Consider the following 43,394-nt stretch of genomic DNA (forward strand, 5'->3'; position numbering starts at 1 on the left):
TTCGCTGAACGAAATCGACCAGTTTGATGCACTCAAGGGTAGCGGTTTTCAGCAGTTTCGTATTATGTGCCTCGCCTTCGACCCAGGTAATTTATATGGGCAAACGCGAGTCGGAACACAAAGTGTCACCGAGCGTGTTACCATCCGTTTCAACTGGAATGCTTCTACCACCATCCATAAAGGCATCAGGTATTTCAAGCGTGTGCTGACCGATGGTCCGGTTTCCCGAATCAACTTCTGCACCATCCCCGAAAGAGACATCGGCGAGGACATTCCCATCTACGGAACCTACGATGAGGAATTCAGAAATTCTCTGAAACCTTACATCGATAATCTCTGTATGGCTTCAGGGCTGGTGGAGTGCAAGGAGGCTTTTCATCTTGCCGAGGTACTGAAGGATGAGAATGCGGAATTCTCCCGTCTGTCGCAGGACAGAGTCTATGAGAATCTGAGCTTCCGTGCCAACGTAATCGGCTATCTGAAGGCTTGTGTGCTCTATGTGGCGAACGGTTACCAGTGGGAGCCGGAGATTGAGGATTTCATCCGCTGGAGCGAGCGTTACGACCTCTACTGCAAGATGCGTTTCTTCGGTGATGCCATCAAGAAGGCGGAGCTGGAGTGTGATCAGGAGAGCAAGAGAGGTCCGGCAAGTATCCTGGGATTCCTGCCTGAGGAGTTCAACTATCAGCAGGTGGAAGCCTTGAGAGTTGAGCATAAGATGAGTGCGAAGGGCACGATGAAGATGCTGAACAACTGGCTCTTCCGTGGCTATATCAAGGTGAAGGAGAAAGACTCAAATACTCAGTTACTCAAATACTCAGTTTTTATCAAGACCCATTCCAAGAGTGGGGATTGAATCTTATCAGAAAAATATTCTTGATATAATGAACGAAAAAATCTATTGTATATGGAAATAGTTTTAGAGCGTATAGCGAAGAAGAATACTTATACCATCGGCCGACTGTATCTGTTGGCTGATGGTGATGTGAAGCGCAAGGTGCTTTCCGGCAAGTTTGCCGGCGACAAGCGCAGTTTCGAACATACTTTCGACTTGAAGAAGTTGTCTAAGGACAGCTACTTCTGTGATACCATGGAGCCTACGTGGCGCAACCTGAAGGGGATAGCGCTGAAGCCCGGGGAAGTGAATGCCCGGTTCAGTAGAGAGAGCGGCAAGGTGGCAAGAAAGATTCCGGGCCATACCGCCATCCCTGAAGGCTCGTATCGTGTACTCATCACCAAGTCGCCCCGCTTCAAGGAGTGGCTGCCGTATGTGCAGGGTGTGCCCGGTTTCGAGGGCATCCGCATCCATGCCGGCAACTATCCCGACGATACCCAGGGCTGCATCCTGGTGGGTGAGAATAAGCTGAAGGGTATGGTGGTGAACTCCCGTATCTGGCTCCATCGTCTGATGAAGCGCATCCAGGTGGCTGAGAATCAGGGGGAAGGTATCTGGATTACCATCATCTAAATTTTGCAGTGCGCTGCCATCTTATATAAAAAAAGTCCGTGAACATTCATTTGCCCACGGACTTTTTAAATTATCTGATTCTTATAAATGTCTTATGCCTTGAAGCTCTCCAAGTCTTCTGCCTTGAAGTTCTGGATGTATGCTGAATGACCGAGAACTTCCTCCTCTGCCATGCGAACATATACGTTGGCACTCTTGGCAAACATCTCTGGTGCCTTGGTAGCATCGTCGAGGATGAGGAGAGACATTACGATGTCGCCAGTCATGTTGTAGAGACGGCGAGCCAGGAAGTCGTGAACTGCCTGATCGTTAGCTTCCTTCACCTTGTTGATGGCAGCCTCGTAAAGTTCTACGAGCTTAGCTACACGCTCCTTCAATGACTTCAAATCATCTGATACCTCGCTCTCCAACATCTCCTTGATGATGCTGAGATAAGTACCGTTGGTGATGTAGCGGATGGCTGCAACAACCTGCAACTGAGTAGTACCCTCGTAGATAGAGAAGATGCGGGCGTCACGGAACAGGCGCTGGCACTTGTACTCCATGATGAAACCTGAACCACCGTGGATGCTGATGGCATCGTATGCATTCTGGTTGGCATACTCTGAGTTCATACCCTTAGCCAATGGAGTGAATGCATCAGCCAAGCGGGTGTATTTCTTCATCTCCTGACGCTCCTCTGGAGTGAGCTTAGTGTCGCGGGCAATGTCTTCCAAAGCCTTGTAGATATCTACGTAGCGAGCGCAGCAGTAAAGGAGTGAACGGCCTGCATCCAACTTAGCCTTCATTCTTGAAAGCATGTCGTAAACGGCTGGGAAGTTGATGATCTTCTCACCAAACTGAGCACGCTCCTTGGCATAAGCCAATCCCTCGTTGTAAGCTTCCTGCTCAACACCTACACTCTGAGCAGCAATACCCAGACGGGCACCATTCATCAGAGCCATCACGTACTTAATCAAACCGAGACGGGTGTTACCGCAAAGCTCTGCCTTGGCATTCTTGTAAACCAACTCGCAGGTAGGAGAACCGTGAATACCCAACTTGTGCTCGATGTGACGGACTGTTACGCCACCATCACGCTTGTCGTAGATGAACATAGAAAGACCACGACCATCCTTGGTGCCTTCCTCTGAACGAGCCAGAACCAGGTGGATGTCTGAGTCACCATTGGTGATGAAACGCTTCACACCATTCAGACGCCATGTGCCGTCCTCATCCTGTGTAGCTTTCAGCATCACGCGCTGCAAGTCAGAACCAGCATCAGGCTCAGTCAAGTCCATACTCATGGTCTCGCCTGCGCAGATGCGAGGGATGTACTTCTGGCGCTGCTCCTCAGAACCGAACTCATAGAGCGTATCGATACAGCTCTGGAGAGACCAGATGTTCTGGAAACCGGCATCGGCTGCAGCGATAATCTCTGAAGCCATAGAGAAGATGGCGTTAGGCAGGTTCAAGCCACCGTAACGACGAGGCATAGACAAGCCCCAGAGGCCAGCCTTGCGGGTAGCATCGAGGTTCTCGAATGTCTTGCTGGCATAAATCATGCGACCGTTCTCCAGGTGTGGACCTTCGAGGTCAACATCCTCAGAGTTTGGTTCGATGATGTTAGCAGCTACATCGCCGGTAATATCCAGCAATCGCTTGTAGTTTTCGATGGCATCCTCGTAGTTGACAGGAGCATCTTCAAACTGGTCTTTTTCTGCGTAATTTCTTTCCTTCAGGTCCACAACACGCTTCATGAGCGGATGATTCAAGTGGAACTCTATTTCAGGATGGTCTGTATAATAATTAGCCATTTTGCTTTTCTTATTTAAATAATGTGTAATGCAGATTACTTAGAATTCTGCTTGTAGTACTTGATGAGCTTAGGAACCACATCCTCTACATTACCGTTGATAACGTAGTCGGCAATCTTGTTGATTGGAGCATCAGGATCGTTGTTCACAGAGATGATGATACCTGAATCCTGCATACCGGCGATGTGCTGAATCTGACCAGAGATTCCGCAGGCGATATAAACCTTAGGATGAACGGTAACACCAGTCTGACCAATCTGACGGTCGTGATCTACCCAACCTGCATCTACTGCAGCACGGGAAGCACCAACCTCACCATGGAGGAGATGAGCCAACTCGAAGAGCTGGTCGAAACCTTCCTTGCTTCCTACGCCATAACCGCCGGCTACAACGATGGCAGAACCCTTCAGGTTGTGCTTGGCAGCCTCTACGTGGTGGTCGAGTACCTTTACAACAAAGTCTTCAGCAGGAACATACTTGCTTACCTCTGGATAAACGACTTCCTTCTTGCACTCACCCTCGTAGATGCTCTTCTGCATCACGCCAGAGCGGACAGTAGCCATCTGAGGACGGTGCTCTGGGTTGACGATAGTAGCCACGATGTTACCACCGAAGGCAGGACGAATCTGATAGAGCAGACCCTCATAGTGCTTGCCGCTCTTCTTGTCGTCGTAATCACCGATTTCAAGCTCTGTACAGTCGGCGGTAAGACCGCTGGTCAATGAAGAAGAAACACGAGGACCGAGGTCGCGACCGATAACGGTAGCACCCATCAATGCAATCTGAGGCTTCTCCTCCTTGAAGAGGTTGACGAGAATGTCGGTATGTGGAGCTGAAGTGTATGGGAACAATCCCTCAGCATCGAAAACAAATAATTTATCTACACCATAAGGGAGAATCTGATCCTCTACCTGACCCTTGATGCCAGTACCAGCCACGATGGCATGGAGCTCCACGCCCTGCTGGTTAGCGAGCTTACGACCCTTGGTGAGCAATTCCTGAGATACTTCGGCAACGGTTGTGCCTTCTACCTCGCAATATACAAATACGTTGTTCATTGTCTTTTCTTATAAAGCATTTTTAAATGAATCGGAATCTGAATCATCCTTCGATGATTATCCGATAATACTTTCGTCCAACAATTCCTTCATCAGTCCGTCGATGTCCTCATCGCTGCTGGTCAAGGTCTTGCTCTCCTTTGCCTGGAACACGATGTTCTTCACGGCCTTCACCTTGGTAGGTGAACCGCTCAAACCGCACTGTGCAGGGTCGCCATCCACATCGGCAACGCTCCACTGGTTCAAGGTGAGGTAAGGGCGCTCCTCATAGAGATTAGCCCAAGGCTCATCACCCTTGCGCTCCATAGGGCAGGTAGCGTATTTATATTTCATCACGAGCTTCACGTTGCATGGGCGGCATGGAGCTGCGCTTCCGTTTACGGTAATTACCAGTGGCAATGGAGCCTCTACGGTCTCAACACCACCATCGATGAGGCGGCGGATTGTAGCCTTGCCGTCTTCTACCTTGAGGATTTCCTCGGCATAGGTAACCTGGTTCAATCCCAGCTTCTGAGCCACCTGAGGACCTACCTGAGCAGTATCACCATCGATAGCCTGGCGACCGCCGATCACGATATCCACGTCACCGATCTTCTGGATTCCTGTAGCAAGGGCATAGGAAGTAGCCAGTGTATCAGCACCGGCAAAGAGGCGGTCGGTGAGCAACCAACCGGTGTCTGCACCACGATAAAGACCCTGGCGGATGATTTCTCCTGCACGAGGAGGACCCATGGTCAAGATTCCAACTGTAGAACCTGGATTCTGCTCCTTCAGACGGAGAGCCTGCTCCAGCGCGTTCAAATCTTCTGGATTGAAGATAGCAGGAAGGGCAGCACGGTTCACGGTGCCCTCGGCTGTCATCGCATCCTTACCCACATTTCTTGTGTCAGGTACTTGCTTGGCAAGTACAACGATTTTCAAACTCATATTTAAAATGGTTATTGTTATAATTCTCTTAAGTTGTTAGTGTTCGGAGCTCAAATCCTTGATTTGGGAGCAAACACGTCGGCAAAAGTACCATTTTTTTGTCTTTTACCCAAATATTTCGAAGAAAAAATGCACAAATTACTATATATTGTGCGCAAAACGTAATATTTGTGCAGTTTTTTCTTGCTAGTTTTGAATATTTATTGTAGTTTTGCAGACAAATACGGCAAATCTATCTTTTATCTGATAATTTGTCCTAAATAAGAAAAGTAGCTTAAAAATATGAAGAAAGTTTTTGTAAGTGGTTGCTATGACCTGTTGCATAGCGGCCACGTTGAGTTTTTCCGCCAGGCGTCTCAGTACGGCGACCTCTACGTAGGTATCGGATCCGACCAGACGATTCTCGGCTACAAGCATCATAAGACGTTTTATCCCGAGCAGGAGCGTCTCTTTATGGTGAAGTCTATTAAATATGTAAAGGATGCCTATATCAATGCTGGCGATGGCATTATGGACTTTGTTCCTACCATCGACATCGTGAAGCCCGATATCTTTGTGGTGAATGCGGACGGCAGCAGCGAAGCCAAACGCCAGTTCTGCCAGGAGCGGGGCATCGAGTATGTGGTGCTGCAGCGCACTCCGGCAGATGGTCTCACCGCCCGTTCGAGCACGGATATCAAGGATTCTACCTGTCAGCTTCCTACCCGTCTCGACCTGGCAGGTACCTGGATAGACCAGCCATACGTAAGCTGCCATGCTCCGGGCTGGGCTATCACCATGTCGCTCCTCCCAACTTTCGAGGTGCGTGAGCGCTGCGGTCTTTCCACTTCTACCCGCAACATGATCAAGAAGATATGGCCGGTGAAGTTGCCTGACATGAATCCTGAGATTCTTGCCAAACTGGTGTTCTGTTTCGAGAACGATCCTGAGCGCAGCGACGGTATCGTGAGTGGTGCGCAGGATGCCATCGGTATCTGCATGCCGGGACTGGTGAGACATTATTATGATAACCGTTTCTGGCCGGATAAGTTTGAGACCTGTCTGGATGAGAAGGTTCTCTCGTGGGTGGAGAGCCACGTCTGCATGATTCCGATGGAGCCACGCCGTCCGGGCTGTTCTGTGGTAGAGGGCAAGGATATTACCGAGCCAAAGGTGAAGAACCTTGCCAAGGCTGCCGATGATTGCTGGAATGCTATCCTCGCAATGGATTTTGCTGCCTTTGCATCTGCCTTCCAGGCATCCTTCGATGCTCAGGTTGCCTTGTTCCCAGCCATGATTCAGGGCTGCGTTCAGTCGTATATCGATCAGTATTCCGTACTTCCTGAGGTTCATGCCTGGAAGATGCCGGGAGCTGGTGGCGGTGGCTATCTCGTGCTGGTGGTTGATGATGTGAAGTCGTTTGCGCAGCAGCATCCGGAGGCTATCGAACTGACAATCAGAAGAAAGTAAACAGCCATATAAACAAGAAATGCCACAGCATATTCGCTGCGGCATTTTTTGTTTTATTAGAAAATCTTTATTCGATTTATTCGAAGCTCTTCATTCGATTATTCGAAGCTCTTCAGTCTTGCGATATACTTACCGAGAATATCGAATTCGATATTCACCACGGTTCCTACTTCGATGTTGCAGAAGTTGGTGTTCTCTCGGGTGTAAGGGATGATGGCTACGGTGAAGGTGTTGTCGGTAGGCTCGCAGACGGTGAGCGAAACGCCGTTCACGGTTACGCTGCCCTTATCTACGGTGAAGTAGCCCTTGCGCGCCATCTCCTTGTTCAGTTCATATTCGAAGGTGAAGTAGGTAGAACCGTCTGCATCCTTCATGTTGATGCACTTGGCGGTTTCATCCACGTGACCCTGCACGATATGGCCGTCCAGTCGGCCGTTCATGATCATCGAGCGCTCCACGTTCACCTTGTCGCCCACCTTCAGCAGACCGAGGTTGCTTCTATCCAGGGTTTCCTTCATGGCAGTAACGGTATAAGTACCGTCCTTGATTTCCACCACGGTGAGGCAGACGCCATTGTGCGCCACGCTCTGGTCGATGCCGAGTTCATCTACGAACGAACATTTCAGGGTAAAGTCGATGTTCTCCTTATCCTGCTTAATCGCCACTACGGTGGCCATTTCTTCTACGATTCCACTAAACATATATTCTATTTTTATTTGATTTCATGATTATTTAAAATGCAAAGATATTGCATTAGCTTGAAGCAACCAAATTATTTAAGTTCTTTTGATAAAATAATCGAGATATATTTGTTTAATTGCCATATTTTTTATATTTTTGCACATTATAATATGTGCACATGATAAATGTGATATACATGTCTTTCCAAAACTCCACCGAATATGAAGAAGAATGAAATCCCAGTGGCGCAAAACAATGACTTCGATGGTCTTGTAGCCCATATTCAGCAAACGCAAGATGTATTGCAGAACAATGCTCGCTTAGTGATAAATCGCCACGTCACAGCCAAGGCTTGGTTGACGGGCTATTATATTGTGGAGTATGAGCAGAAGGGAGCTGATAGAGCTAAGTATGGTGAGCAACTTTTGAAGAAGTTGGCAGAGAAGTTGAAAGACAAGAAGACTTTCAGCTATAGAACATTGCGACTTTATCGACAATTCTATCTTGTATATAACAGATTGGGGTTACCGATAAAAAAGTATTTATGTGGCAATCTTTCAATTGGACAATCAGTGATTGCCAAATTGAAAAGTTCTCAAAATGAGGGGCTTATAATTTGGCAATCAGTGATTGCCAAATCTTCTGATGTGGTAGGTAATGAGGTGTGGGTTGACCCGCAAGAGTTATTTGATAAACTGTCGTTCACTCATCTTGCAGCCATTCTCCCAATTAGCGACCCTTTGGAGCGTGCTTTCTACGAGACGATGGCAATTCGTGGTACTTGGAGTGTCAGAGAATTGCAACGCCAGATTGATTCCAACTATTATTTCCGCAGTGGATGGAGTCAAAAGCCTGAGGCGTTGGCGAAGTTGGTGGAAGGCAAGGCTGAGACAGATACGCTCGCCCTTGACATCAAGTCGCCATTTACCTTTGAGTTTTTGGGCTTGCAAGCCAAGGATGTCGTGGAAGAGTCTGACTTGGAGACAGCCCTCATCACCCATCTTCAAGACTTTATCTTGGAGCTTGGTATGGGCTTCTGCTTTGAGGAGCGTCAGAAGAAAATGTTGATTGACGACCGCTCTTGCGTAAGGAAAATGAGGGACTATATAATAAGGTATAGGAGCAGCAAAATTAGATAACACAGTTTAGGTAACAATAAAAACATTTGAAGACAATGGAAATCAAGGAAGGATATATGCCCTTCATGGGCTATCAAACTTATTATCGTATCGTAGGTAAAACGGAAGAGGGCAAGAACCCTATCATCCTTTTGCATGGTGGACCAGGCAGTACTCACAATTACTTCGAACTCTTGGATAGAGTAGCGGAGACGGGCAGAGCCGTCATCATGTATGACCAGTTGGGTTGTGGCAACTCATTCGTGGAGGGACATCCCGAACTATGGACACCAGAGACTTGGCTCAAAGAACTCTGTGCCCTCATCGACTATCTCCACATCGACCATTTTCATCTCTTGGGACAGTCGTGGGGTGGCATGCTCGCCATCATCTATCTGATAGAGAAGCAAGCAAAGGGCGTGAAGTCAGCCATCCTCAGCAGCACTCTTTCGAGCAGCAAGCTTTGGGCAAGTGAGCAACATCGCATGATTAAGTTTATGTCGGAGGAAGACCAGCGTGCCATCGCTGAGGCTGAGGCGAAGGATGACTTTTCGAGCGAGGCGTATGCCAAGGCGAATGAACACTTCATGCTCCTGCATTGTGCCGGTGAGGTGACGGAGGATAGTCCAGAGTGTCTTCGCCGGAAGAAGCGTGCTGGTGCTGAGGCTTATCTCCATGGTTGGGGACCAAATGAATACACTCCTACTGGTACGCTCCGTGATTATGATTACACCGACCGCTTGGGCGAGATACAAGTACCATGCCTTGTGATGAGTGGAACCAATGACCTCTGCACTCCATTGGTAGCAAAGACACTTTATGATGGTATCCAAGATTCCAAGTGGCATCTCTTCGTAGGAGCCCGACACATGCCATTTGCCGAGCAAAATGATGAATATTGCAAGGTATTGGAAGAATGGATGGAGGAGAAAGAGGGAAAGTGATTTGGCACTTTCCCCTTTTATTTCACCAAAGGCATACACCTTGTTATTGTCTGTCTTGTTCTGGGCGAATACATCTCCTTGGTAGTTGTTCATAGTGTGCTTGTAGGTATAGGCCAAGCCTACGGAGAGCGTAAATGGCTTCAGTCGGTTCTCATAGATAATCTCGGAAAGCAAAGAGGCGGTCTTGCCTTTCACGTCATATTGGTAAGGGCTTCCTTCATCATAGTAACTGCTTGACTGCGTTGATATGTAAGTTCCCACAGCATTGGCGGTGATGGATTGGTGGGATGTGAGTTGACGAAAGAAATAAAGGTCTAAGACAGTGAATAAAAGGCACTTTTCAAGAAGTGCTCATTCAGAATGAGTGGCTTTGCTCTGAATTACTCATTCTGAATGAGTAAAAAAGGTAAAAATTACTCATTCTGAATGAACAAAAATGAAGATTTGTTTGGTTGTTTACTTAAAAAATCGTATTTTTGCAAGCAAATAAATGATTGAACATGAAAGAGTTATTAAAGCAAATTATATTTGAGCAGCAGGAATACTGCAAGAATATAGCACAAGATACTGTGCCGAGAGACATAGAGGAAGAGTGGCTTACCACAACGGAGATACTAATTATTACTGGTATAAGACGTTGTGGAAAGTCTGTTTTGCTCCAGCAAATGCGCAGCAAATTGCCGGAGCAAAACTTCTTTTTCAATTTTGATGATGAGCGATTGGTCAATTTTACGGTTTCTGATTTCCAAACATTGCAAGAATGTTTCTTTGAACTCTTTGGTGAGCAGCATACCTATTATTTTGATGAGATACAGAATGTGAAGGGCTGGGAGACCTTTGTGCGCCGTCTCTACAACGAAGGCAATAAGGTGATTGTAACTGGATCAAATGCCCGAATGCTGAGTAGAGAGCTTGGCACTCATCTTACGGGGCGTTATATCGCAGTGGAGATTTTCCCTTTTTCCTTTCTGGAATACTTGCAGTTGGCAAAGGTGCAGCTGGAAGCCAAGGACTTTTATCTAACCAGCAAGCGTGCTATTCTCTTGGGGCATTTCAAGGAGTATTTGGAGAAAGGTGGATTTCCTAAGTATCTCCAGTCGTCATCCACTCGTTACCTCTCGTCACTCTACGATAGCATCATCTTCCGTGATGTGATGGCTCGTAATGGGTTGACCAATGATAAGGAGATGCAGGAACTCATCTTTTATCTCGCCAGCAATGCCACGAAGCGTATTACCTATACTTCATTAGGTAAGATAGTAGGAATCCGTCATTCCGAAACCGTCAAAAACTATTTGGAGTACATCGGGCAAACCTATATGATATTCCAGCTCATGAAGTATTCGCCATCGGTAAAGGTGCAGATGCTGAACCCGAAGAAGATTTACTTCATCGACAATGCCATCGTGAGTCGCATCGGATTCAATGCCACCGACAATATGGGAGTGAAGTTGGAAAACATCGTGTTCATCGAGTTGAAACGTCGCGGATATGATGTTTTTTATCATGCAGATAAGAAGGAGTGCGACTTTGTTGTTAGAGAGGGCATGAGAATCATGAAGGCTTATCAAGTAACGATAGTGATGAATGACGAGAAAACTCGCAAGCGAGAAATCGAGGGGCTGATGGAAGCCATGAATGCTTATGGCTTGGCTGAGGGATATATTCTTACGATGGAGGAGAAGGAAGAACTTGAGATAGATGGCAAGCAGGTTCATGTTCTTCCTACGTGGGAATGGATGTTGAGAGAGAAGTGAAATAAAAAAAAGTGATCCTAATGTCGGGACTGTTCAGACAATGTGCAGACAGAGGGTGTATTGCATCTTTGCTTGGATTGTGGCTATAAATGGGAGGACACACCCCAAACTGATTTGGGAGAAATGATCATCTACCAATCTGATGATGGCGTGAAGCTTGATGTGAGATTGGAGAATAAGACGGTTTGGCTAAATGTGGAACAGATAGCAGAGCTTTTCAATAAAGGGCGCTCTACTATCAATGAGCACATATTGAATATATTCAAGGAAGGAGAATTGGACGAAAAAGTGGTTTGTCGGAAATTCCGACAGACCACTCAGCATGGTGCCATGGCAGGAAAAACCCAAAGCAAAGAAGTGAAGTTCTATAACCTTGATGTTATCATATCTGTGGGCTATCGTGTAAAATCTATTCAAGGCACTCGTTTCCGTCAATGGGCTACACAGCGACTGAAGACTATGACCCTCGAACTGATGCCTCATCGACATAAAGTCATCTTCGAAAATAGCTTCTCAAAAACAGCAATTAAAATTTCATTCTCCTTTCACAATTATCATAGTGTGCACATAATCATTCACTTAAGTGTGAAAGGAGAATTCTGTATCCCAATATTTCTACGGCAATTAGGGGAAACGACAAAAGAACCAACTGCGCTTACCACCGCACCATTTACCTTGAGCTGAAACAACAATCATAATCAACAGAAAGGACCATTAATATAAGGAGAAGTCAACTTAGTCTAAAGGAGAAAGCAACTATCACAAAAGGAATAGAAAAGACTTCTTTGTATCGGATGACCTGGGTCATTCATATAGATGACGGGAGTGAGCCATATAGATGACCTAAGTCATCCTGCGGAGGGCACGAAAGTGCCCTCCGCAGGAACTATTATTGTTTACTGGAAGCTGCTTTCCATTCATCATAGATATGGCTAAAGATAGCTACACCATCATTCAGTTGCTTCCTAGCTAAAGACTTATCTTTGTTCCACCATTCAAGAATGTAATCCTTCAGTCCCTCATATTCCTTTTGATCCTTGAATTGTCTATCCAGGCTTCCCATTTTGCCAAGCGTTGCATTGTAAAGAATAAATGCCCTTTCCTGTCCATTAGGCTTCAGTGCATACCAAGTAGCCCAAGAGTTTCCTGTGTTTATGCCATTGCCAGGCAGAAATACGTGAACTTGGTAGACAGATGCATTCTTGCCGCGGTAAAGGAGTTCCATAAGGCGATCCTCTTTTACAGCCCTAATCGAATTACGTGCTATCGTTTGGCAATGTTCCCACACTTCGCCTTCAGGGTGTTCCTCGGTGAGTGCAAGCCATTCCATCTTGCTTACTTTCTCAGCATCGTACTTCTTGGCTTTTTTGCCATCTGGATTCTCGGCAAGTCTTACTTGATATTCTAGCGCCCACCCCATGTACTTCTTAGGAATGTAGCCCTCTATCTGTTTGCCATCCATCATAGTGAGGCGAACATGACGCATTTCTGGGTCGTCATTCTTGCGAGCGTGTGCAGCTATCGCTACCACCATTACTGCCATGAGCAGCCAAAACTTCATTGCTTTCATAATGATTCCTTTTAGTTGTTATTTATTGTTTGTCATCTAATACTTCTATCACTCGTTGTATCATAGAACTTCGGTTGTGTTCACCTAGTCCAATGAGTTTCTTTTCCCATTCCTGCGAAAGTCCTACACAATGGCAAAGTTCTCGGATAAAGGATTTGTCGCATTTCTTATAGGTATCTCCCAGACATATAAGCTTGCCATCAGTCTGTCTGACATAGAAGTCGCAAGCCGTCTTGCTTGGGATGAAAAACATTGCTGCTACTGTGTTACCTTGCCAAGCTTTCATTCCTCCCATGTCCGTCACGGAATAACCTTGGGAGGCATAAATATAGACTTGCAATCGTGGGTGGTTGATATATAGCCAGCTCCATCCCACATTTTCCAAAGGAACAAGTGTGCGTACGTTTTGCTTGGAGGTTGCATTCCACACCACTACAGAATCAATGTTGGCGAAAGGTATCACATCGCTAGTGCATTGGCGAGAAAAGAAGTTTCTATAAACTTGAACATCCTTTTTCTTGCGTGGCAAGTCTATTCGGTCATTACTTTCATAGAGTTGCTGGATACCATTCTTTAGGTACACTCGTCCCTCGCATGATTGAGCTTGCATGCTAATAGTTCCCATATAAGCAAGCAAAATGCTAATGATGAGATATATTCGCCCAAAATTTATCTTCTCATGTACGGCTTTTTTAATCTTTCGGATGGTCTTGCCATTGGAAAGACGCCAACCTTCTATTTCTTCATACTTGCACATAAGCGATTTCTCTTGATAATTTTTGCAAATATACGAGGAAACTTTCTGATTACCAAATAAATTAACCATTTTTTTTATAAAAATAGGCACGCATCCTTTCGGGGGCGTGCCTATAACCTTATTATTATATTATACCTTTATATTACCTTGACTCTCCCTTTCCCTCCTCTTCCATCAATCACGATTTTCTCGAAGACGATGGCTGGGTCGTTAGGAGTGAGGGTGAGGGTGTGGATGCCATCGGCAGTAGCCGGCAGTTCCAACTCTATCACTTGATCCACGATGCGAGTGGCTATCGTTGGATAATAGATATTGTAGATGTTCTCCGGCTTCTCGTTCAAATCTTTGTTGAAGTTAACCTCTACAGGAGAAGCGTCATCTAAGCTTACACCATAGGTTAAGCCGCCCTTGTTGAGATAATCCAAGGTTGATTTGGTAATCACATGAATGCGAACCTTCTGCTTGCCATTGGAAACATTGCCATTAAATGCCTTGTCATCCGAAGTTTTGCCAACCGAAGTCTTGCTAACTTGCATCTTAAACTTGTAAGTGATGCTGGCTCCCTTTACACTCTTGGTATAAGGCATCAGAGTCATTGCCGATACGCTTTTGCCCATGAATGGAATCTCTGTCCATTTTGCCTCGGCAGCATCCGTCTTGCTGCTGTAGTAAGGAGCTTCGATTTCTACCACGCCGTTGTTTTCGCTGATGATGACGCCATCCTTGGAGGTTACCCGGAAGAGTTCCGGACAGGTGTCCTTCTCGAAATCGTCATTCCAGCTCTTGTAGCCGATATGCTTCTGTGTCATCATTCCGTTCCACTTGCCACCCGACATCTTGTGGTTGTAATTGTGGCAGATGAGGGAATCGCGCTTGAAGAAGCGTTCGCATTCATCAGCCCAGATGTTCGCCTTCGGATTGTTCTGCTTGTAGAGAGCATGGTTCTGAGCCTGGGCAAAGTACATCTGGTGCAGATTGCTCATCAACTCGATAGGGAAGAGGATGATCTGACGGTAGGCATCGTGATAGGCTGCAGGCAGACTGTTGTACTGGCGCAAGGCATCGGCTTCTATCTTCAGATACTGGTTCACCACTTCCTGCCATTCGCCGTTCTCCAAATTATAGGTGTTCTTGTTGAGCATCTCTGGGGTGCAGCGACCATTGTACTTGCAGATGAGGTTCAGGATGCGTGCCGCTTCGTCAGCCTGCGATTCTCCGAACTGCTGTGCGCACCAGTCACGGGTATGACGGGTGATGCTGTTTACATCGTATTTGCGGGGATTCCAAGCCATGTCCATAAACTGGCTGATAGGGTATTCCATCGGCTTGAGGTCGCCCACGTTGAGAATCCAGAGTCGGTCGATGCCGTTCTCATAGGCAAGTGTCAACTGCTCCCATGGGTTCTGCACGGGGGTAACATTGAGCATCTTCGAGTTTCTTGGAGCACCCACGTAATCTACGTGGTAGTAGAGTCCCCATCCGCCCTTGTGCTTTCGTTCCTGGGCATTCGGCACACGGCGCACGTTGCCCCAGTTGTCATCGCAGAGCAGCAGGGTTACGTCATCAGGCACCTTCATGCCCTTGTCGTAGTAATCCTGCACCTCTTTATATAGTGCCCATACCTGCGGTGTCTCGCTCGCCTTCTTTCCCGTTACATCAGCGATAATCTTGCGCTGGTCGTTGATGATGTTGGTCATCAGTCGGGTATCAGCCTCTTCGCTCATCGCCTCATCGCCGTCGCCACGCATTCCGATGGTTACAATCTGTTCGGTTCCTTTCATTCGCTCAATGCCTTCACGGAAGAACTTCTGCAGGTTAGCCTTGTTCTTCTGATAGTTCCAAGGTCCCCATCCCTTTCGGTTGCGGGCGTATTCCTGGTGGTTGCGTGCCATCGGCTCATGATGCGAGGTGCTCATCACCACGCCCATTTCATCAGCCGTCTTCTCGTTCTCTGCATCGTCGGCATAGAAAGCCCAGCCCCACATGGCTGGCCACATCATGTTGCCACGTAAGCGGAGCACCAACTCGAACACTCGCTGATAGAATCGGTGGTCACCATACTCGGTGCCGTAGGTGTTCTTTACCCACGAGGTGAGGCAGGGAGCTTCATCGTTGAGGAAGATGCCGCGATAGCGTACGGCTGGCTCGCCATCTGTATAGATTCCCTTGTTTACGAAGATGGAGTCGTGATGCTCCACAGGCACGTCTGCCCAGTCATACCAAGGCGATACGCCCATCTGCTGGGAGAGTTCGTAGATGCCATAGATGGTTCCTCGACGGTCGCTGCCGGCGATGACAAGCTGCTTATCCACCACAGTGATGATGAATTTCTCGCGCTTGCCCTTGAGCAGATTTCCGTTGATGCGTTTCTGTTTGATGAGCTGGTCGATGGCAGCAGAATGTCCGATGGTTCCCACGAGGATGGTTGCCTTCCGGTTGGAGGTGATGGTGGCTTGGGAGCCGCTCACCTTGCTGATGTCCCTGACCAGTGCATTGGCAGCATAGCTCACGCCACGGCAGTCGTTGGCGTCCATATAGATTTCTACCTTGTCATTAGCGTTGATGAGCAGATCGCCCTGCTTGAAACTGACGAATCTCTCTGCTGCACTCATGCTCATGGCTGAGAGGAGAGCAGCGGAAGCTAAAAATACTTTCTTGATGTTGTTAAGTCTCATATAAAAAATATGTTTATGTATTTGATGTTTGCAAAGGTAGGAATATTCATCGTATTTTACTTTGTCAAATGTAATCTTTTCTTTATTATTTGTTTCATTTTGGCTTTCCATGCGGTTTCTGTACGTCTTTTTCCCTAAATGTTTTGTGTTTTCAGAGAAAAGTATTAATTTTGCATCATAAAATAAGATAGAAAAATATGATAGACAAACCGACGATAGCACGTATTATGGACTCCATCAAGATAGAAGAGGTGGTGTCTGAATTCGTCACGCTGAAAAAGCGCGGCATCAACTATGTCGGCTTGTGTCCTTTCCATAACGATTCACATCCGTCGTTCTCCGTTTCGCCAACCCGTGGCATCTGCCACTGCTTTACCTGCGGAAAGGGTGGAAACGCCATCAACTTCCTGATGGAGCTGGAGCAGATGACCTATCCTGAGGCATTGAGATGGCTGGCTAACAAATACCATATCGAGATTCAGGAACGCGAGATGACCAACGAGGAGAAGCAGCGCGAAAACGAACGCGAATCGATGTTCATCGTGAATGAATGGGCGGCGAAATACTTCCAGGACATCCTGCAGAATGATGTGGACGGAAGAGCCATCGGCATGCAGTATTTCAGAAGCCGAGGATTCAGAGACGACATCATCCGGAAATTCCAGCTGGGATTCGCCCTGAACCAGCGCACGGCGCTCTTCGACGAGGCGGTGAAGAAAGGATATCAGCCGAAATACCTGGTGGATACCGGTCTCTGCTTCAAGGTGGATAAGGAGGAAGCGGGCAACAAGAGCGGACAGGACAAGTATCTGGACCGGTTCTCCGGGCGTGCCATCTTCCCGTGGCTGAGTGTGAGCGGAAAGGTGGTGGCTTTCGGCGGACGTGTGCTGGATACCCGTACCAAGGGTGTGAGCCAGAAATACGTGAACTCGCCCGACAGTATCATCTACCACAAGGAGCGGGAACTCTATGGACTGTATCAGGCAAAGAAGGCCATCGCCAAGGAAGACTGCGTGTATATGGTGGAGGGATATACGGATGTAATCTCCATGCACCAGTGCGGCATCGAAAACGTGGTGGCCAACTCGGGTACGGCGCTGAGCATCCATCAAATCAGACTGCTCCACCGATTCACCAGCAACATCGTATTACTCTACGACGGCGATGCTGCGGGCGTGCATGCGGCGCTGCGAGGTACCGACATGCTGCTGGAGGAGGAGATGAACGTGAAGGTGCTCTTCCTGCCGGATGGAAACGACCCTGACAGCTTTGCCCGAAGCCATACCGCTGCCGATTTCAGAAAATACATAGAGGAAAACCAGAAGGACTTCATACAGTTTAAGACCGACCTCTCGCTGAACGGCGTGACCGATCCGGTGAAGAGAAGCCAGGCTATCAACAGCATCGTGGAGAGCATCTCGAAAATCAAGAACCAGATTACCCGAGCCTCTTACATCACCGACTGCGCCCACCGGCTGGGCGTGAACGAGGCGATTATCGTGAATGCGCTGAACAACTTTGTGAGAAACGGCATGAGCGAGCAGGTGAAGGCTGAACGGCGCGCGGCTGGACTGAAAGATCCGAAGGCTACTGCCCCACAGCAGGGAATGCAGGCTGTCATGAGGGGCGTGACGCCGCTGGACAAGCTGCTGGAGGTAGAGGACCTGCTGGTGAAGCTGATCATACATCACGGAGAAAAGCATATCGTGGTGAAGGATGTGGAGGGCAACGATATAGAACTGCCGATAGCACAATATATCTATCTGGATATGTCGGGCGATGAGTTCAGATTCCATAACGAGCTTTATAACAGAATCTTGCAGGAAACGCTGGAGCATCTGGAGGATGAGAACTTCGTGGCGGAAACCTATTTTGCCAACCATCCGAATCCGGAGGTGAGCAGGATTGCCAGTCTGCCGACGGGAGAACAGGAGGTTTCTACGGCGAGTCTGCAGCTGCAGCTGAACGCTGAAAAGCTGCGCCAGTTTGTTTTCAAGGATCTGCTGAGCTTCCGCACACATTATATCGCACAGCGACTGATAGAGGTGCAGCAGGAGTTTGCCAGAAATCCTTCGAACAGGGAGCTGGTGGAGGAGTTTATGAAACTGAAGAAGATGAACTCGCTGCTTGCCAGCCAGACCAACTCGGTATTCAACTAGATTAAAAAAGAAAGGTATGATATATATTCATTGGATTTATCTCTTGCTTTATATGGCGATCATGATTCCCGCTATCATCACCGTCTTGATGGACAACCGACAGCCCGCCAAGACGATGGCATGGATTCTTGTGCTCGCTTTCATGCCTTTCGTGGGAATCATCTTCTACATCTTCTTCGGGCAGAACACGAGAAAGGAACGGCTGATCAGCGATAGAAGCATGGACCAGTTGACCAAGCGATCGATGCTGGAGTTTGCCGAGCAGGAGAATCTGCATATCCCAGCCAACAACAAGCCGCTGATGAATCTCTTTACCAATCAGAACTGGGCATTCCCGTTTAAGGACAATCAGGTGGATATCTTTACCGATGGTTATGAATTCATCTTCTCCTTATTATATGAGATAGGTAAGGCGAAGCATCATATCCATCTGGATACCTACATCTTCGAGGATGATGCCTTGGGTTATTTGGTAGCTGATGCCCTGATAGACAAGGCGGAGCAGGGAGTGGAAATCAGACTGATATACGATGACGTGGGCTGCTGGAAGGTGAAGGACGCCTTCTTTGAGCGCATGAGAGAAGCAGGCATCGATGTGCATTCGTTCATGCCGGTAAGGTTTCCTGCGTTTACCAGCAAGGTGAACTACCGCAATCACCGTAAGATATGCGTGATAGACGGTAGGGTAGGATTCATCGGTGGCATGAACATCGCCAAGCGCTATGTGAAGGGCACCGGGAAGCAGAAGTGGCGCGATACGCATCTGAGGATAGAGGGCGGAGGCGTGTATGCCCTGCAGCGTGCTTTCCTGATAGACTGGTATTTTGTGGATCGCACCTTGGTGTCAAACCGAAAGTATTATCCTCCGGTGGATTCGAAGATCAGGAATAATTGTCTGGTGCAGGTAGTAACGAGCAGTCCGATTGCTCCATGGCCTGATATCATGCAGGGATATGTGCGCATTCTGCTCCAGGCGCAGAAATATGTGTATATGGAGACGCCTTATTTCCTGCCTACCGAACCTGTGCTCTTTGCGATGCGCACGGCGGCGCTGGCGGGAGTAGATATCCGTTTGCTGATGCCTAGGCATTCAGATGCCAGGATGGTGGAGTGGGCTTCGCGTTCTTATCTGATGGAGGCGATAGAGGCTGGCGTGAAGGTTTATCTCTATACGGGTGGATTCAATCACAGCAAGTTGCTGGTGAGCGATGACAACCTCTGTACCGTGGGCAGCACGAATGTGGATTTCCGGAGTTTCGAGAATAATTTCGAGGCGAATGCCTTCTTCTATGATGAGGAAATGGCTCAGAGAATCAAGCGGATTTATCTGAAGGATGAATCTAGGAGTATTCTGGTAGATGATGTGGCGTATTTCGTAAGGCGCCCGTTCCTGAAAAGATTGTTCGAGAGTATCGTAAGATTGCTTTCTCCGCTGCTGTAAAAAGGGAGGATGTTTTGCTCCATACGCCCTGAAAGGGCAGAAGCTCCTAGCCCAGGGCATCGCCCTGGGTAGCCTTGTATTTTCCCCTTTCGCCCTGAAAGGGCAGAAGCTTTAAAACAATCAGCAGATTTTATCTGAATATCGAGAAGTTTACGCTTCCGTAACTTCTATGCTCCAGGAATCGCGGATGGTCGGAGAAATCGTAGTTCTTGCCATGCTCGAAAACGAAGATGCCCTCTTCGTTGAGAAGGTCGCCATTGAGTACGAGGTCTGGAATCTCGGGAAGTTTCTCCAGCGCATATGGCGGATCGGCAAAGATGAAATCGAATTTCTGCTTGCAGGTTCTCAGGAAGCGGAATACATCGCCGCGAATCAGAAGATCCCTGTCTTCGCCCAGTTTCTTGAAACACTCGCGGATGAAGTTGGCATGGTCGCGGTCGGCCTCTACGCTGATCACTCGGCTGCATCCACGGGATACCAGTTCCAGCGAGATGCTGCCTGTGCCGGCAAAGAGGTCGAGGGCTGTGGCATCCTCGAAATCGATGTAATTCTGCAAAACATTAAAGATGTTCTCCTTTGCGAAATCTGTAGTTGGTCGCGCCTTGAACGAACGTGGTATGTCGAAGTGGCGACCCTTATATTGTCCTGTTATGATTCTCATAATTAACTTTTAACTATCAACTTTTAACTATCAATTTTTAAAATCAGCTTTTAACAATCCACTCCTACTTGCTTAAGTAGAGCGTCAGCAGATCGAAAGGCATTCCCTTGATTTCCGTGATGGGCGCACGATTGAACTCGGCACTCGGATTCAGGAGGAAGGTCTTCTTGACATAGAGCTTGGCATTGTAGAGGAACCAATCCTTATCCGGAATATCGCCCGAAACATGCAGCTCATCCTGCATCTGCTGCAATCCCAGCTGCTTCCATACGAAGAGGATGAAGTAGAGTGCATCCTTGGCATGATCAGCCTGGAAGGAATTGTAGAACTTGAATCTGTTTTTCTCGAAACAGAAGATGTCCACCTTCTTGTCGTGGAAATACGCATAGAGCTTGTGGTAGATACCCGTGAAGCTGCGCTTGTGCAGATAGTTCCACATCGGCTGCATGATAGGAGTGAAGCGCACATCCTGGAAGTTGTCTTCTATCACCATCTTCAGATCCTTGTTGATCGGGAAAACGGCCACCACATTCAGATTCGGCTGCACCCTGTAGAGAATGGCATCGCTGTGGCTGCCCGTGAAGGCATGCTGATAGAGCACGGTGAGGTCTTCCTCGTGGAATTCCTCGATAGGTACCAGCAGGATAGGCGTATCGATATAGACACGCACCTTCTGATAGCCGCGCTGCAGGAGTTCGCTTTCGCCGAAAGCCTGTCTGAGGTTGGCTGCAATCGATACACCGCTTTTCACAGTGTAAGGTTCGTATATCAACTGGTGCTCGGCTTCACGATCTACAACCGAGAAGCTGAGTGTATTCTTGCTCACACGGATGGTGAGTCGTGCTTGCTGTGTTCTTTTTTTACCAATTACTTGCATTGTCGTTGTCTTTGGTGATGTCTCCGATCTTTAATCCAGGAAAGTTGCCGGCATCGGAAGCTTTTTCTGTTACCTGTTGAATCGCCTCCTCGTTGAGACCATCGAGATAGTCTTCGTAGGTGGCTCCACATTCCATCAGCGGAATCTGCTTTCCGCTTTTATGGATAATGGTAGTGGCGGCGAGCGAGAATTTCCTGCCATCGGAATAAGGGATGAGGGTATCCTCAGCCTTGAGATACTTTGCCTTGATGAGGACAGCGAAATCGCCGGTATAGACTCCGTGCTTCGCCCTGTATCTTTCTTCGGCAGAACGGATGAGCATCAGTTTCTCCTTCACCTCGGCTTCGCGGTTCGCCATCTGTTTCTCGAAGATGAGAGGCTGGCTGATGCTGAGAGCGCAAAGCAGCATCATGATAATGACGCAGGCACCCAGGATGGCATTATTGTTTATTTTTCTTAATTTCATTCTCATTTCAAAAAGTATTAGTACTTTTGCATTGCAAAGATAATGCAAACGAGCGCAATGTAAGCTTGCTTACAGATTGCCGAGTGCAGCTTATCTTCTGCAAAGATAATGCAAAACGGAGACAACGCAAAATATTTGGTGTTGAAATTATTAATTATTAAAGGATAAATAACAAATTGATGATAATAGACGAGCTAAAATATAAGATATTGCAGCAATTTGGCTTTCCGCCAACCCAGGAACAGGCACATGCCCTGGAGGTGTTTGCTGAGTTTCTTACCGATAGAGATCCGCATGCCGTGATGATTTTGCGAGGTAGTGCGGGTACGGGTAAGACAACGCTCTCGGGTGCCATCGTCAGGACTCTGAAGGAGATTCGCCAGAAGGTGATGCTTCTGGCACCTACGGGTAGGGCTGCGAAGGTTTTCTCACTGAACAGCGGTTCGCCTGCCTATACCATTCATCGCCGTATCTATCGTGAAAAATCGTTTTCGGGGGTGGAGGGACAGTTTAATCTGAATGATAATCTCTATACCGATACGCTTTTCATGGTAGATGAGGCGTCGATGATAGCCAATATGGGATTGGGAGGGATGAGCTTCGGAAGCGGATGCCTGTTGGATGACCTGGTGCATTTCGTGTATCAGGGACGTAACGACCGCTTGCTGCTGATAGGTGACAAGGCGCAGTTGCCTCCTGTTGGCGAGGAGGAATCGCCAGCCTTGCATGCGGCGATGCTGGAGGGATATGGACTGAAGGTGTATGAATGTGATCTGAACGAGGTGCTCCGACAGAGCGAGGAATCGGGTATTCTCTATAATGCCACGATGATCAGACAGATGATTACGCATGATGACATTACCCAACTTCCGAAGATTCATTTCGCTGGCTATTCGGATATCAAGCCGATGCCTGGAGCCGAACTGATAGAGGCTCTAGCCGACAGTTATCACCATGTAGGTCTGGATGATACCATCGTGGTGACCCGCAGCAACAAGCGTGCAAACATCTTCAATCAGGGCATCCGCAATATGGTGCTGGATAGGGAGGAAGAGCTTTCGCAGGGCGATATCCTGATGATTGTGAAGAATAATTATTACTGGATGGAAGAAGAGAGGAAGAAGATAAAGGAAAAGGAAATTGAAGAACGAAGGGTGAAGAGCGAAGGCACAGAATCTGGAACTGCTACTCATAAAGTTCAAAGTAACGATATTCCTGCTTTTCTGGCGAATGGCGATCGGGCGAAAGTGCTGAAGGTGCGCCGCCGCATTGACCTCTATGGCTTCCGCTTTGCCACGTTGCTGCTCCAGTTTCCCGATTACGGCAACTATGAGCTGGAAGCTACGGTGCTGCTGGATACATTGACGAGCGAGGCACCTGCTCTGACCCATGAACAGCAGGAGCAGCTCTTCCATCAGATAGAAGAGGATTATCAGGATATTCCGCTCAAGGCAGATAGAATGAAGGCAATCCGACAGGATCAGTTCTTCAATGCCTTGCAGGTGAAATTCGCATACGCCGTAACCTGCCACAAGGCCCAGGGCGGACAGTGGGCGCATGTGTATGTGGATCAGGGTTACATGACGGATGATATGCTCAATCCCGACTATATCCACTGGCTCTATACCGCCTTTACGCGAGCTACGGAAATGCTGTATCTAGTGAACTGGCCGGAGACACAGACGGCTCTTGAGTAGAATCTCATCCCTCTCTGGCTTAGATTCAGATGGGTATAGCTTCGTTTCAAATAGTTTCAATCTTAGGTTCAAACCGGTTCAATGTTAGAGAAAATGGTAAATAAATGACAGAAAGTTTGATAGTCTGAGAAAAAAGTAGTACTTTTGCAACGAATTTATTAATTTATCATATATAAAGAAGTAAATGGAAAATAGAAAAGTAGCTTTAATTACAGGTATCACAGGTCAGGATGGCTCTTACTTAGCCGAATTGTTGTTGAGTAAGGGGTATGATGTTCACGGAACAATCCGTCGCTCATCTACCGATTATCGCGAGCGCATCGCACATTTGGAGGGTACCCCAAACTTTCACCTTCATTACGCTGACCTCGGTGACTCTATGAGCATCATCCAGGTGATGAACAAGGTGAAACCAACCGAAGTTTATAACCTCGCAGCTCAGAGCCACGTACAGGTGAGCTTCGACTCTCCTGAGTTTACAGCCGACGTAGATGCAACAGGTGTGCTCCGTATCCTGGAGGCTATCCGCCAGTGCGGTTTGACCGAGACCTGCCGTATGTATCAGGCTTCCACATCTGAGCTTTATGGTAAGGTAGAGGAGGTTCCTCAGAACGAGAACACTCCATTCCATCCTTATTCTCCATACGCAGTTGCCAAGCAGTATGGCTTCTGGATTGTCAAGGAGTATCGTGAGGCATACAATATGTTCTGCTGCTCTGGTATCCTCTTCAATCACGAGAGTGAGCGCCGTGGTGAGACTTTCGTAACCCGTAAGATTACATTGGCTGCAGCCCGTATCAAGCAGGGCAAGCAGAGCAAGCTTTATCTCGGTAACCTGGATTCACTCCGTGACTGGGGTTATGCCAAGGATTACGTAGAGTGCATGTGGTTGATTCTCCAGGCTGAGAAGCCAGAGGATTTCGTGATTGCAACAGGTAAGCAGCACTCTGTAAGAGAGTTCGCACAGCTGGCTTTCCACCACGTAGGTATCGAACTGAAGTGGGAAGGCAAGAATGAGAACGAGAAGGGTATCTGCGTTGAGGGTCCTGAGGAGCTTATCGGCAAGACTCTCGTTGAGGTTTCTCCAGATTTCTATCGTCCTACCGACGTGGTGAACCTCTGGGGTGACCCAACAAAGGCAAAGGCTAAGCTCGGCTGGAATCCAAACACCACCTCTTTCGAAGATCTCGTCAAGATCATGGTAGAGAGCGATATGGCCAAGGTGGCTGCCGAGGCTGCCGGTGAGAAGGTTCGCTGCAACCTCGTGGAATACTTGGAGAAGGGTATTGTTAAGTAATAGTTAACGGTTGATAGTTTACAATAATAATCAATGTTATCAAAAGATTCTAAGATTTATATAGCAGGACACCATGGACTCGTGGGTTCTGCTATCTGGAATAACCTCGAGAAGAGAGGCTATCACAATCTGGTGGGTCGTTCTCACAAAGAACTCGACTTGACCGACCAGTATGCAGTAGAGAAGTTCTTTGATGAGGAGAAGCCGGATGCTGTGGTCTTGGCTGCAGCCTTCGTGGGCGGTATCATGGCGAATTCGCTCTATCGTGCCGACTTCATCATGCAGAATATGAAGATGCAATGCAACGTTATCAGCAATGCCTATTCTCATGGCGTGAAGAAGCTCCTCTTCCTGGGCTCTACCTGCATCTATCCGAAGGATGCACCGCAGCCAATGAAGGAGGATGTGCTCCTCACTTCTCCGCTGGAATACACCAACGAGGAATATGCCATCGCCAAGATTGCCGGACTGAAGATGTGCGAGAGCTACAATCTTCAGTATGGTACCAACTATATCGCTGTGATGCCAACCAACCTCTATGGTCCGAACGACAACTTCCACTTGGAGAATAGTCACGTGATGCCTGCGATGATGCGCAAGATCTATCTTGCCAAGCTCATCCACGACGGCGACTGGCACAGCATCGAGGTAGATATGAACAAGCGTCCTATCAATCCTACAGACAAGCTCCGTGCCATCATCGGCGAGGGCAATGTGGATGGAAGCAACTCTCATGAGCGCATCCTGAAAGCATTGGAGTTCTATGGTATCTATGATAATAAGGTAGTGCTCTGGGGAACCGGAACACCGCTTCGTGAGTTCCTCTGGAGCGAGGATATGGCAGATGCCAGTGTGCATGTGCTCCTGAATGTGGATTTCAAGGATATCATCGGCATAGAGAAGTATAGTTCTGTATTCTATGGTGCCAAGGTAGATGGTGCCGTGGATAGAAACAATTCAGAGGGTCGTGGTGGCGCTATCCCATCTCTCGGTGAGATTCGCAATTGCCATATCAATGTTGGAACCGGTAAGGAACTTACCATCCGTGAACTCTCAGAGCTTGTAGTGAAGGCTGTAGGTTTCGAGGGTGAGGTTGAGTTTGATGCCAGCAAGCCTGATGGAACCCCAAGAAAGCTCATCTCTGTAGATAAGCTTCATAGCCTCGGCTGGACTCATAAGGTTGAGATCGAGGATGGTGTGAAGAAGCTCTTCGAGTGGTATAAGAATAGTTTGAAAGACTAAATACAAAATATGGATAGGGAAGAGTAGCGACGGTTGGATCGCTGCTCTTCTTTTTGTAACTTGCCCACCCAGTTACTTAAAAAGTTTAATTTATAATAGTGTTGCGGAATTAAGGCTAACATAAATATGAAAAAGATTATTTTATTCTTGCAGTTGATCTTCTCGATAGGGATGTCAGCGCAGACGACTGTAGAATCAGTCCAAGTTGCGGATATGGATGAAGGTGCCCCCATCTGTGGCAAGTCAATAGATTTGCACAAACGCATTCTCCAGGCCTACAATTGCGATAGTACGCTCATCGTCTTCGCTTGTGATACCACTAAAAAAGGAAAAAATACCGATACTGGCTATCTCTATTCACTAGATGCCAATACCCTTGAAGTGCAATGGCAAAAGTCGCTGAAACTTTCTTTGTCAAAACTCTATGGCGTCTGTTCCAAGGGAGTGCTGCTCTCCTCCACTCTGAAAAGTACTGGCAAGTCGCTCTTGACCTTGTCTGATACCAAGACGGGCCGGTCGTTATGGACGCAGTATCTTTATCCTGTCTATTTCAATGATAGCTTGGATATCGTGATAGGACTAGAGAAAGTGGGAGGTAGCAAGACATACGCTTATCGCCTGAGCACAGGAATGCTGTTGTGGGATGCCGAGATTCCGATGACAAAGAACGTGGGATGGAAAGATGCTTGCATGGTGGATTCCACTCACCTGGTGGTTGTGGGGGATGCCATCAACGAGATCAACATCCATTCGGGTGAAATCAAGAAGGTGAAGGCTGTGACTGGCATCAGTGATACAAAGGGAATGATGGCTTTGGCATTGACCAATGTCTTGTCTGCGGCAGTCACCATCGGATTTAATTCTCCTTTTTATTATTATTGTTATAATCTTAATCCATATGTCATTACGGGCTTGACTTCCAATATCCTTCAGGTGGGCTCTGACTTGTATATTAGTGATAGAAAAAGCCTCTATTGTTTGGGAGCGGACAGTTTGCAAACACGCTGGAAGTATGATTTCCAGGACAAGGAGGCTTCTACGGCTCATCTTCTGCTTAGGGATGGCAAGATATTGATGCTCAATTACGGTTATGGCAAGAGTCTTATGAGAGGTACGGTGAAGTGTGGCAAGCCTTTCTTGGCTTCTTTTGATGCACAGACGGGAGATAGGAAGAAGATGTTTCCTTTATACGACAAGAAGCATATCATGAACGACGGAATGCTCACGGAGAGTGGTGTCTTCCTTGCTGGTTCCGACAAGACTGTATATCTGTCATTTGCTGATTCTGCTGTCATCAGCAAAGATTGGGATCGCAGTGCCAATGGGGCTTTGACTATGGTGTTGAGAAAACCATTCTATGCGTTTCATGGACTTGCACCAAAGCTGACTTTAGTGGAGGCATTCGACAAGGTGTGCCCGATGCTGACCAGTACCAACAAGCTTTTTGTCTTCAATGACAAGTTGGACATTCTTGAATCTTATGATCTCTACGAGACCTTCTCCGTTTGTTTCCGTTTGGATGATGTGCTTTGCATACAAAACAGGGATGACAAATCTAACTTTAGGCTGATTCATCCCGATGGTTCCTCTATCGGAAAACTGAAAGGCAAGCCTGTAGCCGCCCTGCTCAGAGGCAGAAATGTGCTAGCTGTATATGATAATCACCTTACAGTCTTTAGGCTGTAAGGTGCTTAGTGCCCTCTTATTACTGAAATTATGTGGATATATAAAAACAAAAAATCCGATTCTCATGATGAAAACCGGATCTTTATATCTTTGAGTTATTTTTGGGAAAAGTGGGTAGTGATGGATTCGAACCACCGAAGGCATAGCCAGCAGATTTACAGTCTGCCCCATTTGGCCACTCTGGTAACTACCCAAAAGCTTTTGATTTGCGAACTTTCTTTATTTGATAAAAGCTTTGTTCTTAAAAGCGAGTGCAAAGGTAGTGCTTTTTTTTCATTCCACCAAATTTTTCTGCATCTTTTTTCACTTTTTTCTCAAAAAAACTTCATTTTCCCCCTAAAAATAAGGCTTTTGCCCTTTCAGGGCGTGAGGGGTATGAGCTTTTATCCTTTTACTTTTTACCCTTTTATCTTTATAATGTGGTGTCTGCGATGCTTTCTCGACAATCTTCTGTGCTTGTAGTGCTCGATTTTCTTGATAGAAACGAAGACGGTTAAGCCCAAGACTACTGCCAGGAGGAAAATCACGATGCCGCCACCCAGGTTGTCACCCTTTACTTTTGACCACATATCCAGAACTTCCGGAGTATGGTCGCCGGCATCATGAATCATCGCACATCTTGCCACCACAGTGCTGTCAGGATACATAATCGGGTTGAGATGCGCCTTTCTGCCTTCCTCTCCGAAGAAATAAGCCAGATTCACAGTCTCAGGATAAGCCTCCCTGTCGCTCATCGCTTCGAAGACCTTCTTGCCCGCTATACTGCTCACATATCCCGTGGTTTCCATATTGGCGAGAGCCACATCCTCTCGGCAGAGATAGTTGATGAAGTAGGAAGCAGCCTTCGGATTGCGGGAATACTTCGGAATCACCCATCCGTCGAACCATACATTGCTTCCCTCCTTAGGAACTTCGTATCCCAGATCTACGCCCACTTTCCCGGCTTCTTCTATCGCCCAGACCGCATCACCGCTCCAGGTCATGTTCAGATAAGCCTTGCCTTTGGTCATCGTCTCCTTGCCGAAATCTGCTTCCCATCCCTCGATGTTCGGTTTCAGTGCTTTCAGCTGTTTCTCTACGATGGCAACTGCTTTTGGCGAATAATCGTTCATCAGTTCCGGAACGGTCACCTTGCCGGCAGCCAGTTCCTTGCGGTGCTCCCAGATCAGGGCGGTGCCGTAAGAATCGCGGTAGGAATCCTTCATCAGGAGCTTGCCACGATATCTGGGACTCCACAGCGTGCCCCAGGTCTGCGCATCTTTTATAGGTACGTGTACCTTATTATATAAGATGCCGCAGGTTCCCCACATATACGGAACGGCATAATTGTGGGCGATTCTGCCATGATTCGAGGTTGCATCAATCTGCTTCACGATGTAAGGCGACACCTTCTTGAGATAATTCGGCGTCTTGCCGAAAGCGGTGTCGATAGGCAGCAGAAGGTCTTTGCGAAGCATTCGCTCGATGATGTATTCTGATGGGCACACCACATCATAATCTTCGTGACCACGCTCAATCTTGGTGAGCATCACTTCATTGATGTCGAAGGTCTGGTAGATGACGCGGATCTTCTTGCCCGTCTGCTCCTCATACCATTTCGGAAATTCAGCAAGAATATCCTCATCGATGTAATCTCCCCAGTTGTAAACCTTCAGAATCTCCTCTCTGTTCTCCTTGTTGTAACAGGAAGAGAGCGGCAGAATCATCAGCAGGGTCAGGAAGAGAAAAGCAATTGTCTTAACTCCTTTAACTCCTAAAAATATCTTGTTCTTCATTCTTATTTCTTCTTGTTTTTATCCGAACGACGATTGATGATAATCAGCATCACGAGCACCAATACGAAGATGATCGTACTCAGCGGACGAAGTTCCGGCGTCAGACCTCCCTTTCTGGCATCGGCATAGATGAAGGTGGAGAGTGTCTCCAATCCCTCGTTTCCGATGGTGAAGATGGTGACGGCGAAATCGTCGATACTCATCGTGATGGCGAGCATGAAGCCCGAAATCATACCGGGCAGAATCTCCGGAATAATCACCTTGCGCAATGCCTGCATCGGAGAAGCACCCAGGTCGAGTGCCGCCTCATAGAGGTTCGGGTTCATCTGCTTCAGTCTAGGCATCACACTCAGGATGACGTAGGGCAGACAGAAGGTGATGTGAGAGAGAACCACCGTGGTGTAGCCCTGCGGAATGCCCAGCGTGATGAAGAGCAGGAAGAGCGAAATACCGATGATGATGTCGCCGTTCAGAATCGGGATATTGTTGACGAACTGGATGGCATTTCTCGCATACCGGTTTCTCAGATTGTAGATTCCGATGGCGGTGAGGGTTCCGAAAATCGTAGATACGGTGGCGGTGATCAGTGCTATGGTAATCGTATTGATGAGTGCCGCCGTGAGTGAGTGGTGGGTTCCCTCTACAAAGAGGTTCTTGTAGAGTTGCAGTGAGAAGCCCGTCCAGTTGCCCATCACTCTAGCCTCGGTAAACGAGAAGATGACGATGATGAGGATAGGGGAGTAGAGCATCAGCAGGAGCAGCCACAGATAGCCCTGGCAGAATACTTTCTTCATCATTTCCCTGGTAAATAGTGATTTTATCATCTGATACCTCCTTCCTGCTTACTGCCGTCGCCGGCGATGAGTGTTGATGCACCGATGAGGAAGAGCATGATGAGCGAAAGGGCTGCACCATAGTTCCACATCGAATTGTTGATGTTTTCCTGTATGGTGGTACCGAAGAGTTTGATGTTGTTCATCGTGAGCAGCTCTGAGATGGCGAAGGTTGAGATGGTTGGCATGAACACCATCAGAATTCCGCTTGCCACGCCCGGCATCGATAGGGGCAGTATCACCTTGTAGAACTGTTGCCAAGGCGATGCACCCAGGTCTTCTGCTGCCTCGATGTAGCTGCGGTCCATCTTCTGCAGCGTATTGTAGATAGGGTAAATCATGAATGGGATGAAGTTGTAAACCATACCAAACAGGAGTGCGCCCTCGCCCAGCGGAAGGTCGGCAAAGTCGAACAGTGCCACGGTGGCGAGTGTTCTTACCAGGATGTTCACCCACATAGGCAGGATGAAGAGCATCACGATGGTATTGGCATACTTCATCTTGGTCTGCGTGAGGATATACGCTGCCGGATAGCCCAGCAGGATACAGAGCAGGGTGTTGAGAAAGGCGATTCCGATGGAATACACAAAGGTATTGATGGCTTCGGGATGCGCCAGGAATTTCTGGAAATTATAGAGCGTGATGTGACCGTACTCATCGGTGAACGCGAAGAACACGATGAGCAGCAAGGGGAGCACCACGAAAATTGCCGCGAAGATGGCGTATGGAATCGACCAACTCTGTCGCGAAGAGATAAACTTAATGAGTTTCAATTTCTGATCTACAATTTTTTAATTTAAAAAGTAATATTCTCTCGAGAAATGGTGATTGCTACGTGGTCGCCCAGATCCCATACATCCTGTGTATCCACATAGAGTTTCTCGCCCCAGTCGGTGTCGATGGTCAGGTGATAGTGGTCGCCCTTGTAAAGGATGAAGCTGATGTCGCCCGTAAAGGTTCCTTCGCTCTCGTTGTCGAAGAGTTCGATCTTTCCGAAATCTACGTTGACATTGATCACTTCCTTGCCGTCTTCATCGGTATGAATCAGATTCTTCTTATCCTCCGGAATCTCTATCTGGTATTCGCAGCCCAGGAACTCGATGGTGCCGTCGCCATTCACCTTTGCTTTGAAGGTGTTGGTGGTACGCTCCTTTTTCATGATGTGGATGTTGTCGGGAATCACGCTCATGCCGATGGTCTGTCCCACCTCGAAATGCTTGTAGTTCTGAATCAGAAATTCGCAACCCTTGTCGCTTTCGGCAAGCATCTCGTAATGTACGCCCTTGAAGATGGATGAGGTAATCTTGCCGACAAACTGGGCGTGCTCTGTGTCGGTGCTCACCTCGATGTCTTCTGGTCTGATCACTACATCTACCTCCTGGTTGCATCCGAATCCCTTATCCACACAAGGAATCTCCGATCCGGCAACCTTTACCAGACAGTCGTGGATCATCGTTCCGCAGAGGATGTTGCTCTCGCCGATGAAATCTGCCACAAACGAATTGGCTGGTTCGTTGTAGATATCGGTCGGTGTTCCAATCTGCTGGATTTCTCCCTCGCTCATTACCACAATGGTGTCGCTTAGGGTCAGAGCCTCTTCCTGGTCGTGGGTAACATATACGAAGGTGATTCCCAGACGGTCGTGCATTTCCTTCAACTCCAGCTGCATGTCTTTTCTCATCTTGAGGTCGAGTGCAGCCAGCGGTTCATCGAGCAGGAGTACTTCCGGCTCGTTGACGATGGCACGGGCGATGGCGATACGCTGCTGCTGTCCACCCGAAAGCGAGTTCACATCGCGGTATTCGTAATCACTCATGTTCACCATTTTCAGGGCACGCTTCACCTTAGGCATAATCTGATCCTTCGGCGTGTTCTTGAGTTTTAAGCCGAAAGCGATGTTGTCAAATACATTGAGGTGAGGAAACAGGGCGTATTTCTGAAACACCGTGTTCACGTTTCGTTTGTAGGGTGGCAGGTTGGTAATGTCGTTGCCGCTGATGGTTATCACGCCTTCTGTGGCTGTTTCGAATCCTGCCAAGAGTCTCAGAAGAGTAGTTTTTCCGCATCCCGAAGGACCGAGAATGGTCATGAATTCACCCTTTCTCACAAAGAGATTAATGTTGTTGAGGGCTGTTTTCTCGCCGAATCTTTTCGACACATTTTGTATGTCAATGATGTGCTGTGCAGTCTTGTTCATTTTATCGTTTAAATTTGGCTGCAAAGTTACTCATTTTCGACAAGAAAATGCTATAAAAATACAAAAAAATAGCCTCTGCAAGTTACAATCCTGTTGCAGAGGCTAAAAAAGTTTGATATGGAGATACAGAAGTCTAAGCTTCTGCATATTTATTCGTAATATATACAAGATGGGCTGTGTTGTTATGCAGGGAATGTGCCTCGCCCATCTTCTTAAGGAGTATGGTAAGCTGTTCTATGCTTCTGTCGAAGTCATAGGTCTTCCATCTTGTCTTGAAGAAGAAACTCTTTGGAATGGCTAGATAGCTTTCAGCGCTCTTCCAGAAGAGTACAGAGTTTGTATTTGTGTTAATCTGCTGGCAGTCTGCATAGTTAATCACGTAGATATTCTTGTTGCTGCCAATGCATTTTGGGATATAGACGATGCGTCTGTTGGTGATAACCAGTCCCTCTGTTCGGTTGTTCCAAATAGAAGTATCGCGAGCCAGCAGGATAATCTCGTCCTGTCTCAACTTGAAGTTCTCTCTAAACATCTCCTCAACTTTGCCAGGAATGTCTAGGATGAAGCAATCTGCATCATTACTCTGATGAATGATCGAAACATCGCCATAGCGATGAGCGCGTACGCCTTCTTCGAAAAGCTTCGTACAATGAAAATCGTAATCGTATCGTTCCATAAGTTCTTCGTTAAAGATTATAAGTCATTTTATCATATTTCTGATAATTGTATTTGCAATAACATCTGTCTTCTGCTAAGTACCAATCATTTACTCTTTCTTGCCTCTCGTATAATATCTTTTTTTAAATAGCCGAGTGCAACGTCTCTTTGGCTGCAAATTTAAGGAAAAAAACGATAGGTTGCAAATTTTTAAGGGATTATTTTCAAAAAAGAAGGGAAATGAAACAAATTGAACCAGTTTGAACCAGTTTTTAGTGATTTGTTTTTGTTTTATGAGCAAAATGCTGTACCTTTGCCGCCATGATTGTAACAGTAGAATGGATGGAAGAGTGGTTTCGGTGTTTCGACCACGACTACTTCGGGGGCAAACTGCCCGTTCCGGAGTTGGGGCTGACCCGTGCCAAGACCCGTTTGGGACAGCTTGCCTACAAGCGTGCCACCCGATGGGGGCGCACCAAACTCTATGATTTCAAGCTTTCCATGAGTACGTATTACGATATGACCGACCGGCAGGCAAAGAGCGTCCTGCTCCACGAGATGATTCACTACATCATCGGCTTTACCGGTTTGAAGGATACGGCTCCTCACGGCATCGTGTTCAGGGGGATGATGGATAATCTGAATAGGAAATACGGTTGGGATATCCGGGTGATGACTTCCACCAAGGGCTGGAAGGTGAATGAGCGGGTAGAGGAGAGGCAGAAGGCGAAGGGACCGCAAACCTATCTGATGCTTGCCATCGAAATGCAGGATGGCAAGCATTATCTTTCGCGTGTGAATCCCAGCTTTGCCCGCCGCATCGAATCGAAACTGTCTCTGGTTCGCGAGCTCCGTTCTCATCGCTGGTACACCACCCAGGAGCCTTATTTTGAGGATTATCCGCAGGTGAGAAGTCTTCGGGGCAGACGAATCTCGAAATCCGATTTCGAAAAGCTTCGGAATGTGTTGACTCCATTCGAAATGTAAGTCCTGCGATGTATGATTGATAAAATGTATTGTATATAATGAATTTGGAAAAATAGAGATATCGTATGAAAAGAATGATTACCATTGCCTTCATGATGACGGTTGTCGTGATGATGGCGCATGCTCAGGGAGCATTGAAGAGAGTGTATAATGAGACTATCGACCCGATGACTCAGATAGACGAGGGATTGCAGAAGGCGAAGGCTGAGGGCAAGTTCGTGATTTGTCAGGTGGGTGGCAACTGGTGCCCATGGTGCCTGCGCTTTGCCGATTTCGTAGAGAAGGATACGGCGGTGAACAAGGCAGTGAACGATAACTTCGTGTATCTTCACGTGAATTACAATCCTCGCAAGAAGGAAGGCGATGCTTCTGTTGAGAAGGCTGCGCAGCTGATGAAGCGATTGAATTATCCTCAGCGTTTCGGTTTCCCAGTCTTCGTGGTTCTGGACGAGAATGGAAATGTACTCCATATCCAGGATTCCAGCTTCCTGGAGCAGGGCAAGGGCTACGATGAGCAGAAGACCCTCCGCTTCCTGAAGAACTGGACTCCTAAAGCGGTGAAGTAGTTGATAAAGCTTTATATAAGAAAAAAGCGTCCTCCTGATTTTTTTGGGGGGACGCTTTTTTCTTATATGATTTTCTTTCTTACAATCCTCTTGCCTTCAGGAAACCAGAGGCATCTGGTTCCTTCATACCCGTGAAATCGGTGAACATTTCCATCTGATCCTTGGTGTTACCACGGCTCAGAACCTTGTCGCGGAAAGCCTGACCGATGGCTGGATCCAAGGTACCGTGCTTAGCAAAGTAATCTGCCACGTTTACGGCGAGCACCTCTGTCCAGAGATAGCTGTAGTAACCGGCAGCATAACCGCCACCCCATACGTGATTGAAATAGGTGGTAGAGTAGCGAGGAGGAATCTGGGAATTGAGCAGACCTACATTGTTGAGGGCTTCCTTCTCGAACGCACCTGCCATATATGGAGATGGAATCTCATCTGGTGTCAACTCGTGCCAAGCCAGGTCGAGGCAGGTAGCTGCCAGGTTCTCGCCCAGCGAATAGGCTGGCTGGAAGCTGATGCTCTTCAGCATGCGCTCCTTCAGATCTGCTGGCATCGCTGCACCGGTCTCAGTGTGACGGGCGTAGTGATCGAAGATTTCAGGTATGCTGGCAAATGATTCGTTAAACTGTGATGGCATTTCCACGAAGTCGCGGGCTACAGCTGTACCAGAAAGGGTATTGTAACCGCACTTTGACAACATGCCGTGGAGAGCGTGACCGAACTCATGGAACATAGTACAAACCTCATCCCATGTAATCAATGTAGGCTGACCCTCTGGAGCCTTGGCATTGTTGCATACATTATAGATGATAGGCAACTGTCCCCACTTGTCGCTCTGCTTGGCGAAGGCACTCATCCAGGCACCTCCACGCTTGGTAGGGCGACGGAAGTAGTCGCTGTAGAAGAGGGCGATAGGCTTGCCGCTCTTGTCGCTTACCTCGAATACCTTCATGTCTGGATGATAGGTAGGAATATCCTTGCGCTGCTTGAAGTTCAGACCATATACACGATGAGCAGCATAGAATACACCATTTATCTGAACGCTATCCACATTGAAGTAAGGCTTGATTTCATCGTCAGAGATATTGAGTATCTCCTTCTTCATCTTGGCAGAATAGTAGAAGCGGTCGTATGGCTGGAGCTTGAAGTCCTTGCCCTCGCTCTTCTGTGCGTAAGCTTCGATTTCGCGGGTCTCGGCATCTGCCTTAGGAGCGTATTCCTTGATGAGGCTCTGCAGGAAGTTGTTTACGTTCTTGGCTGTCTTTGCCATTGTCTTCTCCAGTGAATAATCAGCATAGGTGCTATAGCCCATCAACTGTCCCTTCTCGGCACGGAGCTTGGCTATCTCGGTTACGATAGGGAAGGTGTTGAACTTAGGATCGGTGCCGTCGGCACGGTGGATGCTTGCCATGTAAACCTTGCGGCGGAGCTCACGGTTCTGGAGATTGGTGAGGATAGCCTGCTGGGTAGTGTTCACGATGACAATGCAGTATGGAGCCTTGTTGCCCAGGCTTTCTGCGTCTTTCTTGCACTGTGCGATGTCGGCGTCGCTGAGTCCGGCAAGTTCTTCCTTGCTGTTCACCCAAACCACGGCGTTGTTGGTAGCTGCAGGAAGAAGATTGCCAAACTGCTCCTGGAGGTCTGAGATGCGTGTGTTGATCTGCTTCATGCGCTCCATTTTCTCTGGAGAGAGCAGGGCACCTGAGCGGACGAAGCCTTTGTAGATGACTTCGGTGAGTCGCTTGTCCTCGCCCTTGAGCTTGCTGTACTCATGGTCGTAAACATATTTAATACGTTCGAAGAGTTTCTGGTTGAATGAAATCTCGTTGTCGAGGTCGGTGAGCAAAGGCATCACCTTCTTCTGAGCCTCTGCGATTCCAGGAGTCTTGTGTGCGCTGGTAAGACCGAAGAATACATTGGAAACACGATCCAGCAACATACCGCTGTTCTCGTAAGCGAGGATGGTGTTCTGGAAGGTTGGCTTCTTCTTGTTGCTGATAATCTTCTGGATATTGGCACGCTGTTCCTTGATACCTGCTTCGAAGGCAGGGAGATAGTCGCTCTCCTGAATCTTGCTGAAATCAGGAGCGCCGAAAGGAAGGCTGCTCTTTACCAGAAGAGGGTTCTGACGGTTGCCGCCTGCATTCTGGGCAAACGATGAGGTTGGCATCTGCAAGAGTGTTGCAGCCAAACCGAGTGTAAGAAATGTCTTGTTGAAATTCATTATTTATTATTTTTAGTATTGATTTCCTGTTGTTTCTTGAAACTACTGTTTTCGAAACTGCTGTTTCTGAAACGTTGGTTTCGAATGCAAAAGTACTAAGAATAATTGAATCTCAGATTGTTTGCTGCTTGATTTAAGCTTTTTTATTTATTGGTGTATCTGTTCTGTTTTCGAAATAGTGGTTTTTAATACGGTTTGGAGAATTTGTTTTCTCTCAATTAATGCCACTATTACCACACTGCGAAATAATAGTTTGATATTTAGATGTTTAAGTGTAGCAATAAGGCTTGTTTCTGTTGCCACCTAATGTCACCTAATGCCACACGGTGGCAAGTAGGCAGATTAATTCCGGCAAGTATCGTAGGTTGTTGTAAGTAATAGGTTAAGTTGTTGTAAGTAATAGGATAAGCGATGGAAAACAATATGAGAAGTTGTCGGAGTATATAATGGTAGTTGTTGGAAGATATAATGTCTGTCTTTGGAACTGTTGCTTTCATAAACCGCACAACAGCTGTTGTGCGCTTGCATATCAGCTGTTGTGCGGATGCACATCAGGTGTTGTGCACTTGTAGCCCAAGTGTTGTGCAGTATCTGATAGGCTGATAAACTGATGGCTTCGATAGGGCGTATGGAGTAAGCGATATTAAACTAGAAGAAATGTAATAAGTGGGAGATAATCCTTTAAATCCTCTCTAAGCTGCTTAAGCGCTTTCTGGATTCGATAGTCAACGGTCTTGGTTGAAACATTCAAGCTCTCTGCAATCTCCTTGTAGCTCTTGTCATTGAAACGATGCATAATGAAGGCTTCACGATAACTCTCAGGCAAACGGTTAATGGCTTCGTGAATACGATTCGTCAGTTCATCAATTTGATAATCCTCAACGGTATCATTGCCTGTATAGTTTTTCCAATAGATGGTTTCAACACGCTGCTTAACTTCATTTTGTGCAATCTTATTCAGACAACGAGCATGAGTGGCACGGAAAAGGTATGAGGATAAAGAGGTATGAATATCAAGATCATCATGGTTATTCCACAACCATAAGAACAAGTCCTGAACAATCTCCTCCAAATCTTCATGCCCAACGTATCTATGTGCATAGGCGCACAATGGCTGATAATACTTTTTGAATAGAGTATCAAAAGCCTCCATGTTACCACTTGTCAATAGAGATAACAATTCTGAGTCACCTAAATTTATTAGATTTTCCATGCCGAATATGATTTTTGGAGGCAAAGTTAGCGTATTTTGGCGGAAATCCAAAAAAAAATGCAAAAAAAATAGTTTTTTGTTTAGGAACACTTGATTTTAAACTGTCATACTAATAAAAACGATAAAATGAATAAACAAGAAACTAACATAGAAAACCTCCTGCCTCGCTATATAGACGGGAAAACCAACCAAGCAGAATCCGCTATGGTAGAAAGCTGGCTGGCAGAGGATGAAAGCCACCGTGAAATATATGAAGCGGAGATGGCTCTGTTTCGTGACACTGAATCTCTCTTTGTCTTGAAAGATATTGATGTGGAACAGGCATTGGAAGCAACGCATGGTAAGATGCGCAAGGCTAAGATAAGGAAGTTGCTGCATTACCTGGAAAGAGTAGCTGCCATCATGGTAGTTCCTCTCTTGATAGTGATTATTGCTCAATTCTTGATGAACAATCATGCCAAAACACCAAGCTTGCTGACCATCCGTACAAATCCAGGTATGACTGCAGTGGCAACATTGCCGGATGGAACAGAAGTTACCTTGAATTCCAACTCAGTATTGACATACCCAGCTGAGTTTGTTGGGAAAGAAAGAAGACTAAGTTTGCAGGGAGAAGCTTATTTCTCTGTTACAAAAGATGCTGAGCATCCTTTTATTGTTTCTACCCCAAATGCTGCAGCTATCAAGGTATATGGTACCAAATTCAATGTAGAGGCCTATCCAGATGCCCCTACTATAACTGCCACCTTGCAGGAAGGAAGTATCGCTATGCTGTACAAGAATAAGATGCAAAAGGATTGTGAACAAAAGATTATTCCTGGGGAGAAAGTCATTTATTCCGATTTCAGCAAGTCTGTGAACGTAGAGAAAGCGGATGTAGAAGTAGCTATGTCGTGGATTTCCGGAAAACTCATATTCAGAAACACCTCCATAGAAGAAGTACTCAATACTCTGTCCAAGAGATATGACGTTGATTTCAAGGTAAAGAACAAAAAGGTATATTCCAATGCCTTCACTGGAACCTTGGAAAGACAGCGTCTGGATCGCATTTTAGAAATCCTGGCATTATCATCCGATATCAGATTCAAGTATATAAAGAATCCGGATATTTCTCAAGAACGTCAACTGATAGAAGTGTATTGATCAATAAACAACTAATAATTCATTTAAAAACAAAGTAATATGAACGAAGAATCTCCATGAAACCGGAAAAGAAAATGCAGAATGATACTGCCATATCATCCTGCATCAGTTTGAGCAATCATCATTTGCACAAAGCAAATGAATGTTTTATTTCTAAACCAATGCAAAATTATGAAATTTCAATTAAACAAAATGACTTTTAGTCACCGTGTAACGTTTTTTATGCTTTTTTGGCTAATGAACGTATTGTGTATGGTTCCAACCATAGCCCAAAAGGTACATGTTGATGGGAAATCATCTACTGTTCACCAAGTGATGACACTTATTGAATCACAAACCGGTTATAAGTTTTTCTATAATAATCAGGTTAATCTAAGCAGAATGGTGTCTATCAAGGCTAAAAATGAGAGTCTCACTTCTGTTTTAAAACGATTGTTTGACGGAACCAACGTTTCCTATAAGATCATCGACAAGACAATAGTCTTAAGTATAAAGGACCAAAAGAATAATAGAACTCCTACTCCTGCTAACGTTGGCTCTACGAAGAAAACAAAAATTACGGGTAAGGTAACAGATATAGAAGGTGAGCCTATTATTGGTGCAACCATACAGGTGGAAGGCGTTAAGGGTGCTGGTGCCATCACGGATTTGGATGGACATTTCAGCCTGGATGCTTCTGAAAATGCCAAGATTATCATATCCTATATAGGTTACACTACTAAAGAAGTAGCTGTAAGAGGGCAAAAGCAAATCCATGTTTCCCTGGTGGAAAACGTCAAGCAGATTAATGATGTCGTGGTGATGGCCTATGGTACTCAGACCAAGCGAGATGTCACGGGATCTATCGGAACCATTGATTTTGACGATTTAAGCGATATTCCGGCAGGACAATTTTCACAGAAAATACAAGGTAAGCTGGCAGGCGTACAGGTTAGTCAGGGGACAGGTATTCCTGGACAGGGAATGAGCATCAAGATTCGCGGAGCAGCCTCTCTTTCTACAGGTGCAACTCCTTTATATGTGGTTGATGGATTTCCTATTGTAGGTGATATCAACAACATCAACCCTAATGAAATCGAATCAATGTCTATTTTGAAAGATGCTTCAGCTACAGCACTTTATGGTTCACGCGCCGCCTTTGGTGTGGTTATGATTACTACCAAGAAAGGAAAAACCGGAAAGGTGAATGTGGATGTCAATGCCTACATGGGTATTCAGAGTGTTCCTCAGAAGGGACGACCTGACATGATGAATGGTGAAGAATGGGCACAGTTCAAGAAAGAATCTTATGAAGATTTAGGTGTGGCTGTACCTGAGGTATATCAGAATCCTGCCCAATATGGTAAGGGTACCGATTGGTATGATGCCATGTTGCGCAATGCCGTCATCCAGGATTACAATGTTGCTATACGCGGGGGATCTGAACGTTTTTCTACATCATTGGTATTAGGATACTTCAATCAAGATGGTGTTGTACTGAACTCAGATTACAATCGTTTTTCCATCCGTTCAAATTCAGAATTCAATATCAACAAAAAGGTGAAACTTACCTTTAGTGTAGCCCCAACCTATAGTTTTGAGAACCGACCATCTACGGATGGTGCATTCTTCAGTGGAAGCGGACTACTGGCTAATGCCGCCCTTACATCTCCTATCTTGAAGTATCAAGATGAAAACGGCAACTATCCTATTTCGGTAACAACACCCGGAATCACCTCTGTGGACACACCTAACTGGGTACGTTCCATTAGGGATATCAAGAATCGCCGCACCATCAAGCGACTTCTCGCCAATACTTCTTTGGAGGTAAAGCCGATTGAAGGTATGTTGCTCAAGACATCTTTGGGTACTGATATCGGTTCTGAATATCATTTCACATTCCAGCCGTCCACTGCAGGTAGAGCTTTTGCTGCGGCACCTAGCGCCATCAATGCCAATCTTTTTGATGCCAACAACAGATATTACTCCTGGTTGTGGGAAAATACAGCCTCTTACACCAAGACATTCGGAAATCATAAGCTGGATATTTTAGGAGGTTTCACTGTCCAGAGATTCAGAAGCGATTATAGTGCAATAAGTGGAAGCAATTTCGCAGACGACAGAGTTCAGACCATCAATGCAGCCTTGGTCAAGAACAATCCAACTCAAGATATTCAGGAGTGGAGCATGGTTTCTTTCCTGGGACGCATCAACTATAATTATAAGGAAAAATATCTCTTGAGTGCCAGTATCCGTCGTGATGGCTCATCCCGATTCGGCAAAGAGAATCGTTGGGGTAATTTCCCGGCTATATCTGCAGGTTGGCTGGTCAACGAAGAGAAATTCATGAAGTCATTGGATTGGTTATCCATGTTCAAGATCCGTGCCAGCTATGGAGTAACCGGTAACAATAATATCGGCAACTATACTCAGTATAATGTAATCTCCAATTCAAATGCGGTCTTTGGCTCTAACGTTGCCAGTGGCATTCGTGTAACTAACTTGGGAAATGTGGAATTAGGATGGGAAAAGACTACTGAGGCTGACTTTGGAGTGGATCTCTCTGTTTGGAATAATCGTATCACTTTCACTTACGACTATTACAATAAGACAACAAGAGATTTGCTTTATTCCCTCTCTGTACCAAGAGAATCCGGTTTTTCCAACTTCATGGGCAATGTCGGAAAGCTGAGATTCTGGGGACATGAGTTTAGTATCAACACCCATAATCTGACGGGTGAATTCAGATGGGATATTAATTTCAACATCTCCTTCAGCGACAACAAGGTATTGGCCTTGTCTGGACTATCAGACCAATTGGTTGCTTATACAGGTTTCGTTTCCACCATAACAAAAGTGGGAGGACGTATCGGTCAGTTCTATGGTATGATACAGGATGGAGTTTATAAGAATCAGGCAGATTATGACAACTCACCGAAAGCTGTGGATTCAGAGGTGGGTACCATCAAGTTCCGTGATGTAAATGGTGACAAGAAGATTACCTACGATGAAGTAGGTGGTGATAAGACGGAAATAGGAAATCCATTGCCAAAGTTTACCTACGGATTGGCCAATACATTCTATTATAAGAATTTTGATTTGGCAATTCTGGCGACTGGTTCCTATGGCAACAAAATTGCTACTCCAATGGAACAGGGTATGACCAACCTGGACGGTTTGTTCAACGTCTTGAAGGAAGTGAAGGACAGATGGCGTTCACCGGAAAATCCTGGTGCCGGAAAATATGGTAAGACAACAGGTGGTACAGGTAGAGAACGTGACCAGTTCCACTCCAGATATGTAAAGGATGGCAGTTATTTCATGATAAAGAACATTACATTGGGATACACTTTGCCAAAGAATTCCATTAAGTTTGTCAACTCGCTGAGAGTATATGCAAGCATCCAGCAGCCTTTTGTATTTAGCAAGTACAAGTATGGCAATCCAGAGGTGGGAACCAACTTTGATGGAAGTACCCCGAGTTCTTTGCTTCAGGGCATAGATTATTCAACATATCCAGTGCCTAGAACATTCACTCTCGGTTTGAACTTATCATTGTAACATTTAAACGACACAGTTATGAAATACTTTAAGATATTAATATTTGGCTTATTGTTTGCTTCTTGTGATAATTTCTTGGATATTCCATCCAAGACAACATTAAGTACAGATGTATATTACCAATCAAAGGAAGACTTTGAACAGGGACTGAATGGTGTTTATTCCATCCTTCGCAGCTTGTATAGCGGCAGTGACGGAGCTTGGGCGATGGGTGAACTCCGCTCTGACAACACCACTTATGCATTCAATCCCAATGACAGAGGTACAATCTCTGCTGAGTTTGTGAAGAATTTCCAGGATGATGCCAATAACTCTGTTTCCTATCATAAGTATGCAGATGATTACAGTATTATCTCCAATGCCAATTATCTGTTGGAAAATATCGATAATGTAAGTTTTGACCAGCAGGCTAAAAATAACATCAAGGGACAGGCTCTGTTCCTTAGGGCATTTGCATATTTTGATCTGGTACAGTATTTTGGAAAGGTTCCTCTTCACCAATAGTTCGTTAAAATTTGAGATAATGGCTAAGCAGCTTT

General features: G+C 46.5%; 34 protein-coding genes, 1 tRNA gene and 1 pseudogene. 18 read left to right on the forward strand and 18 right to left on the reverse strand.

What is annotated here, in order from left to right; translation table 11 throughout:
• Together DXD25_RS12305 and DXD25_RS12310 are read left to right on the forward strand one after the other, a co-directional pair.
• Window positions 1–856 (forward strand): annotated as a pseudogene (locus tag DXD25_RS12305) (hypothetical protein); the annotation flags it as partial.
• 51 nt (window positions 857–907) lie between these two features.
• Window positions 908–1,468 carry a DUF5675 family protein gene (locus DXD25_RS12310; RefSeq protein ID WP_117663767.1) on the forward strand — a complete coding sequence of 187 codons (561 nt, stop codon included), beginning with the start codon at window positions 908–910 and terminating at the stop codon, window positions 1,466–1,468.
• Window positions 1,469–1,560: 92 nt separating this feature from the next.
• On the opposite strand, the gene DXD25_RS12315 is transcribed toward DXD25_RS12310, so the two are convergent.
• From DXD25_RS12315 to DXD25_RS12325, 3 genes are read right to left on the reverse strand one after another with little or no spacing between them, the layout of a single operon-like run.
• Window positions 1,561–3,264 (reverse strand): acyl-CoA dehydrogenase family protein, encoded by a 1,704-nt coding sequence (locus DXD25_RS12315; RefSeq protein ID WP_117663768.1) that lies wholly within the window; start codon window positions 3,262–3,264, stop codon window positions 1,561–1,563.
• Window positions 3,265–3,299: 35 nt separating this feature from the next.
• Window positions 3,300–4,322: an electron transfer flavoprotein subunit alpha/FixB family protein gene (locus DXD25_RS12320; RefSeq protein ID WP_089545009.1), complete on the reverse strand. Its 1,023-nt coding sequence runs from the start codon at window positions 4,320–4,322 to the stop codon at window positions 3,300–3,302.
• 57 nt (window positions 4,323–4,379) lie between these two features.
• Entirely contained in the window at window positions 4,380–5,249 is an 870-nt protein-coding gene (locus DXD25_RS12325; RefSeq protein ID WP_117663769.1) for an electron transfer flavoprotein subunit beta/FixA family protein, read from the reverse strand.
• Window positions 5,250–5,531: 282 nt separating this feature from the next.
• Here DXD25_RS12325 and DXD25_RS12330 point away from each other — a divergent pair, with 282 nt between their 5' ends.
• Complete coding sequence (locus DXD25_RS12330) at window positions 5,532–6,698, forward strand: adenylyltransferase/cytidyltransferase family protein (protein WP_117663770.1); 1,167 nt, start codon at window positions 5,532–5,534, stop codon at window positions 6,696–6,698.
• 98 nt (window positions 6,699–6,796) lie between these two features.
• Here DXD25_RS12330 and DXD25_RS12335 read toward each other — a convergent pair whose 3' ends face one another.
• On the reverse strand, window positions 6,797–7,399 hold the full coding sequence (locus DXD25_RS12335) for a riboflavin synthase (protein ID WP_089545011.1): 603 nt from the start codon (window positions 7,397–7,399) through the stop codon (window positions 6,797–6,799).
• Window positions 7,400–7,600: 201 nt separating this feature from the next.
• Here DXD25_RS12335 and DXD25_RS12340 point away from each other — a divergent pair, with 201 nt between their 5' ends.
• The 4 genes from DXD25_RS12340 to DXD25_RS12355 all read left to right on the forward strand — a co-directional run bounded on the left by DXD25_RS12340 (window position 7,601) and on the right by DXD25_RS12355 (window position 11,882).
• Window positions 7,601–8,518, forward strand: coding sequence for a PDDEXK nuclease domain-containing protein (locus DXD25_RS12340; RefSeq protein WP_117663771.1), 918 nt, complete (start codon window positions 7,601–7,603; stop codon window positions 8,516–8,518).
• Between the two features lie 35 nt (window positions 8,519–8,553).
• Window positions 8,554–9,441, forward strand: a complete 888-nt coding sequence (pepI, locus tag DXD25_RS12345) for a proline iminopeptidase (RefSeq protein ID WP_117663772.1) — start codon at window positions 8,554–8,556, stop codon at window positions 9,439–9,441.
• A gap of 500 nt (window positions 9,442–9,941) precedes the next feature.
• Entirely contained in the window at window positions 9,942–11,198 is a 1,257-nt protein-coding gene (locus DXD25_RS12350; RefSeq protein ID WP_117663773.1) for an ATP-binding protein, read from the forward strand.
• Between the two features lie 42 nt (window positions 11,199–11,240).
• Entirely contained in the window at window positions 11,241–11,882 is a 642-nt protein-coding gene (locus DXD25_RS12355; RefSeq protein WP_233522306.1) for a virulence RhuM family protein, read from the forward strand.
• A gap of 205 nt (window positions 11,883–12,087) precedes the next feature.
• On the opposite strand, the gene DXD25_RS12360 is transcribed toward DXD25_RS12355, so the two are convergent.
• The 3 genes from DXD25_RS12360 to DXD25_RS12370 form a co-directional block, all read right to left on the reverse strand.
• On the reverse strand, window positions 12,088–12,768 hold the full coding sequence (locus tag DXD25_RS12360) for a hypothetical protein (protein ID WP_117663774.1): 681 nt from the start codon (window positions 12,766–12,768) through the stop codon (window positions 12,088–12,090).
• Window positions 12,769–12,790: 22 nt separating this feature from the next.
• Window positions 12,791–13,594: a hypothetical protein gene (locus DXD25_RS16965; RefSeq protein WP_187360478.1), complete on the reverse strand. Its 804-nt coding sequence runs from the start codon at window positions 13,592–13,594 to the stop codon at window positions 12,791–12,793.
• A 68-nt stretch (window positions 13,595–13,662) separates the two neighbouring features.
• Complete coding sequence (locus DXD25_RS12370) at window positions 13,663–16,200, reverse strand: glycosyl hydrolase 115 family protein (protein WP_117663775.1); 2,538 nt, start codon at window positions 16,198–16,200, stop codon at window positions 13,663–13,665.
• Window positions 16,201–16,397: 197 nt separating this feature from the next.
• On the opposite strand from DXD25_RS12370, the gene dnaG reads away from it, so the two are divergent.
• Window positions 16,398–18,359 (forward strand): DNA primase, encoded by a 1,962-nt coding sequence (gene dnaG, locus DXD25_RS12375; protein ID WP_117663776.1) that lies wholly within the window; start codon window positions 16,398–16,400, stop codon window positions 18,357–18,359.
• A 16-nt stretch (window positions 18,360–18,375) separates the two neighbouring features.
• On the forward strand, window positions 18,376–19,800 hold the full coding sequence (gene cls / locus DXD25_RS12380; protein WP_117663777.1) for a cardiolipin synthase: 1,425 nt from the start codon (window positions 18,376–18,378) through the stop codon (window positions 19,798–19,800).
• A 130-nt stretch (window positions 19,801–19,930) separates the two neighbouring features.
• Here cls and DXD25_RS12385 read toward each other — a convergent pair whose 3' ends face one another.
• The 3 genes from DXD25_RS12385 to DXD25_RS12395 form a co-directional block, all read right to left on the reverse strand.
• A complete protein-coding gene (locus DXD25_RS12385) occupies window positions 19,931–20,461 on the reverse strand; it encodes an RsmD family RNA methyltransferase (protein ID WP_089545023.1) in 531 nt (176 codons plus the stop codon).
• A gap of 64 nt (window positions 20,462–20,525) precedes the next feature.
• On the reverse strand, window positions 20,526–21,338 hold the full coding sequence (locus tag DXD25_RS12390) for a DUF3822 family protein (protein ID WP_089545024.1): 813 nt from the start codon (window positions 21,336–21,338) through the stop codon (window positions 20,526–20,528).
• On the reverse strand, window positions 21,322–21,804 hold the full coding sequence (locus DXD25_RS12395) for a hypothetical protein (RefSeq protein ID WP_187360479.1): 483 nt from the start codon (window positions 21,802–21,804) through the stop codon (window positions 21,322–21,324). Before DXD25_RS12395 ends, DXD25_RS12390 begins: the two co-directional genes overlap by 17 nt.
• A gap of 179 nt (window positions 21,805–21,983) precedes the next feature.
• On the opposite strand from DXD25_RS12395, the gene DXD25_RS12400 reads away from it, so the two are divergent.
• From DXD25_RS12400 to DXD25_RS12415, 4 genes are all read left to right on the forward strand, one after another.
• Window positions 21,984–23,501: an ATP-dependent RecD-like DNA helicase gene (locus tag DXD25_RS12400; protein WP_117663779.1), complete on the forward strand. Its 1,518-nt coding sequence runs from the start codon at window positions 21,984–21,986 to the stop codon at window positions 23,499–23,501.
• Window positions 23,502–23,685: 184 nt separating this feature from the next.
• A complete protein-coding gene (gene gmd, locus DXD25_RS12405; RefSeq protein WP_117663780.1) occupies window positions 23,686–24,798 on the forward strand; it encodes a GDP-mannose 4,6-dehydratase in 1,113 nt (370 codons plus the stop codon).
• Between the two features lie 33 nt (window positions 24,799–24,831).
• Complete coding sequence (locus tag DXD25_RS12410) at window positions 24,832–26,040, forward strand: GDP-L-fucose synthase (RefSeq protein WP_117663781.1); 1,209 nt, start codon at window positions 24,832–24,834, stop codon at window positions 26,038–26,040.
• 126 nt (window positions 26,041–26,166) lie between these two features.
• Window positions 26,167–27,726, forward strand: coding sequence for a hypothetical protein (locus DXD25_RS12415; RefSeq protein ID WP_147327910.1), 1,560 nt, complete (start codon window positions 26,167–26,169; stop codon window positions 27,724–27,726).
• Between the two features lie 111 nt (window positions 27,727–27,837).
• On the opposite strand, the gene DXD25_RS12420 is transcribed toward DXD25_RS12415, so the two are convergent.
• The 6 genes from DXD25_RS12420 to DXD25_RS12445 form a co-directional block, all read right to left on the reverse strand.
• Window positions 27,838–27,919 (reverse strand) — tRNA-Tyr (locus DXD25_RS12420).
• A gap of 205 nt (window positions 27,920–28,124) precedes the next feature.
• Entirely contained in the window at window positions 28,125–29,501 is a 1,377-nt protein-coding gene (locus tag DXD25_RS12425; RefSeq protein WP_370453422.1) for an ABC transporter substrate-binding protein, read from the reverse strand.
• A gap of 2 nt (window positions 29,502–29,503) precedes the next feature.
• Entirely contained in the window at window positions 29,504–30,298 is a 795-nt protein-coding gene (locus DXD25_RS12430; protein WP_117663783.1) for an ABC transporter permease, read from the reverse strand.
• Between the two features lie 23 nt (window positions 30,299–30,321).
• Window positions 30,322–31,107, reverse strand: coding sequence for an ABC transporter permease (locus DXD25_RS12435; protein ID WP_153090256.1), 786 nt, complete (start codon window positions 31,105–31,107; stop codon window positions 30,322–30,324).
• Between the two features lie 23 nt (window positions 31,108–31,130).
• A complete protein-coding gene (potA, locus tag DXD25_RS12440; protein ID WP_117663784.1) occupies window positions 31,131–32,531 on the reverse strand; it encodes a polyamine ABC transporter ATP-binding protein in 1,401 nt (466 codons plus the stop codon).
• A 133-nt stretch (window positions 32,532–32,664) separates the two neighbouring features.
• On the reverse strand, window positions 32,665–33,207 hold the full coding sequence (locus DXD25_RS12445; RefSeq protein WP_117663785.1) for a hypothetical protein: 543 nt from the start codon (window positions 33,205–33,207) through the stop codon (window positions 32,665–32,667).
• A gap of 302 nt (window positions 33,208–33,509) precedes the next feature.
• Between DXD25_RS12445 and DXD25_RS12450 the strand changes: the two genes are divergently transcribed.
• Window positions 33,510–34,175: a SprT-like domain-containing protein gene (locus DXD25_RS12450; protein ID WP_117663786.1), complete on the forward strand. Its 666-nt coding sequence runs from the start codon at window positions 33,510–33,512 to the stop codon at window positions 34,173–34,175.
• Window positions 34,176–34,240: 65 nt separating this feature from the next.
• Window positions 34,241–34,741, forward strand: coding sequence for a thioredoxin family protein (locus DXD25_RS12455; RefSeq protein WP_117663787.1), 501 nt, complete (start codon window positions 34,241–34,243; stop codon window positions 34,739–34,741).
• Between the two features lie 79 nt (window positions 34,742–34,820).
• Here the strand turns inward: DXD25_RS12455 and DXD25_RS12460 are convergent, their stop codons facing one another.
• Entirely contained in the window at window positions 34,821–36,959 is a 2,139-nt protein-coding gene (locus tag DXD25_RS12460) for a M3 family metallopeptidase (protein WP_117663788.1), read from the reverse strand.
• A 643-nt stretch (window positions 36,960–37,602) separates the two neighbouring features.
• Window positions 37,603–38,172 carry an RNA polymerase sigma-70 factor gene (locus DXD25_RS12465; RefSeq protein WP_117663794.1) on the reverse strand — a complete coding sequence of 190 codons (570 nt, stop codon included), beginning with the start codon at window positions 38,170–38,172 and terminating at the stop codon, window positions 37,603–37,605.
• Window positions 38,173–38,298: 126 nt separating this feature from the next.
• On the opposite strand from DXD25_RS12465, the gene DXD25_RS12470 reads away from it, so the two are divergent.
• From DXD25_RS12470 to DXD25_RS12480, 3 genes are all read left to right on the forward strand, one after another.
• On the forward strand, window positions 38,299–39,315 hold the full coding sequence (locus DXD25_RS12470; RefSeq protein WP_117663789.1) for a FecR domain-containing protein: 1,017 nt from the start codon (window positions 38,299–38,301) through the stop codon (window positions 39,313–39,315).
• A 252-nt stretch (window positions 39,316–39,567) separates the two neighbouring features.
• Window positions 39,568–42,855 carry a TonB-dependent receptor gene (locus tag DXD25_RS12475; protein ID WP_370453423.1) on the forward strand — a complete coding sequence of 1,096 codons (3,288 nt, stop codon included), beginning with the start codon at window positions 39,568–39,570 and terminating at the stop codon, window positions 42,853–42,855.
• 18 nt (window positions 42,856–42,873) lie between these two features.
• Complete coding sequence (locus DXD25_RS12480) at window positions 42,874–43,359, forward strand: RagB/SusD family nutrient uptake outer membrane protein (protein WP_117663791.1); 486 nt, start codon at window positions 42,874–42,876, stop codon at window positions 43,357–43,359.
• The last annotated feature ends 35 nt before the right edge of the window (window positions 43,360–43,394 follow it).

Origin of the sequence: Prevotella sp. TF12-30 (assembly GCF_003436715.1) — a bacterium.
Lineage (GTDB): Bacteria > Bacteroidota > Bacteroidia > Bacteroidales > Bacteroidaceae > Prevotella > Prevotella copri_A.

What these genes read in the sequence shown, in the direction of transcription:
- DXD25_RS12340 (WP_117663771.1), top strand. Translation starts at nt 7,601, where the DNA reads ATGAAGAAGAATGAAATCCCAGTGGCGCAAAACAATGACTTCGATGGT.
- pepI (WP_117663772.1), top strand. Translation starts at nt 8,554, where the DNA reads ATGGAAATCAAGGAAGGATATATGCCCTTCATGGGCTATCAAACTTAT.
- DXD25_RS12390 (WP_089545024.1), bottom strand. Translation starts at nt 21,338, where the DNA reads ATGCAAGTAATTGGTAAAAAAAGAACACAGCAAGCACGACTCACCATC.
- cls (WP_117663777.1), top strand. Translation starts at nt 18,376, where the DNA reads ATGATATATATTCATTGGATTTATCTCTTGCTTTATATGGCGATCATG.
- DXD25_RS12470 (WP_117663789.1), top strand. Translation starts at nt 38,299, where the DNA reads ATGAATAAACAAGAAACTAACATAGAAAACCTCCTGCCTCGCTATATA.
- DXD25_RS12475 (WP_370453423.1), top strand. Translation starts at nt 39,568, where the DNA reads ATGGTTCCAACCATAGCCCAAAAGGTACATGTTGATGGGAAATCATCT.
- DXD25_RS12415 (WP_147327910.1), top strand. Translation starts at nt 26,167, where the DNA reads ATGAAAAAGATTATTTTATTCTTGCAGTTGATCTTCTCGATAGGGATG.
- potA (WP_117663784.1), bottom strand. Translation starts at nt 32,531, where the DNA reads ATGAACAAGACTGCACAGCACATCATTGACATACAAAATGTGTCGAAA.
- DXD25_RS12310 (WP_117663767.1), top strand. Translation starts at nt 908, where the DNA reads ATGGAAATAGTTTTAGAGCGTATAGCGAAGAAGAATACTTATACCATC.
- DXD25_RS12425 (WP_370453422.1), bottom strand. Translation starts at nt 29,501, where the DNA reads ATGAAGAACAAGATATTTTTAGGAGTTAAAGGAGTTAAGACAATTGCT.
- DXD25_RS12445 (WP_117663785.1), bottom strand. Translation starts at nt 33,207, where the DNA reads ATGGAACGATACGATTACGATTTTCATTGTACGAAGCTTTTCGAAGAA.
- DXD25_RS12395 (WP_187360479.1), bottom strand. Translation starts at nt 21,804, where the DNA reads ATGAAATTAAGAAAAATAAACAATAATGCCATCCTGGGTGCCTGCGTC.
- DXD25_RS12360 (WP_117663774.1), bottom strand. Translation starts at nt 12,768, where the DNA reads ATGAAAGCAATGAAGTTTTGGCTGCTCATGGCAGTAATGGTGGTAGCG.
- DXD25_RS12385 (WP_089545023.1), bottom strand. Translation starts at nt 20,461, where the DNA reads ATGAGAATCATAACAGGACAATATAAGGGTCGCCACTTCGACATACCA.
- DXD25_RS12450 (WP_117663786.1), top strand. Translation starts at nt 33,510, where the DNA reads ATGATTGTAACAGTAGAATGGATGGAAGAGTGGTTTCGGTGTTTCGAC.
- DXD25_RS12460 (WP_117663788.1), bottom strand. Translation starts at nt 36,959, where the DNA reads ATGAATTTCAACAAGACATTTCTTACACTCGGTTTGGCTGCAACACTC.
- DXD25_RS12330 (WP_117663770.1), top strand. Translation starts at nt 5,532, where the DNA reads ATGAAGAAAGTTTTTGTAAGTGGTTGCTATGACCTGTTGCATAGCGGC.
- DXD25_RS12350 (WP_117663773.1), top strand. Translation starts at nt 9,942, where the DNA reads ATGAAAGAGTTATTAAAGCAAATTATATTTGAGCAGCAGGAATACTGC.
- DXD25_RS12335 (WP_089545011.1), bottom strand. Translation starts at nt 7,399, where the DNA reads ATGTTTAGTGGAATCGTAGAAGAAATGGCCACCGTAGTGGCGATTAAG.
- DXD25_RS12430 (WP_117663783.1), bottom strand. Translation starts at nt 30,298, where the DNA reads ATGATGAAGAAAGTATTCTGCCAGGGCTATCTGTGGCTGCTCCTGCTG.
- DXD25_RS12400 (WP_117663779.1), top strand. Translation starts at nt 21,984, where the DNA reads ATGATAATAGACGAGCTAAAATATAAGATATTGCAGCAATTTGGCTTT.
- dnaG (WP_117663776.1), top strand. Translation starts at nt 16,398, where the DNA reads ATGATAGACAAACCGACGATAGCACGTATTATGGACTCCATCAAGATA.
- DXD25_RS16965 (WP_187360478.1), bottom strand. Translation starts at nt 13,594, where the DNA reads ATGGTTAATTTATTTGGTAATCAGAAAGTTTCCTCGTATATTTGCAAA.
- DXD25_RS12480 (WP_117663791.1), top strand. Translation starts at nt 42,874, where the DNA reads ATGAAATACTTTAAGATATTAATATTTGGCTTATTGTTTGCTTCTTGT.
- DXD25_RS12320 (WP_089545009.1), bottom strand. Translation starts at nt 4,322, where the DNA reads ATGAACAACGTATTTGTATATTGCGAGGTAGAAGGCACAACCGTTGCC.
- gmd (WP_117663780.1), top strand. Translation starts at nt 23,686, where the DNA reads ATGGAAAATAGAAAAGTAGCTTTAATTACAGGTATCACAGGTCAGGAT.
- DXD25_RS12455 (WP_117663787.1), top strand. Translation starts at nt 34,241, where the DNA reads ATGAAAAGAATGATTACCATTGCCTTCATGATGACGGTTGTCGTGATG.
- DXD25_RS12370 (WP_117663775.1), bottom strand. Translation starts at nt 16,200, where the DNA reads ATGAGACTTAACAACATCAAGAAAGTATTTTTAGCTTCCGCTGCTCTC.
- DXD25_RS12465 (WP_117663794.1), bottom strand. Translation starts at nt 38,172, where the DNA reads ATGGAAAATCTAATAAATTTAGGTGACTCAGAATTGTTATCTCTATTG.
- DXD25_RS12410 (WP_117663781.1), top strand. Translation starts at nt 24,832, where the DNA reads ATGTTATCAAAAGATTCTAAGATTTATATAGCAGGACACCATGGACTC.
- DXD25_RS12315 (WP_117663768.1), bottom strand. Translation starts at nt 3,264, where the DNA reads ATGGCTAATTATTATACAGACCATCCTGAAATAGAGTTCCACTTGAAT.
- DXD25_RS12325 (WP_117663769.1), bottom strand. Translation starts at nt 5,249, where the DNA reads ATGAGTTTGAAAATCGTTGTACTTGCCAAGCAAGTACCTGACACAAGA.